The organism is Streptomyces sp. NPDC057939 (assembly GCF_042887545.1).
Lineage (GTDB): Bacteria > Actinomycetota > Actinomycetes > Streptomycetales > Streptomycetaceae > Streptomyces.
In genome coordinates, this window is the sequence record NZ_JBHVPG010000025.1 from 1 (window position 1) to 56,510 (window position 56,510).

At 71.4% G+C, this 56,510-nt stretch carries 55 protein-coding genes (1 of these 55 running past the window's edge); 11 read left to right on the forward strand and 44 right to left on the reverse strand.

Features of this window, described 5'->3' with window-relative positions:
* The 5 genes from ACFVS6_RS24890 to pyrR all read right to left on the reverse strand — a co-directional run.
* On the reverse strand, positions 1-137 hold a 137-nt coding region (locus ACFVS6_RS24890), incomplete at its 3' end, for a carbamoyl-phosphate synthase domain-containing protein (protein WP_381633750.1).
* Positions 134-715: a hypothetical protein gene (locus ACFVS6_RS24895; RefSeq protein ID WP_389707012.1), complete on the reverse strand. Its 582-nt coding sequence runs from the start codon at positions 713-715 to the stop codon at positions 134-136. The genes ACFVS6_RS24895 and ACFVS6_RS24890, both read right to left, overlap by 4 nt.
* Positions 712-1,998 (reverse strand): dihydroorotase, encoded by a 1,287-nt coding sequence (locus tag ACFVS6_RS24900; protein ID WP_281205775.1) that lies wholly within the window; start codon positions 1,996-1,998, stop codon positions 712-714. Before ACFVS6_RS24900 ends, ACFVS6_RS24895 begins: the two co-directional genes overlap by 4 nt.
* Before the next feature lie 2 nt (positions 1,999-2,000).
* Positions 2,001-2,987 (reverse strand): aspartate carbamoyltransferase catalytic subunit, encoded by a 987-nt coding sequence (locus ACFVS6_RS24905; RefSeq protein ID WP_281205776.1) that lies wholly within the window; start codon positions 2,985-2,987, stop codon positions 2,001-2,003.
* Between the two features lie 111 nt (positions 2,988-3,098).
* Positions 3,099-3,686 (reverse strand): bifunctional pyr operon transcriptional regulator/uracil phosphoribosyltransferase PyrR, encoded by a 588-nt coding sequence (gene pyrR, locus ACFVS6_RS24910; protein WP_389707015.1) that lies wholly within the window; start codon positions 3,684-3,686, stop codon positions 3,099-3,101.
* A 250-nt stretch (positions 3,687-3,936) separates the two neighbouring features.
* Here pyrR and bldD point away from each other — a divergent pair, with 250 nt between their 5' ends.
* Entirely contained in the window at positions 3,937-4,437 is a 501-nt protein-coding gene (bldD, locus tag ACFVS6_RS24915) for a transcriptional regulator BldD (RefSeq protein WP_007263032.1), read from the forward strand.
* A 186-nt stretch (positions 4,438-4,623) separates the two neighbouring features.
* Here the strand turns inward: bldD and nusB are convergent, their stop codons facing one another.
* From nusB to ACFVS6_RS24985, 14 genes are all read right to left on the reverse strand, one after another.
* Positions 4,624-5,058 (reverse strand): transcription antitermination factor NusB, encoded by a 435-nt coding sequence (gene nusB, locus ACFVS6_RS24920; RefSeq protein ID WP_389707017.1) that lies wholly within the window; start codon positions 5,056-5,058, stop codon positions 4,624-4,626.
* Positions 5,059-5,060: 2 nt separating this feature from the next.
* A complete protein-coding gene (gene efp / locus ACFVS6_RS24925) occupies positions 5,061-5,627 on the reverse strand; it encodes an elongation factor P (protein ID WP_281205779.1) in 567 nt (188 codons plus the stop codon).
* Between the two features lie 61 nt (positions 5,628-5,688).
* A complete protein-coding gene (locus tag ACFVS6_RS24930) occupies positions 5,689-6,795 on the reverse strand; it encodes an aminopeptidase P family protein (protein ID WP_389707018.1) in 1,107 nt (368 codons plus the stop codon).
* 119 nt (positions 6,796-6,914) lie between these two features.
* Positions 6,915-7,649: an AAA family ATPase gene (locus ACFVS6_RS24935; protein ID WP_389707020.1), complete on the reverse strand. Its 735-nt coding sequence runs from the start codon at positions 7,647-7,649 to the stop codon at positions 6,915-6,917.
* 46 nt (positions 7,650-7,695) lie between these two features.
* A complete protein-coding gene (gene aroQ / locus ACFVS6_RS24940) occupies positions 7,696-8,136 on the reverse strand; it encodes a type II 3-dehydroquinate dehydratase (RefSeq protein ID WP_344159399.1) in 441 nt (146 codons plus the stop codon).
* On the reverse strand, positions 8,133-9,224 hold the full coding sequence (aroB, locus tag ACFVS6_RS24945; RefSeq protein WP_389707022.1) for a 3-dehydroquinate synthase: 1,092 nt from the start codon (positions 9,222-9,224) through the stop codon (positions 8,133-8,135). The genes aroQ and aroB overlap by 4 nt, the downstream gene beginning before the upstream one ends.
* The gene (locus ACFVS6_RS24950; RefSeq protein WP_389707024.1) at positions 9,221-9,739 is read right to left on the reverse strand and encodes a shikimate kinase; all 519 of its coding nucleotides are present in this window, start codon (positions 9,737-9,739) and stop codon (positions 9,221-9,223) included. Before ACFVS6_RS24950 ends, aroB begins: the two co-directional genes overlap by 4 nt.
* Positions 9,736-10,920 (reverse strand): chorismate synthase, encoded by a 1,185-nt coding sequence (gene aroC / locus ACFVS6_RS24955; protein WP_389707025.1) that lies wholly within the window; start codon positions 10,918-10,920, stop codon positions 9,736-9,738. The genes ACFVS6_RS24950 and aroC overlap by 4 nt, the downstream gene beginning before the upstream one ends.
* A 195-nt stretch (positions 10,921-11,115) precedes the next feature.
* Entirely contained in the window at positions 11,116-11,937 is an 822-nt protein-coding gene (locus ACFVS6_RS24960; protein ID WP_389707027.1) for a shikimate dehydrogenase, read from the reverse strand.
* 7 nt (positions 11,938-11,944) lie between these two features.
* On the reverse strand, positions 11,945-13,690 hold the full coding sequence (mltG, locus tag ACFVS6_RS24965; RefSeq protein WP_389707028.1) for an endolytic transglycosylase MltG: 1,746 nt from the start codon (positions 13,688-13,690) through the stop codon (positions 11,945-11,947).
* 128 nt (positions 13,691-13,818) lie between these two features.
* Positions 13,819-14,289 carry a Holliday junction resolvase RuvX gene (ruvX, locus tag ACFVS6_RS24970; RefSeq protein ID WP_389707029.1) on the reverse strand — a complete coding sequence of 157 codons (471 nt, stop codon included), beginning with the start codon at positions 14,287-14,289 and terminating at the stop codon, positions 13,819-13,821.
* A 2-nt stretch (positions 14,290-14,291) separates the two neighbouring features.
* Positions 14,292-16,961 (reverse strand): alanine--tRNA ligase, encoded by a 2,670-nt coding sequence (alaS, locus tag ACFVS6_RS24975; RefSeq protein WP_389707030.1) that lies wholly within the window; start codon positions 16,959-16,961, stop codon positions 14,292-14,294.
* Positions 16,961-17,314 (reverse strand): DUF6167 family protein, encoded by a 354-nt coding sequence (locus tag ACFVS6_RS24980; protein ID WP_389707032.1) that lies wholly within the window; start codon positions 17,312-17,314, stop codon positions 16,961-16,963. Before ACFVS6_RS24980 ends, alaS begins: the two co-directional genes overlap by 1 nt.
* 8 nt (positions 17,315-17,322) lie before the next feature.
* Positions 17,323-17,766 carry a DUF948 domain-containing protein gene (locus ACFVS6_RS24985; protein ID WP_389707034.1) on the reverse strand — a complete coding sequence of 148 codons (444 nt, stop codon included), beginning with the start codon at positions 17,764-17,766 and terminating at the stop codon, positions 17,323-17,325.
* Positions 17,767-17,911: 145 nt separating this feature from the next.
* On the opposite strand from ACFVS6_RS24985, the gene ACFVS6_RS24990 reads away from it, so the two are divergent.
* Positions 17,912-20,107: an ATP-binding protein gene (locus ACFVS6_RS24990; protein WP_389707035.1), complete on the forward strand. Its 2,196-nt coding sequence runs from the start codon at positions 17,912-17,914 to the stop codon at positions 20,105-20,107.
* A 20-nt stretch (positions 20,108-20,127) separates the two neighbouring features.
* Here the strand turns inward: ACFVS6_RS24990 and rpsD are convergent, their stop codons facing one another.
* Positions 20,128-20,739, reverse strand: coding sequence for a 30S ribosomal protein S4 (gene rpsD, locus ACFVS6_RS24995; protein WP_030294564.1), 612 nt, complete (start codon positions 20,737-20,739; stop codon positions 20,128-20,130).
* A 286-nt stretch (positions 20,740-21,025) separates the two neighbouring features.
* Between rpsD and ACFVS6_RS25000 the strand changes: the two genes are divergently transcribed.
* Entirely contained in the window at positions 21,026-21,706 is a 681-nt protein-coding gene (locus tag ACFVS6_RS25000; RefSeq protein ID WP_389707169.1) for a DUF2470 domain-containing protein, read from the forward strand.
* Here ACFVS6_RS25000 and ACFVS6_RS25005 read toward each other — a convergent pair.
* From ACFVS6_RS25005 to ACFVS6_RS25025, 5 genes are all read right to left on the reverse strand, one after another.
* Positions 21,703-22,419 carry an HNH endonuclease family protein gene (locus tag ACFVS6_RS25005; protein ID WP_389707037.1) on the reverse strand — a complete coding sequence of 239 codons (717 nt, stop codon included), beginning with the start codon at positions 22,417-22,419 and terminating at the stop codon, positions 21,703-21,705. The genes ACFVS6_RS25000 and ACFVS6_RS25005 overlap by 4 nt on opposite strands.
* Before the next feature lie 57 nt (positions 22,420-22,476).
* A complete protein-coding gene (locus tag ACFVS6_RS25010; protein ID WP_389707038.1) occupies positions 22,477-23,829 on the reverse strand; it encodes a replication-associated recombination protein A in 1,353 nt (450 codons plus the stop codon).
* 44 nt (positions 23,830-23,873) lie between these two features.
* On the reverse strand, positions 23,874-24,488 hold the full coding sequence (locus ACFVS6_RS25015; RefSeq protein ID WP_389707040.1) for a vitamin K epoxide reductase family protein: 615 nt from the start codon (positions 24,486-24,488) through the stop codon (positions 23,874-23,876).
* Positions 24,489-24,636: 148 nt separating this feature from the next.
* Entirely contained in the window at positions 24,637-25,896 is a 1,260-nt protein-coding gene (gene hisS, locus ACFVS6_RS25020) for a histidine--tRNA ligase (protein WP_389707042.1), read from the reverse strand.
* 10 nt (positions 25,897-25,906) lie between these two features.
* Positions 25,907-26,620, reverse strand: coding sequence for an MBL fold metallo-hydrolase (locus ACFVS6_RS25025; protein ID WP_389707044.1), 714 nt, complete (start codon positions 26,618-26,620; stop codon positions 25,907-25,909).
* A gap of 152 nt (positions 26,621-26,772) precedes the next feature.
* Between ACFVS6_RS25025 and ACFVS6_RS25030 the strand changes: the two genes are divergently transcribed.
* The 3 genes from ACFVS6_RS25030 (at position 26,773) to ACFVS6_RS25040 (ending at position 30,448) form a co-directional block, all read left to right on the forward strand.
* Positions 26,773-27,558, forward strand: coding sequence for a peptidylprolyl isomerase (locus tag ACFVS6_RS25030; RefSeq protein ID WP_389707045.1), 786 nt, complete (start codon positions 26,773-26,775; stop codon positions 27,556-27,558).
* A gap of 202 nt (positions 27,559-27,760) precedes the next feature.
* A complete protein-coding gene (locus ACFVS6_RS25035) occupies positions 27,761-28,990 on the forward strand; it encodes a DUF349 domain-containing protein (protein WP_389707046.1) in 1,230 nt (409 codons plus the stop codon).
* Positions 28,991-29,197: 207 nt separating this feature from the next.
* A complete protein-coding gene (locus ACFVS6_RS25040) occupies positions 29,198-30,448 on the forward strand; it encodes a hypothetical protein (RefSeq protein ID WP_389707048.1) in 1,251 nt (416 codons plus the stop codon).
* A gap of 111 nt (positions 30,449-30,559) precedes the next feature.
* Here ACFVS6_RS25040 and ACFVS6_RS25045 read toward each other — a convergent pair whose 3' ends face one another.
* The 15 genes from ACFVS6_RS25045 to pgsA form a co-directional block, all read right to left on the reverse strand.
* Positions 30,560-32,992, reverse strand: a complete 2,433-nt coding sequence (locus ACFVS6_RS25045; RefSeq protein WP_389707050.1) for a RelA/SpoT family protein — start codon at positions 32,990-32,992, stop codon at positions 30,560-30,562.
* Between the two features lie 215 nt (positions 32,993-33,207).
* A complete protein-coding gene (locus tag ACFVS6_RS25050; protein ID WP_389707051.1) occupies positions 33,208-33,759 on the reverse strand; it encodes an adenine phosphoribosyltransferase in 552 nt (183 codons plus the stop codon).
* Entirely contained in the window at positions 33,756-34,817 is a 1,062-nt protein-coding gene (secF, locus tag ACFVS6_RS25055; protein ID WP_389707053.1) for a protein translocase subunit SecF, read from the reverse strand. Before secF ends, ACFVS6_RS25050 begins: the two co-directional genes overlap by 4 nt.
* A 3-nt stretch (positions 34,818-34,820) precedes the next feature.
* On the reverse strand, positions 34,821-36,656 hold the full coding sequence (secD, locus tag ACFVS6_RS25060; RefSeq protein ID WP_389707054.1) for a protein translocase subunit SecD: 1,836 nt from the start codon (positions 36,654-36,656) through the stop codon (positions 34,821-34,823).
* A 151-nt stretch (positions 36,657-36,807) separates the two neighbouring features.
* Positions 36,808-37,296, reverse strand: coding sequence for a preprotein translocase subunit YajC (yajC, locus tag ACFVS6_RS25065; protein WP_389707056.1), 489 nt, complete (start codon positions 37,294-37,296; stop codon positions 36,808-36,810).
* Between the two features lie 164 nt (positions 37,297-37,460).
* Complete coding sequence (gene ruvB, locus ACFVS6_RS25070) at positions 37,461-38,534, reverse strand: Holliday junction branch migration DNA helicase RuvB (protein WP_389707058.1); 1,074 nt, start codon at positions 38,532-38,534, stop codon at positions 37,461-37,463.
* A 53-nt stretch (positions 38,535-38,587) separates the two neighbouring features.
* Entirely contained in the window at positions 38,588-39,220 is a 633-nt protein-coding gene (ruvA, locus tag ACFVS6_RS25075) for a Holliday junction branch migration protein RuvA (RefSeq protein WP_389707060.1), read from the reverse strand.
* Positions 39,217-39,747 (reverse strand): crossover junction endodeoxyribonuclease RuvC, encoded by a 531-nt coding sequence (gene ruvC, locus ACFVS6_RS25080; RefSeq protein WP_389707062.1) that lies wholly within the window; start codon positions 39,745-39,747, stop codon positions 39,217-39,219. The genes ruvA and ruvC overlap by 4 nt, the downstream gene beginning before the upstream one ends.
* A 111-nt stretch (positions 39,748-39,858) precedes the next feature.
* Positions 39,859-40,611: a YebC/PmpR family DNA-binding transcriptional regulator gene (locus ACFVS6_RS25085; RefSeq protein ID WP_281205810.1), complete on the reverse strand. Its 753-nt coding sequence runs from the start codon at positions 40,609-40,611 to the stop codon at positions 39,859-39,861.
* Positions 40,612-40,668: 57 nt separating this feature from the next.
* Positions 40,669-41,259, reverse strand: coding sequence for a pyridoxal 5'-phosphate synthase glutaminase subunit PdxT (pdxT, locus tag ACFVS6_RS25090; RefSeq protein ID WP_389707064.1), 591 nt, complete (start codon positions 41,257-41,259; stop codon positions 40,669-40,671).
* An 8-nt stretch (positions 41,260-41,267) separates the two neighbouring features.
* Positions 41,268-42,185, reverse strand: a complete 918-nt coding sequence (pdxS, locus tag ACFVS6_RS25095) for a pyridoxal 5'-phosphate synthase lyase subunit PdxS (RefSeq protein WP_030706266.1) — start codon at positions 42,183-42,185, stop codon at positions 41,268-41,270.
* Positions 42,186-42,377: 192 nt separating this feature from the next.
* On the reverse strand, positions 42,378-42,932 hold the full coding sequence (locus ACFVS6_RS25100) for a hypothetical protein (protein ID WP_389707066.1): 555 nt from the start codon (positions 42,930-42,932) through the stop codon (positions 42,378-42,380).
* A 143-nt stretch (positions 42,933-43,075) separates the two neighbouring features.
* Complete coding sequence (locus ACFVS6_RS25105) at positions 43,076-44,248, reverse strand: glycosyltransferase family 4 protein (RefSeq protein WP_389707068.1); 1,173 nt, start codon at positions 44,246-44,248, stop codon at positions 43,076-43,078.
* Positions 44,248-45,150 carry a phosphatidylinositol mannoside acyltransferase gene (locus ACFVS6_RS25110; protein ID WP_389707069.1) on the reverse strand — a complete coding sequence of 301 codons (903 nt, stop codon included), beginning with the start codon at positions 45,148-45,150 and terminating at the stop codon, positions 44,248-44,250. The genes ACFVS6_RS25105 and ACFVS6_RS25110 overlap by 1 nt, the downstream gene beginning before the upstream one ends.
* Complete coding sequence (gene pgsA / locus ACFVS6_RS25115; protein ID WP_389707071.1) at positions 45,150-45,833, reverse strand: phosphatidylinositol phosphate synthase; 684 nt, start codon at positions 45,831-45,833, stop codon at positions 45,150-45,152. Before pgsA ends, ACFVS6_RS25110 begins: the two co-directional genes overlap by 1 nt.
* A 243-nt stretch (positions 45,834-46,076) precedes the next feature.
* On the opposite strand from pgsA, the gene ACFVS6_RS25120 reads away from it, so the two are divergent.
* The 3 genes from ACFVS6_RS25120 to ACFVS6_RS25130 all read left to right on the forward strand — a co-directional run bounded on the left by ACFVS6_RS25120 (position 46,077) and on the right by ACFVS6_RS25130 (position 50,616).
* Complete coding sequence (locus tag ACFVS6_RS25120) at positions 46,077-48,281, forward strand: elongation factor G-like protein EF-G2 (RefSeq protein ID WP_389707073.1); 2,205 nt, start codon at positions 46,077-46,079, stop codon at positions 48,279-48,281.
* A 196-nt stretch (positions 48,282-48,477) separates the two neighbouring features.
* Positions 48,478-50,166 carry a hypothetical protein gene (locus tag ACFVS6_RS25125; RefSeq protein WP_389707074.1) on the forward strand — a complete coding sequence of 563 codons (1,689 nt, stop codon included), beginning with the start codon at positions 48,478-48,480 and terminating at the stop codon, positions 50,164-50,166.
* 48 nt (positions 50,167-50,214) lie between these two features.
* Positions 50,215-50,616, forward strand: coding sequence for a DUF1992 domain-containing protein (locus ACFVS6_RS25130; protein WP_389707076.1), 402 nt, complete (start codon positions 50,215-50,217; stop codon positions 50,614-50,616).
* A 111-nt stretch (positions 50,617-50,727) separates the two neighbouring features.
* Here ACFVS6_RS25130 and ACFVS6_RS25135 read toward each other — a convergent pair whose 3' ends face one another.
* Both ACFVS6_RS25135 and thrS read right to left on the reverse strand, forming a co-directional pair.
* Positions 50,728-51,288 (reverse strand): HIT domain-containing protein, encoded by a 561-nt coding sequence (locus tag ACFVS6_RS25135; RefSeq protein ID WP_281205820.1) that lies wholly within the window; start codon positions 51,286-51,288, stop codon positions 50,728-50,730.
* Between the two features lie 80 nt (positions 51,289-51,368).
* Entirely contained in the window at positions 51,369-53,345 is a 1,977-nt protein-coding gene (gene thrS, locus ACFVS6_RS25140; RefSeq protein WP_389707078.1) for a threonine--tRNA ligase, read from the reverse strand.
* Between the two features lie 209 nt (positions 53,346-53,554).
* Here thrS and ACFVS6_RS25145 point away from each other — a divergent pair, with 209 nt between their 5' ends.
* Positions 53,555-54,028, forward strand: a complete 474-nt coding sequence (locus ACFVS6_RS25145; RefSeq protein ID WP_389707080.1) for a GNAT family N-acetyltransferase — start codon at positions 53,555-53,557, stop codon at positions 54,026-54,028.
* Between the two features lie 24 nt (positions 54,029-54,052).
* Here the strand turns inward: ACFVS6_RS25145 and ACFVS6_RS25150 are convergent, their stop codons facing one another.
* Together ACFVS6_RS25150 and ACFVS6_RS25155 are read right to left on the reverse strand one after the other, a co-directional pair.
* On the reverse strand, positions 54,053-55,273 hold the full coding sequence (locus tag ACFVS6_RS25150; RefSeq protein WP_389707081.1) for a hypothetical protein: 1,221 nt from the start codon (positions 55,271-55,273) through the stop codon (positions 54,053-54,055).
* Positions 55,273-55,851 carry a DUF4365 domain-containing protein gene (locus ACFVS6_RS25155; protein WP_389707083.1) on the reverse strand — a complete coding sequence of 193 codons (579 nt, stop codon included), beginning with the start codon at positions 55,849-55,851 and terminating at the stop codon, positions 55,273-55,275. The genes ACFVS6_RS25150 and ACFVS6_RS25155 overlap by 1 nt, the downstream gene beginning before the upstream one ends.
* A 221-nt stretch (positions 55,852-56,072) precedes the next feature.
* Between ACFVS6_RS25155 and ACFVS6_RS25160 the strand changes: the two genes are divergently transcribed.
* On the forward strand, positions 56,073-56,510 hold the 5' portion of the coding sequence (locus ACFVS6_RS25160; protein ID WP_281205825.1) for a 3'-5' exonuclease. It continues 288 nt past the right edge of the window; only the first 438 of its 726 coding nucleotides appear in the window; the start codon lies at positions 56,073-56,075; the stop codon falls past the right edge of the window.

The window sequence follows — 56,510 nt, forward strand, 5'->3', positions numbered from 1 at the left end:
CCGGTCATCCCGGTGGAGAACACGGCCTCGCCGAAGGTCTCCCCCACAGCGCCGTAGGCACGGCCGCGGAAGATCCGACCGTCCTCCAGGACGAGTACGGCGGGAGCTTTGGCTGCTCCCCTGGTGGAGGTCGTCATCGTTCGGCGCCTTCCGTCGTGATGGATGAGTTCATGAGATTGATCGCTTCGACCCAGGCGGCGTGTTCGGCCGCGCGGTCCGAGCGGAATCCGGAGTCGATCAGCTTGTCGCCGTGCGCCCATGTGACGACGAGCAGACCGCCCTCGGTCAGTACCTTGCCCGCGATTCCCTTGTCGAGGCGGGCGCCGCGCAGCTGCGCGGCCGGTACGAAGAAGTCGGTGGCACCCGGTCGGACCACGTCCAGGCCCGCGTCGGTGAGCGTGAGCTCGACCCGACTGCGGACGCCCAGACCGTGGGCGACGATCCGGTCCAGCCACTGTCCGGCGGTGGTCGAGCCGTGGTACCGGCCGGTCAGGGCCAGCCGGTGCTCGGGAAGACCGTCCGGTGCGACGGGCAGCTCCGGCAGATCGCTCTGCAGTGCGCCGCGCCATTTCCAGCCCTGCCGCATCAGCCAGTACACGAACGCGATGAAGACGACCAGACCGATCACCCACGCGATGCGGGCGCCCCAGTCCGTCACCTCCGCCGACTGTCGCTCGGCAGCCTCTGCGGCCAGTTGGATTACTGCAGGTGTCACGCCAGTTTCCCGTCCACGACCGTTGCCCGGCCCCGCAGGAAGGTATGAGTGACGCGCCCCGGCAGCTCACGGCCCTCGTAAGGCGTGTTGCGGCTGCGGGAGGCGAAGTGTGCGGGGTCCACGACACCACGGTACGAGGTATCCACCAAGGTCAGGTTCGCGGGTTCACCTGCCGAGACGGGCCGGCCGTGGTTGTCGAGGCTTCCGATGCGCGCCGGAGCGAAGGACATGCGCTCCGCGACGCCGGCCCAGTCGAGCAGTCCGGTCTCGACCATCGTCTGCTGGACGACGGACAGCGCGGTCTCCAGGCCGACCATGCCCATGGCGGCGGCGGCCCACTCGCAGTCCTTGTCCTCGTGCGGGTGCGGGGCGTGGTCGGTGGCGACGATGTCGATCGTGCCGTCGGCGAGCGCCTCGCGCAGGGCCAGCACGTCGCGCTCGGTGCGCAGCGGCGGGTTGACCTTGTAGACCGCGTTGTACGAGCGGACGAGCTCGTCGGTGAGGAGCAGGTGGTGCGGGGTGACCTCGGCGGTGACGTCGATGCCGCGGGACTTGGCCCAGCGGACGATCTCGACGGAGCCGGCGGTGGAGAGGTGGCAGATGTGCACGCGGGAACCGACGTGCTCGGCGAGGAGGACGTCGCGGGCGATGATCGACTCCTCGGCCACGGCCGGCCAGCCGCCGAGGCCGAGCTCGGCCGAGACGATGCCCTCGTTCATCTGGGCACCCTCGGTGAGGCGGGGCTCCTGGGCGTGCTGGGCGACGACTCCGCCGAAGGCCTTCACGTACTCCAGGGCGCGACGCATGATCACGGCGTCGTCGACGCACTTGCCGTCGTCGGAGAAGACGGTCACGCGGGCGGCCGAGTCGTGCATGGCGCCCAGCTCGGAGAGCTGCTTGCCCTCCAGGCCGACGGTGACGGCGCCGATGGGCTGCACGTCGCAGTAGCCGGACTCCTTGCCCAGGCGCCACACCTGCTCGACGACGCCGGCGGTGTCGGCGACGGGGAAGGTGTTCGCCATGGCGAACACGGCGGTGAAGCCTCCGGAGGCGGCGGCGCGGGTGCCGGTGAGGACGGTCTCGGAGTCCTCGCGGCCGGGCTCGCGCAGGTGGGTGTGCAGGTCGACGAGGCCGGGGAGGAGGACCTGGCCCGCGGCCTCGATGACGGTCGCGCCTTCGGCGGACAGGCCCGTGCCGACCTCGGCGATGGTCTCGCCGTCGATCAGGACGTCCTGCGCCTCGCCACCGAGTACCTTCGCGCCACGGATAAGGATCTTGCTCATGGTTACTTGCTCTCCTCGGTACGGGCGGCGGTGGTGGTGACGGCGGGCTCGGAGCCCCCGAGCAGCAGGTACAGGACGGCCATCCGGGTGGAGACGCCGTTGGCGACCTGCTCGACGGCCGTGCAGCGGTCGGAGTCGGCGACCTGGGCGGTGATCTCCATGCCGCGGTTCATCGGGCCGGGGTGCATGACGATGGCGTGCTCGGGCATCCGGGCCATCCGCTCGCCGTCGAGCCCGTACCGGCGGGAGTACTCGCGCTCGGTCGGGAAGAAGGCGGCGTTCATGCGTTCGCGCTGCACACGCAGCATCATGACCGCGTCGGACTTCGGCAGCACCTCGTCGAGGTTGTACGAGACCTCGCAGGGCCAGCTCTCGACGCCGATCGGCACCAGTGTGGGCGGGGCCACCACGGTCACCTCGGCGCCCAGCGTGTGCAGCAGCAGGACGTTGGAGCGGGCGACCCGGCTGTGCAGGACGTCGCCCACGATGGTGATCCGGCGACCGGAGAGGTCCTTGCCGAGACCGGCGTCCCGACCGACGAGGCGTCGGCGCATGGTGAAGGCGTCCAGCAGGGCCTGGGTGGGGTGCTCGTGGGTGCCGTCACCGGCGTTGACCACGGCGGAGTCGATCCAGCCGGAGGTCGCGAGCCGGTAGGGGGCGCCGGAGGCGTGGTGGCGGATGACGACCGCGTCCGCGCCCATGGCCTCCAGGGTCAGCGCCGTGTCCTTCAGGGATTCGCCCTTGGAAACGGAGGAGCCCTTGGCGGAGAAGTTGATGACGTCGGCGGACAGCCGCTTGGCGGCGGCCTCGAACGAGATCCGGGTGCGGGTCGAGTCCTCGAAGAAGAGGTTGACGACCGTGAGGCCGCGCAGGGTGGGCAGCTTCTTGATCGGCCGGTCCGCGACGCGGGCCATCTCCTCGGCGGTGTCGAGGATCAGGACGGCGTCGTCGCGGGTGAGGTCGGCGGCCGAGATGAGGTGGCGCTTCATCTGGATGGCTCCGTAGGTCGGGAGGACGGGCGGGCTTGCGGGCACGCCGGGGTGCGGGCAGGACGGATCGCGGCACGGACCCGCTGTCGCGGGACCCGTGACCGGTGCGCGCTACTGCTGTACGGCTGCCTGGGCGGTCCGCTGGCCGAGCAGTACGGCGTCTCGGCCGTCCTCCTCCTGGAGCTGGACCTTGACGGTCTCCCGCAGCGACGTGGGGAGGTTCTTGCCGACGTAGTCGGCGCGGATGGGCAGCTCGCGGTGGCCGCGGTCGACGAGGACCGCGAGCTGCACGGCACGCGGGCGGCCGATCGCGCCGAGGGCGTCGAGGGCGGCGCGGATGGTGCGGCCGGAGAAGAGCACGTCGTCGACGAGGATCACGAGGCGACCGTCGATGTCGTCGCCGGGGATCTCCGTGCGGCCGATCGCCCGGGCGGGCTTCAGGCGCAGGTCGTCGCGGTACATGGTGATGTCGAGGGAGCCGACCGGGATCTTGGAGCCGGTGATCTCTTCGAGCTTCTCGGCCAGCCGGCGGGCGAGGAAGACACCGCGGGTCGGAATGCCGAGGAGGACCACGTCGTCGGCGCCCTTGGCGCGTTCGACGATCTCGTGGGCGATGCGCGTCAGGACCCGGGCGATGTCCTGGGCGTCCAGGACGGGGCGCATCGGGTTCTGGTCGGGCGGGGAAAGCTGGGTGTCCATGAAAAGGACCTCCTTCTCCGCCTCACGGGACGGACCTTAAAGGACGTCTGATGTACGTCGTCCACCGTAGCAGGGCCCGGTGCGGGGCCCCGCACCGGGCCCCGCGCGAACCCCTCGTCCGTGGGCGCCGCCGAGCATTCGGCTTGACGCATCCACGTAACGCTGCGTAACCTCACAGTGAGTTACCAGCCGCGCGGCGGAGCCGCACGTTGTCCAATGTCGTCACAGCGTCACAGCGTCCGGGAGCGTTATGTCCAGCGAATACGCCAAACAGCTCGGGGCCAAGCTCCGGGCCATCCGCACCCAGCAGGGCCTTTCCCTCCACGGTGTCGAGGAGAAGTCCCAGGGCCGGTGGAAGGCCGTGGTGGTCGGTTCCTACGAGCGCGGGGACCGCGCCGTGACCGTCCAGCGTCTTGCCGAACTGGCGGACTTCTACGGGGTGCCGGTGCAGGAGCTGCTTCCGGGTACGACTCCCGGCGGAGCCGCAGAGCCGCCGCCGAAGCTGCGTCTCGACCTGGAGCGCCTGGCGGGCGTACCCGCCGAGAAGGCCGGCCCGCTCCAGCGTTACGCCGCCACCATCCAGAGCCAGCGCGGCGACTACAACGGAAAGGTGCTGTCGATCCGCCAGGACGACCTGCGCACCCTGGCCGTCATCTACGACCAGTCGCCGTCGGTCCTGACCGAGCAGCTGATCAGCTGGGGCGTGCTGGACGCCGACGCGCGGCGCGCGGTGGCACACGAGGACATCTAGTCCCTCGGGGCCGTCCCGGCCCAGCAGAAACGTTTACCGGTGGGTGCCGGGTCCCGTTCGGGGCCCGGCACCCACCGGTTTTTTCACGTCCGTTTCCGGGCCGGGCGGCGGCCCCGACCCCGACGACAAACGGAAGGGCCCGCAGCGCGTTCGCTGCGGGCCCTTCCGTGAGCGCGGTGCCGCGCCTCAGCTCTCGCTGCGGCGCAGGTTCGGCTTGAGGTCCTTGAAGCGGCCGAGGAGCCCGTTCACGAAGGACGGCGAGTCGTCCGTGGAGAACTCCTTGGCCAGCTGGACGGCCTCGTCGATGGCCACGGCGTCCGGGGTCTCGTCGACCCAGATCAGCTCGTAGGCACCCAGCCGCAGGATGTTCCGGTCGACGACCGGCATGCGGTCGAGCTCCCAGTCCACGGCGTAGGTGATGATCAGATCGTCGATCCGGTTCACCTTTTCGGCGTAACCCTCGACGAGATCCATCGTGAAGGCGGCAACCGACGGCTGCCGGTCGTCCGACCGCGAGTGGCGGATCCAGTCCGCGAGGACCTCGCGCACGGGAACACCGCGCTGGTCGGCCTCGAAGAGGATCTGGAAAGCGCGCTTGCGCGCGTTGCTCCGGGCAGCCACGGTTAGCTGTTCACCCGGCCGAGGTAGGAGCTCGTGCGGGTGTCGACCTTGATCTTCTCGCCGGTGGTGACGAAGAGCGGGACCTGGATCTCGTGACCGGTCTCCAGCTTGGCGGGCTTGGTGCCGCCGGTGGAGCGGTCGCCCTGGACGCCCGGGTCGGTGTGCTCGATGACGAGCTCGACGGCGGCCGGCAGCTCGACGTAGAGCACCTCGCCCTCGTGCTGGGCCACCGAGGCGGTGAAGCCCTCGATCAGGAAGTTGGCGGCGTCGCCGACGGCCTTCTTGTCGACCATCAGCTGGTCGAAGGTGCTCATGTCCATGAAGACGAAGTACTCGCCGTCCATGTACGAGAACTGCATGTCACGGCGGTCGATGGTGGCCGTCTCGACCTTCGTGCCGGCGTTGAAGGTCTTGTCGACGACCTTGCCGGAGAGCACGTGCTTGAGCTTGGTGCGCACGAAGGCCGGGCCCTTGCCGGGCTTGACGTGCTGGAACTCGACGACGGACCAGAGCTGGTCACCGTCGAGCTTGAGCACCATGCCGTTCTTGAGGTCGTTCGTGGAAGCCACGGTTGCGGAATCTCCTGCACTGGAAGACCAAGGGTGCGCACCCACGGCCCGGCAACGCGGGCTAGAGCGCGAGCAGCTCCTTGGTCGTAATGGTGAGTAGCTCGGGACCGCCGTCCGCCTCGGGGCGCACGACGAGCGTGTCATCGATCCGGACACCTCCCCGGCCCGGGAGGTGAACCCCCGGTTCGACGGTGACCGGCACGCAAGCGTCCAGTTTACCCATTGCCGTAGGTGCAAGCTGCGGGTCCTCGTCGATTTCGAGACCGACCCCGTGTCCCATCCACCCGGCGAGGGCCTCGCCGTGCCCCGCGGAGTCCAGTACGGAGCGCGCCGCGCGGTCCACGTCGCGGTACGCGGCCCCCGGCAGCAGGGACTCCCGGCCGGCCCGCTGGGCGGCGAAGACGAGGTCGTAGAGCTCGATCTGCCAGTCGGCCGGGGTGGTGCCGATCACGAAGGTACGGCCGATCTCACACCGGTAGCCGCGGTAGTTCGCGCCCAGGCAGACGGAGAGGAAGTCGCCCTCCTCCACCCGCCGGTCGGACGGGCGGTGCCGGGAGCGCCCGGAGTGCGGGCCGGTGCCGACGGACGTCGGGAAGGCGGGCCCGTCGGCGCCGTGGTCGACGAGACGGCGTTCCAGCTCCAGCGCGAGGTGGCGTTCGGTACGACCCACGAGGATGGATTCCAGCAGCTCGCCGAGGGCCTGGTCGGCGATCTCGGCGGCGATCCGCAGGCAGGCGATCTCGTCCTCGTCCTTGACCAGGCGCTGCTGTTCCACGGCCGACCCGAGGTCGGCGAGACGCAGCCGGGGCGCGACGGAGTGCAGGGCGCGGTGCCTGCCGACGGTCAGGTGGTGCTCCTCGACGGCGAGGGACTCGGCCCGCACGGAGGCGGCCAGGTCGGCGGCGGCCACCGCCGGATCCGCGCCGGGGCTCGGCAGGACGGAGAGCCGCAGCTGTTCGTCCAGGCGGCCCTCGTCGGCCTCGCCGGTGGGGGCGCCCGCGCAGAACATCACGTCCTCGGTCGGTCCGACCAGCAGGACCGCGTCGAGCGGGGAGGCCCCGGCGAGGTAGCGGACGTTCGCCGGACGCGTGATCAGGGCGGCGGAGTTGCCCGCCGCTGCGCAGCGGTCGCGGAGCAGGCCCCTGCGGGCCGCGTACACGTCTGACATGTCTTCGAGCGTACGAGCGCACGGGCCATCCGGCCCGGCGAGCGCGTCCGCACGGGGCCGGGGGCGGCCTCCCCCGGCCGCCGTGCCGGTCCGCCCCGGGCGGCCGCGTTCCGGTCGGGCTACCAGCTTCCGGGGGTGGCCAGGGCCCGTGCGAGGGCCTCGTCGAGGGCGCGGGCGGTGCCCTCGACGTCGAGGTGGGAGTTGTCGATGATGGGCAGACCGGACCCGTACCAGCCGGCCATCCGGCCGTGGATGCGGGCGACCTCCTCGTCGGAGAGCCTGCGGTTGCCCGAGCGGGCGGCATTGCGGTCCAGGACGATCTCCAGGCCCGGCAGCAGCACCACGGGCAGCAACCCGGGGCCCACGTGCCGCTTCCAGCCGCCCAGGCCGACCACGGGTCGGTCGGGGAAGACGGCGTCGTCGAGGATGCAGGAGATGCCGTTGGCCAGGAAGTTGCGGGCGGCGAACCCGCAGGTGCGACGGGCGAGGCGGTACTGGGCCTCGGAGTGCTCGTTCCAGCCGGTCTGCGGGTCCGCGAAGCCCGAGCAGACCCATTCGCGGACGTCGTCGAGGCTGATGTGCGCGGTCGGCACCGGCCGGGTGCCCGCCCAGTGCCGGGCCACGGTCGTCTTGCCCGCGCCGGCCGGGCCGATGAGCAGCACCGCGAGGGTGGCCCCGCCCGTGCCGGGCGGGGGCGGGGCGGCCGGCGCCGGCACGGCCGGGGGCAGCGGGACGTGTCCCGTGGCGTCGGGGACCGGGGTGACCGGCCAGCCCTGCGCAGGGGGTATCGGCGGCTGCGGGGGTGCCGCCGGGTGTTGTCCCGGCGGACCCCAGCCCCCCACTCCGTGCTGCATCCGCGCCACTCCGTCTCGTTCAGGCGACTGATGCGAGAACGTTATCTCAGGCCGTGACCTCTTCGGCCAGCGCACGGAGCGCCAGCCGGTAGGAGCCCAGCCCGAAGCCCGCCACCGTACCCGTCGCCACGGCCGCGATGACCGAGGTGTGACGGAACTCCTCCCGGGCGTACGGGTTGGAGATGTGCACCTCGATGAGCGGTGCGGTCCGCTGGGCCGCGGCGTCGCGCATGGCGTACGAGTAGTGCGTGAAGGCGCCCGGGTTGATCACCACCGGGATCTTCCCGTCCGCCGCCTCGTGCAGCCAACGGACGAGCTCGCCCTCGTCGTTGGTCTCGCGGACCTCCACGTCGAAGCCGAGCTCCGCACCCAGGGTGCGGCAGCTCTCGACGAGTCCGGCGTACGAGGTGGCCCCGTAGACGTCGGGTTCGCGGGACCCGAGACGGCCCAGGTTCGGGCCGTTCAGGACGAGCACCGGCCGGCTCACGCCGCGACCTCGCCGAAGGCGGCGAAGAGCACGGCCGGGTCGGGGCCCTCCAGGACGGTCGGCTTGCCGAGTCCGTCGAGGACGATGAAGCGCAGCAGGTCGCCGCGGGACTTCTTGTCGAGCTTCATCGTCTCCAGCAGCTTGGGCCACTGGTCGCCGCGGTAGGTGAGCGGCAGGCCGACCGAGGCGAGGACCGCCTTGTGCCGGTCGGCCGTCGCGTCGTCGAGGCGTCCGGCGAGCCGGCCGAGTTCGGCGGCGAAGACCATGCCGACGGAGACCGCGGCGCCGTGGCGCCACTTGTAGCGCTCGTTCTTCTCGATGGCGTGCGCGAGGGTGTGGCCGTAGTTGAGGATCTCCCGCAGCCCGGCTTCCTTGAGGTCGCTGGAGACCACGTCGGCCTTGACCCGGATGGAGCGGACGATCAGCTCGGCGGTGTGCGCGCCGGCGGGCGTACGGGCCGCCTGCGGGTCCTCCTCGATCAGGTCGAGGATCACCGGGTCGGTGATGAAACCGGCCTTGATGATCTCGGCGAGGCCGCTGACGTAGTCGTTGACCGGCAGCGAGTCCAGCGCCGCCAGGTCGCAGAGCACGCCGGCCGGCGGGTGGAAGGCGCCGACGAGGTTCTTGCCCTCGGCCGTGTTGATGCCGGTCTTGCCGCCGACGGCCGCGTCGACCATCGCCAGGACCGTGGTCGGTACGGCGATCCAGCGCACCCCGCGCAGCCAGGAGGCCGCGACGAAGCCCGCGAGGTCGGTGGTGGCGCCGCCGCCCACGCCGACGATGACGTCGGTGCGGGTGAACCCGGACTGGCCGAGCGCCTTCCAGCAGTACGCGGCGACCTCGACGGTCTTGGCCTCCTCGGCGTTGGGCACCTGGATGGCGACGGCCTCGTAGCCCTGCGCCGCCAGGTCGTCCCGCAGCGCCTCACCGGTCGAGGCCAGCGCCTCGGGGTGGATCACCGCGACCCGCTGTGCCTTCGTGCCGATCAGGCTGCCCAGCTCGCCGAGCAGCTGCCGGCCGACCAGCACGTCGTACGCGTCGTGCCCGGCGCTCGCGCCGACGTTGATCCGCGTCACCTGGTCTGTCATACGTCCTTCAACTCCAGAGCGTCGAGGACCGCCTGGGCGACCTCTTCGGGGGTGCGGTCGTCGGTGGCCACCACGACGCGCGCGACTTCGGTGTACAGGGGGCGCCGGGCGTCCATCAGCTCGCGCCACTGGCGGCGCGGGTTGACGGCGAGCAGCGGTCGTGCGGCGCCGAGGCCGACGCGGCGCACGGCCTCCTCGACGTCCATCGACAGGTAGACGACGGGCAGTCCGGCGAGCAGGCCTCGCGTGCCCTCGTCGAGGACGGCGCCGCCGCCGAGGGCGAGGACTCCGGTGTGCTCGGCGACGGCGGCCGCGACGGCCCGCCGTTCCAGCTCGCGGAAGTACGGCTCGCCCTCGTCGACGAACAGGTCGGAGATCTCCCGGCCCTGGGCCGCGACGATGTCGGCGTCCGTGTCCCGGTAGGGGACGCCGAGCCGCTCGGCGAGCAGGCCCCCCACCGTGGACTTGCCGGACCCCATGGGGCCGACGAGGACGACCAGTGGTCCGCCCGTCACCGGATCTGCAGGTTGTCGAGGTAGGACCGGACGTTGCGGCGGGTCTCGGGCACCGAGTCGCCGCCGAACTTCTCGACGACGGCGTCGGCGAGGACCAGGGCGACCATGGCCTCGGCGACGATGCCGGCGGCCGGGACGGCACAGACGTCGGAGCGCTGGTGGTGTGCCACCGTCGCCTCACCGGTCGCGACGTCCACGGTGGCCAGCGCGCGCGGCACGGTCGCGATGGGCTTCATCGCGGCCCGGACGCGCAGCAGCTCGCCGGTGGTCAGACCGCCCTCGGTGCCGCCGGCGCGGCCGGAGGTCCGCTTGAGGCCCTCGGGGGTGGAGACGATCTCGTCGTGGGCCTTCGAACCGGGCACGCGGGCCAGGTCGAAGCCGTCGCCGACCTCGACGCCCTTGATGGCCTGGATGCCCATGAGGGCGGCCGCGAGGCGCGCGTCGAGGCGGCGGTCCCAGTGGACGTGCGAGCCGAGGCCGACGGGAACGCCGTAGGCGAGGACCTCGACGACGCCGCCGAGGGTGTCGCCGTCCTTGTGGGCCTGGTCGATCTCGGCGACCATCGCCTTGCTCGCGTCGGCGTCGAGGCAGCGCACCGGGTCCGCGTCGAGCCTGTCGACGTCGGCGGGGGTCGGGTAGACCCCGTACGGGGCCTTGGCGGCGGCGAGTTCCACCACGTGGGAGACGATCTCGATGCCGGCGACCTCCTTGATGAAGGAGCGGGCGACGGCGCCGAGGGCGACGCGGGCGGCGGTCTCACGGGCGCTCGCGCGCTCCAGGATCGGCCGGGCCTCGTCGAAGCCGTACTTCTGCATGCCCGCGAGGTCGGCGTGGCCGGGGCGCGGACGGGTGAGCGGCGCGTTGCGGCCGGTCTCCTTGAGCAGCGACGGGTCGACCGGGTCGGCCGACATCACGGTCTCCCACTTGGGCCACTCGGTGTTGCCGATCATGACCGCGATCGGGGAGCCCTGGGACAGGCCGTGACGGACGCCGCCGAGGAAGGTGATCTCGTCCTGCTCGAACTTCATCCGGGCACCGCGGCCATAGCCGAGCCGGCGCCGGGCCAGGTGATCGGCCACCAGCTCGGTGGTGACCGGGACGCCGGCGGGAAGACCCTCCAGCGTCGCGACCAGTGCCGGTCCGTGCGACTCTCCTGCGGTCAGCCAACGCAACCTGCTCAACGATGCTCCTCATGCTCGCGCCTGGCACAGCGATGGCGCGATCGGGTGCGCGGCCCTGACCCGCCGTACCCGATCCTCCCATGTCCGGAGGGATGTACCGGGCCCCGGTCCAGCTATCGGACGGCCCGTCCGCCTGGTGGGCCGTCGGTCGGGCACGCCGAAACGCCCGGTCCGGCCGGATCCGTCGGGCGGGAGCTACCGCTCGGCGAGGGCCCGCTCCCCCGCGGCGCGCATGGCGGCGAGCGGTCCGGGGCGCCCCGTCATCGCGCCGACCTGGAGCACCGCCTGGTGGACCAGCAGGTCCAGGCCGCCGACGACCTTGCCGTCGCGCGCCGACCAGGCCGCCGCCAGGGCGGTCGGCCAAGGGTCGTACAGCACGTCGAAGAGCGTCCCGGCGCCCTCGGGAACGGCCGCGGCCAGCGAGTCCGTCGTACCGGCCGGGGTGGTCGCGATGACCAGCGGCGCCGAGAGCGCCTCGGCCGCGTCCGACCAGTCGGCGGTGCGGACGGCCACGCCGAGCCGGTCGCCCCACCGGTGCATCTCCTCGGCCCGGGAGCGCGAGCGGACGTACGCGGTGACCTCGCCGGTGCAGATCCGGGAGAGGGCGGCCAGCGCCGAGGAGGCGGTGGCGCCCGCCCCGAGGACGGCCGCGGCGGGCACCTTCTCGACGCCCCGCTCGTGCAGGGCCGCGACGATGCCGGGGATGTCGGTGTTGTCGCCGAGGCGGCGGCCGTCCTCGGTCATCACGACGGTGTTGACCGCCTCCACCGAGGCCGCGGTGTCGCTGACACCGTCGAGGAGCGGGATGATCGCCCGCTTGAGCGGCATCGTCAGCGACAGCCCGGCCCACTCGGGGCCGAGGCCGCCCACGAACGCCGGGAGGGCGGCCTCGTCGATCTCGAATCGGTCGTACGACCAGCCGTCGAGGCCGAGCTCCCGGTAGGCGGCGCGGTGCAGCACCGGTGAGAGGGAGTGCTCGATGGGCGAACCCAGCACCGCGGCCCGTATCCGTGACATGTCGTGCCTATCCGCCGTTCTTCTGGTTCTGCCGCGCGAGGAACTCGTCCACCAGCTTCTGGTGCTCCTCGTAGGTCTTGGTGAAGGTCGTCGTCTTGCTGTCGACCGACACGAAGAACATCCAACCGCCGTGGTCGGGGTTGAGCGTGGCGTTCAGCGCTTCCTCGCCGGGGTTCCCGATCGGACCGGGGGGCAGGCCCTTGACGAAGTGCGTGTTGTAGGGGTTGTCGAGCGCCCTGGCTTCCTTGATGTTGAAGTTCAGGTGGCTGGTGCGCTTGATGTAGTTGTAGGTCGAGTCGAACTCGATCTTCTGGTTGGTGACGTCGTTCGTCTTCTTCAGACGGTTGTAGACGACCTCGGACATCTTCCGGAAGTCCTCGTGGTGCTTGCCCTCGGCGTTGACGAGGCTGGCGACCGTGATCACCTGGAGCGGGTTCTCCAGGCCGAGTTCCTTTGCCTTGCCCTCGACGCCCAGCTCGGTGTACTTGTCGGACGCGTTCTTGACCATCTGCCGGAGGATCGTCTCCGGCGTGCTGTCCTTGCCGATGTCGTAGCGCGCCGGGAAGAGGAAGCCCTCCAGCGGGTCGATGAGCTTCGGGTTGTTGCCGGCCCAGGCGGGCAGACCGAGGTTCTTGGCGTCGCGCTTGGCGATCTCCTCGGTGGTGCCGGCCTGCTTGCCGAGGCGTTTGTCGATCAGCTCGTAGACCTCGTAGGTCCGCTTGCCCTCCGGAACGGTGAGCACGTTCAGCTTGCTCGGGTCGAGCATGACGGTGACGGCGGCCGAGGCCGACATCTTCTTCTTCAGCGGGTAGACGCCCGGCTGGATCGCCTTGCCCTTGGCACCGGCGGCGGCCGTGAACGCGTCGACGCTCGCGACGATGCCGTTCTTCTTCAGGATGTTGCCGATCTGGGCGACGGTGGACCCCTGGGGGATCTCGACGTCGATCGTCTCGCCGCTGCCCTCGCCCGCGAAGTCGGCGGCCGTCGCGAACCGCTCCTTGATGTAGGAGTAGCCGTAGTAGCCGCCACCGCCGACCACGCCGACGATGACGACGGCCGCGATCAGGCAGGCCGTGCCGCTGCGCTTCTTCTCCTTGGTCTTCTTGCCGCCGCCCTTGCGGTCGCCCCGCCGGCCGCGCGGCTCGTCGTCGTCGCCACCGCCGCCCGCGGCGAGCGGCTCGGACTCGGGCTCCTCCTCCGGCTCGTCGACCGGATCGGGCTCCAGGTGCCGTCGACCCGGCGGCTGCGGCGGCGGGTAGGCGTCCTCGGTGGTGTACAGGTCGGGGGCCTCACCGGGGTAGCCGGCGACGGCCTGCTGCGCGTACGGGTCGGCCCCCGCGTAGGGGTCGGCCTGCACGGCGGCGACGTACTGGCCCTGACCGGTGTCCCAGCCCTGGGAGTCGTACACCGGCTGCTGGGGTTGTGCCTGCGGCTGGGCATCGGGGTGCTGCGGGGCGTAGCCCTGCTGCTGGTCGACGTACTGCGGGTACGGGGCGGCGTACTGCTGCTGGTACTGCGGGTCCTGGTACTGCGGGTCCGGGTACTGCTGCGGACCCCCCTGGAACTGCGGCACCTGCTCCTGGTACTGGTACTGGGGCACCTGCTCCTGGTACTGCGGCGCCTGCTGCTGCGGTGCGCCGCCGTACGGCACCTGGCCCTGCTGGGTCTGGTGCGCGGTCCACCCCTGGTCCCCGTAGAGGGGATCCTCGGGATGCCACGGTTCGGAGCCGCCGCCCCGGCCATACTCAGTCATCGGTCCCCTAGAGCCGCGAGACGAAGGCCACGGCTTTTCGTCGGCCGCGACACCCGGTTCCGCCTCTTTAGTGGTGGCGACGGCTGTTCGAATGCCGTCTCATTTCGCGGAACGTTACCGTATCGCGATCAGACAACCACTTCGACGCACTCACCGGGCGGATTACCTGATACCCGTTCGGTCTCAAGGGCGTTCTGCAGGATCACCACTGCGGCCGCCTGGTCGATGACCGAACGGCCTTTCTTGGCGTTCCTGCCGGAGGCCCGGAGCCCCTGGGCGGCGGTGACCGTGGTCATCCGCTCGTCCACCAGTCGGACCGTCACCGGTTTGATGCCCTTGGCCAGTTCGTTCGCGAAGGCGCGCACCTTGACCGCGGCCGGGCCCTCCCGCCCGCTGAGCGAGCGGGGAAGACCGACGACGACCTCCAGCGGTTCGTATTCCGCGACGAGCTGCCGCAGCCGCCTGTGGGCGGCCGGAACGTCCCGGCCCGGGACGGTTTCCACCGGTGTGGCCAGCACCCCGTCGGGGTCGCAGGACGCGACCCCGATACGGGCGTCACCGACGTCTACGGCCAGCCGGCGGCCGCGGCGCAGCGTCATCGTCAGGCCGTCTCGGCGACGAGGCGCTCGACGGCGCCGATGGCCTCCGGGACGGCGGCCGCGTTCTGGCCACCGCCCTGGGCGACGTCCGGCTTGCCGCCACCGCCGCCACCGAGGGTCTTGGCGGCAGCGCGCACCAGGTCACCGGCCTTGAGGCCGCGCTCGCGGGCCGCCTCGTTGGTGGCGATGACGGTCAGCGGGCGGTCGTTCGCCACGGTGAACAGGGCCACCACCGCCGGCCGGTCGCCCTGGATGCGGCCGCGCACGTCGAGGACGAGCTTGCGCAGGTCGTCGGCGCCGGTGCCGTCCGGCACCTGGCCGACGACGAGGGCGACGCCGTGGATGTCCTGGGCGTTCTGCGCCAGACCGGCGGCGGCCTGGAGGACCTTCTCCGCGCGGAACTTCTCGATCTCCTTCTCGGCGTCCTTCAGCTTGCCGAGCATGGAGGCGATCTTCTCCGGGAGCTCCTCGGGGCGGCCCTTGACCAGCTCCTGGAGCTGGGCGACGACCGTGTGCTCCTTGGCGAGGAAGTTGTACGCGTCCACGCCCACCAGGGCCTCGACGCGGCGCACGCCCGAACCGATGGAGGATTCGCCGAGCAGCTTCACCAGGCCCAGCTGGGCGGTGTTGCCGACGTGCGTACCGCCGCACAGCTCCTTGGAGAAGTCACCGATCGTGACGACGCGCACGCGCTCGCCGTACTTCTCGCCGAACTCGGCGATGGCGCCCTGCTTCTTCGCCTCGTCGATGCTCATGATCTCGGCGGTGACGTCGAGCTCGCGCGACAGCACGTCGTTGATCTTCTGCTCGACGTCGGTGAGGACCGAGCCGGGGACGGCGTTCGGCGAGCCGAAGTCGAAGCGGAAGCGGCCGGGCGAGTTCTCGGAGCCGGCCTGGGCGGCCGTCGGGCCGAGCGCGTCGCGCAGCGCCTGGTGCGTCAGGTGGGTGGCCGAGTGGGCGCGGGCGATGGCCCGGCGGCGGTGGATGTCGATGGCGGCGTACGCGGAGGCGCCGACCGTCACCTCGCCGACCTGGACGGAGCCCTTGTGCACGGAGACACCGGGGACCGGCTGCTGGACGTCGCGGATCTCGATCACGGCGCCGGAGTCGAGCCGGATCCGGCCCTGGTCGGCGAGCTGGCCGCCGCCCTCGGCGTAGAAGGGGGTGCGGTCGAGGACGACCTCGACCTCGTCGCCCTCGGTGGCGGCCGGCGAGGAGACGCCGTTGACCAGCAGGCCGACGATGGTGGACTCGCCCTGGGTGGTGGCGTAGCCGGTGAACTCGGTGGCGCCGGAGCCGTCGGCGATCTCACGGTAGGCGGACATGTCCGCGTGGCCGGTCTTCTTGGCCTTGGCGTCGGCCTTGGCGCGGTCGCGCTGCTCCTGCATGAGGCGGCGGAACCCGGGCTCGTCCACGGCGAGGCCCTGCTCGGCGGCCATCTCCAGGGTGAGGTCGATCGGGAAGCCCCAGGTGTCGTGGAGCAGGAACGCCTTGTCGCCGGAGAGGACGGTGCCGCCGGCGGCCTTGGTCTCCGACACGGCGGTGTCGAGGATGTTGGTGCCGCCCTTGACGGCCTTGAGGAAGGCGGCCTCCTCCGCGAGCGCGACGGTCTCGATGCGCTTGCGGTCGGTGATCAGCTCCGGGTACTGGGCGCCCATCGTGTCGATCACGACGCCGATGAGGTCCTGGACGACCGGGCCGGTGGCGCCCATGAGGCGCATGTTGCGGATGGCGCGGCGCATGATGCGGCGCAGGACGTAGCCGCGGCCCTCGTTGCCGGGGGTGACGCCGTCGCCGATGAGCATGGCGGAGGTCCGGATGTGGTCGGCGACCACGCGGAGCGAGACGTCGGTCCCCTGGGCGCCGCCGTAGCGCACGCCGGTCAGCTCGGTGGCCTTGTCCATGACCACGCGCAGGGTGTCGGTCTCGTACATGTTCTGCACGCCCTGCAGGATCATGGCGAGACGTTCCAGGCCGAGGCCGGTGTCGATGTTCTTCGACGGCAGGTCGCCGAGGATCGGGAAGTCCTCCTTCCCGTCGCCCGCGCCGCGCTCGTACTGCATGAAGACCAGGTTCCAGATCTCCACGTAGCGCTCGTCGTTGACGGCGGGGCCGCCCTCGACGCCGAACTCCGGACCGCGGTCGTAGTTGATCTCCGAGCACGGGCCGCAGGGGCCGGGGACGCCCATGGACCAGAAGTTGTCCTTCTTGCCCAGGCGCTGGATGCGCTCGGCGGGGACGCCGATGACGTCGCGCCAGATCTGCTCGGCCTCGTCGTCGTCGAGGTAGACGGTGATCCAGAGCTTCTCGGGGTCCAGGCCGTAGCCGCCGTCCGCCACGGAGCTGGTGAGCAGCTCCCAGGCGTACTTGATGGCGCCTTCCTTGAAGTAGTCCCCGAAGGAGAAGTTGCCGCACATCTGGAAGAACGTGCCGTGGCGGGTGGTCTTGCCGACCTCTTCGATGTCCGGGGTGCGGACGCACTTCTGCACGCTGGTGAGCGTGGGGGCGGGCGGCTTGACCTCACCCAGGAAGTACGGCTTGAACGGCACCATGCCCGCGGGCACCAGCAGCAGAGTCGGGTCGTCCGCGATGAGCGACGCCGAAGGGACAACGGCGTGACCGCGCTCCTCGAAGAAGCTCAGCCAGCGGCGGCGGATTTCAGCCGACTCCATCAGTGGTCCTCATTCCGGTTGTACGCAACCGCCGAGCGGTTGGTTCGGTGGGTGTTCTTGTCGTGCTCGATGGCCCGCAGCCGTCGCGGCCCGGGGAGGGCGGTGACGTTGCCGGGCCGATCGGGGTCCTGGGTCAACCCCAGTGCGTCGTTCAGCTCGTCCTCGCGCTGCGTCATTCCCGCCTTGACGTCGAGGGCGAAGTCCTTGAGGCGGTGACCCGCCTCCACCGCCTTGTCGGCGGCCTGCGCGGCGAGGCTCTCCGGCGTCAGCTTCTTGAGCTGACGATTGACCTTGGTGGTGGCCCACACGCCGGCGGCGGCGCCTGCGGTGAACCAGAAGGCTCGGCGGAACATCGGCGGTCTCAGCCCTTCTGCTTCCGGCGGCGGGGCGTCGGCACGGTGCGGCCGACGATCACGGTGCGCCGGGACGTCTTCTGCGGGTCGCGGCCGGTCGCCGCCCCGTCCGTGCGGCCGAGGGCCCGGCGGACGCCGTACCCGAAGGCCGCGACCTTGACCAGCGGCCCGCCGAAGGTGGAGGCCACGGTGGAGGACAGGGCGGAGGCGTTGGAGGTGACCTCCTGCACGTCGCTGGCGATGGCGTCGACCCGGTCGATCTGGGTGCGCGCGGAGCGGACGGTGGTGGAGGCGTCCGCGAGCAGCGGCACGGCCTGCTCCGTGACGTCGGCCACCAGCTTCGTCGTCACCTTCAGGACCTGGGCGAGCCTCACCAGTACGACGGCGAGGAAGGAGACCAGGATGGCCCAGAAGACGGCCACGAGGATCCCGGCCACCTCTCCACCGGACACGATGCACCGCTCCCTGAATCTGAAAACCTACGGAGAAAGTCTCCTCCGACCCTATCGCGCCGGAGATCCGCCGCAGTACCGGAATTCGGGGGCGGGCGTGATCGCCTTGTACGCAGCGCGCCCGGACCAGTACCCTCCGTGTCCCATGCGACAGAGACCCTTCCGAATCAGGACCCGGGGCAATCTTCCCTCGGAGCTCAGCGGGTTCGTCGGGCGGGGTGGCGAACTGGCCCGACTGGGGCGGCTCCTGGATTCCGCGCGGCTGGTGACGGTCACCGGGGTGGGCGGGGTCGGCAAGTCCAGGCTGGCCCTGGCGGCGGCCCGCGCGGCAGCCGGCGGGACACCGGACGGGTCCGGTGAGGGGTCGGGGTGGGGGTCGCAGGAACGCTACTTCGACGGGGTCTGGCTGGCCGAGCTGTCCTCGGTCCGCGATCCGGCGCTGCTGGAGTTCACCCTCGCCGAGGCGCTCGGGCTGACGGACCACACCACCCGGCCGCCCCGGACCGTCCTGGCGGAGCACCTGGCGGGACGACGGCTGCTGCTGGTCGTGGACGGATTCGAGCAGTTGGTCGAGGAGACGGCCGAGCTGCTGGCGGAGCTGCTGCGCCGCTCCCCCGGCCTGCGGGTGCTGGCGGCGGGCCGGCGCACGCTCGGCGTGGAGGGCGAGCAGGTGTTCCCGCTGGCCCCGCTGGAGCCCGCCGGGGCCCTGGAGCTGCTGGTCGGGCGGGCGGCCGCCGCCGACCCGGCCTTCGCCGTGACGGAGGCGAACCGACCCCTGTTGATCGAGCTGTGCGCCCGGCTCGACGGCATCCCGCTGGCCCTGGAGCTGGCGGCGGGCCGGCTGCGGGCCCTGTCTCCCGCCCAGGTGCTCGCCCGGCTGGAGGACCGCTTCGCGCTGTTGACCGGCGGCGCGCGCGGGGCGGCGCCCCGGCACCGGGCGCTGCGGACGGCGATCGGGTGGAGCCACGAGCTGTGCGCCCCCGCCGAGCGGCTGCTGTGGGCCCGGCTGTCGGTCTTCGCCGGGCAGTTCGACCTGGACGCCGCCGAGTACGTGTGCGCGGGCCCCGACCTGCCGGTGGACTCCGTGCTCGACGTGGTCGGGGAGCTCCTCGCGCAGTCCCTGCTGGTCCGGGAGGAGACCCCGGCAGGGGTGCGCTACCGGATGCTGGAGACCGTACGGCTGTACGGGGCGGGCTGGCTGGAGTCCCAGGGTGACGCCACCCGCCTGCGGCGGCGCCACCGGGACTGGTACATGGGACTGGCCACCTGGTGCGAGCTGGATTGGTTCAGTCCGCGCCAACAGGAGGTGGCGGCCCTCGTGGAGGCGGAGCTGCCCAACCTGCGCCTCGCCCTGGAGTGCTGCCTGGACGAGCCGGAGGAACTGCACCTGGGCCAGTACCTGGCCGGCACCCTCTGGTTCTACTGGGCGGGGTGCGGCCGGCTGACGGAGGGCCGCCACTGGCTGGACCGGACCCTGGAGCCCGTCCCGGGCGACGGGCAGGACGAGTACGAGGGCTCCCGGCTCAAGGCGCTGTGGGTGCTCGGCTACGTGGCGGCGTTGCAGGGCGACGCGGTGGCGTCGATGAGCGCTCTCCACGAGTGCCGCGACGGCGCGCAGCGGACGGGGAACCGGGTGGCGGCGGCGTACGCGGTGCACCGGATGGGCTGCCTCGCCCTGGTCTCGGACGACATGGCGCGGGCCGGGGAGCTGCTGGGCTCGGCGCTGGACCTGTACCGGGAGGCCGGGGAGCTGAACAGCAACGTGCTGATGTGCCAGGTGGAGCTGGCGATGGCGATGGCGTTCCGGGGCGAGCTCGCGGGCGCGGCCACGCTGTGCGAGGAGGTCCGGGAGATCTGCGAGGACCGCGGGGAACTCTGGACGAAGGCGTACGCCCTGTACGTGTTGGCGTACGCGGCGCTGGACGCCGGGGACACGGCGAGCGCCCGGCGGCTGCTGACCGAGTGCGTGACCGTCAACCACGCGTTCCGGGACCTGGTGGGGCTGGTGCTGGCGGTGGAGCTGCTGGCCCTGGTCACGGTCAGCGAGGGCAGGCCCTCGGAGGCGGCGGTGCTCCAGGGCGCGGCGGAGCCGATGTGGGGCGGGGTCGGGCTGCGGTTGTTCGGCTCGGGGTACTTCAACGCGCCCCGGCTGATGTGTCAGGAGCGGGCCGGTGAGGCACTGGGTCCCGAGCGGTACGCGGCGCACGCCGCCGAGGGGCGGCAGCTGAGCGTGGACGCCCTGGTCCTGCGGGCGCGCTGGGTGCCCGGCCGGGAGGGGGGCCCGAGAACGGGAAAACCCGCCGCCCCCCGGAGGGGACGACGGGTTGACACCAGCCTGTGAGGGCTACGCCTGCCGACGGATCAGCGGGCGTAGTACTCGACGACGAGCTGCTCGTCGCAGATGACCGGGATTTCCTTGCGGTTCGGGTCACGGTCCAGGCGGAAGGCCAGGGCCTTCAGGTTGACCTGCAGGTAGCGCGGGGTCTCGCCCTCGCCTGCGTAGCCACCCTCACGGGCAACCTGGAACGGAACCTTCTCGCGGCTGCGCTCGCGCACGGTGATGACGTCGTCCGGGCGGACACGGAACGACGGCTTGTCGACCTTGCCACCGTTGACCTCGATGTGGCCGTGAACGACCATCTGGCGGGCCTGGTAGATGGTGCGGGCGATGCCCGAACGCAGAACCAGGGCGTCGAGACGACGCTCGAGCTCGACGACAAGCGCCTCGCCCGTCTTGCCTTCGGCCTTCTTGGCGCGGTCGTACGCGCGGGCCATCTGACGCTCGGAGATGTCGTACTGCGCGCGCAGACGCTGCTTCTCCAGCAGACGAACCTTGTAGTCCGAGTTCTGCTTGCGGCCACGGCCGTGCTCGCCCGGCGGGTAGGGGCGGGCCTCGAAGTACTTGACGGCCTTCGGGGTCAGCGCAATGCCGAGGGCACGCGACTTCTTGACCTTGGGTCGCTTCTGGTTCACGTGGAACCTACCTCCATGTAAGTTAGGTGAGGCTTACCTTAGCGAGGAGGACGTAATGTCTCGACCACATGGGATCCCCCTGCCCAGTGCGCAGCGAAGTTCGGATTCCAACGAAACGGAATCCGCTTTCGACGACGATAGGCAAGGTCAGCCGCGTCCCAGGGAAGGCGTTCGGCAGCTCACCGGAGCCGAACGCGTACGAACCCTCGTAGAGTCCAACGCCTCAGTATCCCTCACCCTGCCGGGTGCTCGTGACAGTCACGAGTCCGAGGAGTTCGGGATGGGGATGCCGGCCGCACGGACCGTCACCCCGGACGGGGACGTGATTCTCCTTGTTTCCGGGGAATCCACGGCTGCCAGGGCAGCCGCTCACGCCCAGGACGACGACCTCACCGCCGTGATCGAGATCACGGACGTGGCGCCGGTGTCCGTGGCCCATCGTATCCGAGGCCGCGCATGGCTGGCCGGGTGGCTGACGCCGGTGCGCGGGGACGACCGTGCGACCTGCGCCGCGCTCCTCGCGGAGCGGCGCCCGGTGGGCGAACTGCTGGGCATGTCCGAGTCCCTCGACGCGCCCCACACCGGGCGCCCCGCCTGGATGATGCTGCGCCTGGAGGTCGGCGAGATCTCGGTGGACGACCTGTGGGGCGCCGAGCACGTCGACCCCGAGGACCTCGCCGGGGCCGAGCCCGACCCGATGGTCGCGCACGAGACGGAGCTCCTCCAGCACCTGCACACCGCACACGGCGACCGGATCGCGGACCTGTGCGGGCTCCTCGGGCCCCGCGAGGCGCGGGGCATGCGGGCCGTCCCGCTCGCCCTGGACCGCCTCGGCCTGCGCGTGCGCTTCAGCGGCGACGCGCAGGAGTCCTCCTTCGACGCCCGTTTCGACTTCCCCGAGCCGGTCACGGACATCTGCGGCCTGCGCCGCGCCATGCACACCCTCTTCTCGGCCGCGTCCCACTAACCGGGGCAGGTCGCCAGCAGCTCCTCCAGCGCCGTCTTCTCGGGCGGCGTCACGGAGAGCCCGTACTTGGCCTTGATGCCGGTGTACCGGCGTCCGTACTCGCACCAGAACGCGCGCCGCGGCGGTTTCCACTTGTCCGCGGTCCTGCTGCCCTTGTCCTGGTTCGTCTGCTTGTCCACGGCGAGCAGCACGTCGAGGTCGTTGGCGTACTCCAGCCTGCGCCGCGGCGTCCAGGCGTACGCGCCGCCCCGCCAGGCGGCGCCGAGGGCGACCACGTGATCGGTCTGGATCTGCGAGGCGCGCCGGTAGGAGTAGGGGATCCGGGTGCCGGTGTACGGGTCGTCGAGCACCCCGGAGACGACCACGCAGGGGTTGCGGTCGCCCTCGCGCAGTTCCTTCAGGTCCCGCCGCAGGACGTCGTCGCGGGTGTCGCAGCCGTTGCGGCCGCCGACGGCATCCGTCCCGTCCGACCAGTACCGGCCGAACTCCTCGCGCCGGTACGTCTGCCAGTTCCTGCCCCATTCGACCTTCAGCCCCGCCAGTTGCCCCTTCGCGGCGGCCGCGGCGGGCGGGAACCCGGGGCTCGCCGTCGGGACCCGGGCGAGGAGCGCCGGCGCGCTGCCCCGCGCCCGGTCCGGCTCGTCGTGGTGGCAGCCGCCGAGCAGCAGCAGCGTCGCCGTCGTCGCGGTGATGAGCGGAGCACGGCGTCCCATGGCCCGGAGGGTATGCCCGGTCCCGGCGCGGGATCGGGCGACGCGCGACGCCCGGCGTCAGGACCCGCCGCGCAGCCGCTCCCGCACCTTGTCCACCACGTCCGCGTACCTGGCCTCGGCTCCGTAGCGGGTCGGCTCGTAGTACCGCTTGCCGTGGATCTCGTCCGGGGCGTACTGCTGCGCCGCGATGGCGCCCGGCACGTCGTGCGGGTAGACGTACCCCTGGGCGTGGCCCAGCTTCGCCGCCCCCTTGTAGTGCCCGTCTCGCAGGTGCGGCGGCACCGTGCCGGCGAGCCCCGCCCGTACGTCGGCCAGCGCGGCGCCGATGGCGGTGGTGGCGGTGTTCGACTTGGGGGCGAGTGCCAGGGCGATGGTGGCGTGCGACAGGGTCAGCGCCGCCTCCGGGAAGCCGATCATGGCGACGGCCTGGGCCGCCGCGACGGCGAGCGGCAGGGCCGTCGGGTCGGCCAGTCCGATGTCCTCGCTCGCGGAGATCATCAGGCGCCGGGCGATGAACCTGGGGTCCTCCCCCGCGTCGATCATCCGGGCCAGGTAGTGCAGCGCCGCGTCCACGTCGGAGCCGCGGATCGACTTGATCAGCGCGCTCGCCACGTCGTAGTGCTGGTCGCCGTCCTTGTCGTAGCGGACGGCCGCGCGGTCGACCGCCTCCTCGACGGTCTGGAGGGTGATCTCGCCCTCGCCCTTGGCGATGGCCGATCCGGCCGCCGCTTCCAGGGCGGTGAGCGCCCGGCGGGCGTCGCCGCCGGCGATGCGCAGCAGGTGCGCCTCCGCGTCCGCCGGTAGCGTCACGGCCCCGTCGAGGCCCCGGTCCTCGGTCAGCGCGCGGCGCATCAGCGCGCTCAGGTCCCCGTCCGTCAGGGGTTCGAGGGTGAGCAGCAGGGAGCGGGACAGCAGGGGCGAGATGATCGAGAAGTACGGGTTCTCCGTGGTCGCCGCGATCAGGGTGACCCAGCGGTTCTCCACGGCGGGGAGCAGGGAGTCCTGCTGGGCCTTGCTGAAGCGGTGGATCTCGTCGAGGAAGAGGACGGTGTCCTTGCCGTAGCCGCCGGCGGCCCGCTTGGCCCCCTCGATGACCGCGCGGACCTCCTTGACGCCCGCGGTGATCGCCGAGAGCTCCACGAAGCGCTTCTGCGTCGCCTGGCTGACCACGTAGGCGAGGGTGGTCTTGCCGATGCCGGGCGGTCCCCAGAGGATCACCGACGAGGCGCCGGCCGGTCCGCCGGCGCCCTCCCCCACCAGTCGGCGCAGCGGCGAGCCGGGCTTCAACAGGTGCTGCTGCCCGACCACCTCGTCCAGGGTGCGGGGGCGCATCCGGACCGCCAGCGGCGAGGCCGAGGGGTCGTTCGCGATGCGTTCCTCGGCTGCGGCGGTGAAGAGGTCTGGTTCCACACCGAAAGCCTATGCGAGGCCACCGACAGTCCCGGCCGGGCGGCTCAGGAGGTCCAGAAGTCCCACCAGCGGGTCAGGATCAGCATGCCGATGATCCCGACGTGCAGGACGGGCAGCACCCAGGTGAACTCGTCGAGGAAGCCGCGCAGCCAGGCGGGGGCGGGGAGCAGGCCCTGGCGCACGTTGTGCGAGGTGACGTACCAGAACATGACGATCGTGGCGACCCAGGCCAGGCAGCACCACAGGCAGAGCGAGTTGATGTTGTACAGCGACTGGTAGGTGAGCCAGGCGCAGAACACGACGCCGAACAGGGTGCCCGCGTTGAGGGTCAGCCAGTACCAGGGGCGGAAGCGCGCCCCGGCGAGCAGGCTCATGCCGACGCAGACGACGATGCCGTAGGCGACCAGTCCGAGCATGGGGTTCGGGAAGCCGAACACGGCCGCCTGGTCGCTCTTCATGATGTTGCCGCAGGAGACGATCGGGTTCAGGCTGCAGCCCGGGGTGAAGTTCGGGTCCTCCAGCAGCTTGAACTTGTCGATCGTGATCACCCAGGCCGCGAGCAGGCCCGCGGCTCCCGTGATCACCAGCAGCAGCGCCAGGGCGCGGCTGCCGCCGAACGTCCGGGGGCCGGTTTCCGTGCCCGCACCTGTTGTCGTCATACCCGCCCGCTCCGCATCCGCAAGGTCATCAAGCACCGGCCATTGTGCCGTACGGGGGTACCTGTCGGCCGTTCGACGGGGATAAGGACGCGGGGCGGTACGGGGACGACCGGTCCCCGTACCGCCCCGTGGGCGAGGTTGCCGCCGGTCAGGCCAGGCGGGCCCGGACCTCGGCGACCAGGTCGGCCAGGGCCACCGGACCCTGTTCGCCGGATTCCATGTCCTTGAGCTGGACGACGCCCTCGGCGATGTCGCGGTCACCCGCGACGACCGCGAAGCGGGCGCCGCTGCGGTTCGCGTCCTTCATGGCGCCCTTGAGCCCCTTGCCGCCGTACGACATGTCGGCCGCGACGCCCTCCTTGCGCAGCTGCGTCACCAGCCCGAACACCGTCGCCTTGGCCTCGCCCAGGGCGACCGCGAACACCGTCGTCGCCGCCGGGATGTCCAGGACCACGCCCTCGGCCTCCAGGGCGAGCACCGTGCGGTCCACGCCGAGCGCCCAGCCCACGGACGGCAGCGCCGGTCCGCCGATCATCTCGGACAGGCCGTCGTAGCGGCCGCCGCCGCCGACCGCGGACTGGGAGCCCAGGCCGTCGTGGACGAACTCGAAGGTGGTGCGGGTGTAGTAGTCGAGGCCGCGCACGAGCTTCGCGTCGTCCTCGAAGGCCACTCCGGCGGCCGTGATCAGCTCTCGGACCTCCTCGTGGTACGCCTTGCAGGCGTCGCACAGGAAGTCGCGCAGCGCGGGGGCGCCGACCAGCTGCTTCTGGACCTCGGGGCGCTTGTCGTCGAGGACGCGCAGCGGGTTGATCTCCGCCCGGCGGACGGTCTCCTCGTCCAGGTCCAGTCCGCCCAGGAACGCCTGGAGGGCCTCCCGGTAGACGGGGCGGCACTCCTTGTCGCCGAGCGAGTTCAGCAGGATCCGGAAGTTGCTCAGGCCCAGGCCGCGGTAGGCCTGGTCGGCCAGGATGATCAGCTCGGCGTCGAGTGCCGGGTCCTCGGCGCCGATCGCCTCGGCACCGACCTGCGAGAAGTGGCGGTAGCGGCCCTTCTGGGGGCGTTCGTAGCGGTAGTACGAGCCCGAGTACCAGAGCTTGGCCGGGAGGTTGCCCTGCTTGTGCAGGCTGGCCTCCAGGGCCGCGCGCAGCACGGAGGCGGTGCCCTCCGGGCGGAGGGCGAGGTTCGAGCCGCCCTTGGTGGTGAGGGTGAACATCTCCTTGGTCACGATGTCGGTGGACTCTCCGACACCGCGCGCGAACAGGTTCACGTCCTCGAAACCGGGGGTCTCGATGTAGCCGTATCCGGCCGTGCGCAGCGGGGCGGAGATGGCCTCGCGGACCGCCAGGTACTTCGCCGAGTAGGGCGGGATCAGGTCGTACGTGCCCTTGGGGGCCTTGAAGGTGCTCACGGAGCTCTCGTCACATTCCTCGTCGTGGAGCGGCTTTCGGGTCCGCTGCCGGGCCGGCGGCGACCTCCCGCAGGTACGGGTTGGTCGTCCGCTCGCGGCCGATGGTGGTCTGGGGGCCGTGGCCGGACAGCACCACGGTGGAGTCGTCGAGCGGCAGGCACACGCGGGCCAGCGATTCGAGGATCTCGGCGTGGGAGCCGCCGGGCAGGTCGGTGCGTCCGATGGAGCCGGCGAAGAGCAGGTCGCCCGAGAAGAAGACCGGCGGGACGTCGGCCAGCTCGGGCATCCTGAAGGTCACCGACCCCTTGGTATGCCCGGGCGCGTGCGCCACGGAGAACTCCATCCCGGCGAGCTTCAGGCTGCTGCCGTCGGTGAGCTCGCGGACGTCGTCCGGCTCCCCCACGGTCAGCTCCCCCATGAGCGGCATCCCGATCGAACGGCCGAGGGCCTTCTCCGGGTCGCTCATCATGTAGCGGTCCTCGGGGTGGATCCAGGCCGGTACGTCGTGCGCCCCGCACACCGGGACCACCGAGGCGACGTGGTCGATGTGGCCGTGGGTGAGGACGACCGCGACGGGCTTGAGCCGATGCTTCTTCAGCGTCTCCTCGACGCCCTGGGCCGCTTGGTGGCCCGGGTCGATGATGACGCACTCCTCACCCGCGGCGGGGGCGACCAGGTAGCAATTGGTCCCCCAGGCCCCGGCGGGGAACCCGGCAATCAGCACGTTCGTCCTCAATCGTCGTCCGGCGGGAGGCAGCGGATCGGAATCTGCTGCTCAGAGCCTACCGGCGCCGCTCATTACACAGCGAACCCATATACGGTACGGCCTAACCCAGCCCGGACAGCGGTACCAGAGACGCACAAGGAGACGACCCGGTGGTCACGAGCGATCAGCGTCGGCGACAGCTCGCCAGGGAGAAGTACGAGCGCCAGCAGCAGCGCAGGGCCGCGGCCCGGCGCAAGTCGAGGCAGCGGTTGGCCGTGATCGGCGCGGCCGCCGCCGTGGTGGTGGCCACTCTGGTGGGCCTCATCGCGGGCGGTGTCTTCGACAGCGAGGACAAGACGGTCGAGCCGGCCGCGGACGCGTCCCCCTCGGCCTCGCCCACTCCCACGCCCAAGCAGTCGCCGCCGGCCATGGCGATCGACGACAAGGCGAAGTACACGTTCGACCTGAAGACGAGCGCCGGCCCGATCAAGTTCGAGATGGACGCGGCGAAGACCCCGCAGACCGTGAACTCGTTCAAGGCGCTCGCCGACAAGGGCTTCTTCGACAACACGAAGTGCCACCGCCTGGTGACCGGCGGGATCTTCGTCCTGCAGTGCGGTGACCCCGAGGGCACCGGTTCCGGCGGCCCGGGCTACAACATCCCGGACGAGAACCTGGACGCGCTGGGCAAGCCCAACGAGCAGGGCCAGGTCGTCTACCCGGCCGGCACCGTCGCGATGGCCAACACCGGTCAGCCCGGGAGCGGCGGCAGCCAGTTCTTCCTGGTCTACAAGGACAGCCCGCTGACTCCCACGTACACGCCCTTCGGCAAGATCGACCCGGCCGGCGTGAAGGTCCTGGAGGAGGTCGCGAAGGCGGGTACGGCCACCGGGACCCCGGACGGCGCCCCGAAGACCCCCGTGACCATCGAGAAGGGCACGGTCACCAAGAACTGACCGGTCCGGCGACCGTCGGGCCGGGCCGGCCCGCCTCCCGCGGGTCCCCCGTGCGTCGATATTCCGTCGTGCGGGATGCGGACAGCCGGCCCGGCGGTCGCCTATGTTGGCGTTGTGCAGGGCGGGCGCTGCCCGCCCCAGGAAACTGTGGACGATGCCCGGGGGGCGAACCCCCTCGACGGCATCAGGTGGAGGAGGCGCTGTGAGCAGCGACCCGTGGGGCCGAGTCGACGAGACCGGCACCGTGTACGTGCGTACTTCCGAGGGCGAGCAGGTCGTCGGCTCGTGGCAGGCGGGCACCCCTGAGGAGGCCCTGGCCTACTTCGAGCGCAAGTACGAGGGCCTGGTGGTCGAGATCGGCCTCCTCGAACGGCGGGTGCGGACCACCGATCTGTCCGCCAAGGACGCCCAGACGGCCATCGAACACCTGCGGACGCAGGTGGACGAGCACCACGCCGTGGGTGACCTGGCGGCGCTGCGCGTGCGGCTCGACAAGCTGGTGTCGACCGTCGACTCGCGGCGCGAGGAGCGCAAGGTCCAGAAGGCCAAGCAGGCCGACGAGGCCCGCACGGCCAAGGACGCGCTGGTGACCGAGGCCGAGCAGCTGGCGCAGAGCGACCAGTGGCGCTCGGCGGGCGAGCGGCTGCGGGCGCTCGTCGACATCTGGAAGGGTCTGCCGCGGCTGGACCGCAAGTCGGACGACGAGCTGTGGCACCGCTTCTCGCACGCCCGGTCCGCCTTCTCCAAGCGCCGCAAGGCGCACTTCGCCGCGCTGGACGCCCAGCGCGAGGACGCGCGCAAGGCCAAGGAGAAGCTGGTCGCGGAGGCCGAGTCGCTGTCGAAGTCGACGGACTGGGGTCCGACGGCGGCCCGCTACCGCGAGCTGATGGACAGTTGGAAGGCGGCCGGTCGGGCGCAGCGCGAGTCCGAGGACGACCTGTGGAACCGCTTCCGCGGCGCGCAGGACGTGTTCTTCGCGGCGCGCGGCGAGGTCTTCGCCGAGCGGGACGCCGAGCAGGTCGAGAACCTGAAGCTGAAGGAGGAGCTGGCCGTCGAGGCGGAGAAGCTCGTCCCGGTGACGGACCTGAAGGCGGCCCGTGCCGCGTTCCGCTCCCTCAACGAGCGTTGGGAGGGCATCGGCCACGTGCCGCGGGACGCCCGTCCCAAGGTCGAGGGTCGGATGCACGCGGTGGAGCGCGCCATCCAGGAGGCCGAGGAAGGCGAGTGGCGGCGGACGAACCCGGAGGCGCGGGCGCGTGCCGCCGGCCTGACGGGTCAGCTCCAGGCGGCCGTCGACAAGTTGCGCGGACAGGTCGACGCCGCGCGCGCGGCGGGCAACAACGCGAAGGCCGACAAGCTGGCCCGCGAGCTGGAGGGTCGGCAGGCCCTGCTGGACCAGGCGCTGAAGGGCCTGGAGGAGTTCGGCGGCTGAGTCCGCGGACTCCGTCACGTACGGAAGTGATGGGCATCACCGGAATCGTCCGGTGATGCCCATCGGCTTGATGGTCCTCGCGTCGCAGGTCACCGATTTGTCACGTGGTTTCCATACAGGGTGCGCACTGGGAGCACCTGACCCCTGTGTACCGTTGTGCGGTGCCGCAGGTGGCGGCCTTCCATCGGGCGACGACCAGGATCGAATGTGACGCATACCCAGATACGCGCCGAAGTCCCGGACTCGGTACCCGTTTCCCCACCGCTCGGCGGCACTGGGGATTCCGGGCTCCGAGGTGTCGGACGGCGCGTACTCGCCGGCTTCGTGCGGGCCCGCAAGGCGCTGCTGATCCACATCGCGCTCCGGGCCGTCGGACTGGCCGTCATGGCCGTCTGGGCCGAGCGCAAGGGCGTGCAGCCCCTGGAGATCCTGGGCGGCCGTTGGGACGCCGTCTACTACCTGCACATCGCGCAGAGCGGTCTGACGACCCCGATGCCGGACCCCTCACCGTGCGGGTTCGCGGGGCCGGGCTGCCAGCTCGCGTTCTTCCCCGTCTACCCGATGATGATCCGGTACACCTCGTACGTCACGGGCCTGCCCATGAACTGGGTGGCCATGGGCCTCGCGCTCCTCGCCTCGGTCGTCGCCGCCTGGGGCATCTTCGCCGTCACCGACAGGATCTACGGCCGCCGCGTCGCGCTGTTCACCTGCGCCCTGTTCGCGATCGTGCCCGCCGCCCTGGTCCAGTCGATGGCGTACACCGAGCCGCTGTTCCTCGCCCTGGCGGTGTGGGCGATGTACGCGGTGCTGACGCGGTCCTGGCTGACGGCGGGCGTGCTGGCCTTCGTCGCGGGCGCGACCCGCCCCTCGGGTTCGGCCATCGTCGCCGCGGTGGTGCTGGCCGGCGTGTGGGAGTACGTGCAGTGGCTGCGCAAGCGCCGCGCCAGGCGGCCCGCGGTCGGCCGGATCGTGGCGGCCTCGCTGATCGCGCCGCTGGGCTGGTTCGGCTACGTCGGTTACGTGGGTTGGCACTTCGGGCGCTGGGACGGCTACTTCGAGCTCCAGGGGCGGTGGGGTTCCGTCTACGACGGCGGCTTCGACACCTTGGTGGAGCTGAAGAAGACGTTCACCGAGATGCAGACGACCCTCAACCACGTCGTCGTCTCGGTGACCGTGGTCACGGCCGTGGTGCTGTTCGTCCTGATGACGCGCAGGCACCGGCCCCCGATGGTCGTGTGGATCTACACCGTCATGATCATGCTGATCTCGCTGGGCGGCGCGGGCTACTACTTCTCGAAGATGCGCTTCATCATGCTGGCGTTCCCGCTGCTGTTCCCCTTCGCGCTGGCGCTCGCCCGGGCCCGCCGCGGCACGGTGGTGTGGATCGTCGGCTCGGCCGCGGTCGTCTCCGCGCTCTTCGGGGGCAACCTCTCCTTCGTCTGGTGGGGTTCCCCCTGACCGGGCCGTCCGGACGGGGCCGGCCTTTCCGGGGTTGTGTGTGGGCGCCTCCCCCGTGGGGTTGCGGGCCTCTTCGTCGTCCGGCCGCCACTGCCGCGCCCGGTCCGCGCGCTACGGCCTGCGGGCCGAGGTCACCCGGTAGACGTCGTACACGCCCTCGACCCCGCGGACCGCCTTCAGGACGTGGCCCAGGTGCTTCGGGTCGCCCATCTCGAAGGTGAACCGGGAGGTCGCCACCCGGTCGCGCGAGGTCTGCACGGCCGCGGAGAGGATGTTCACGTGCTGGTCCGACAGGACGCGGGTGACGTCCGACAGCAGCCGGGACCGGTCCAGCGCCTCCACCTGGATGGCGACCAGGAAGACGGAGGACTGGGTGGGCGCCCATTCCACTTCCAGCATCCGCTCGGGCTGCTGGGAGAGGGAGTCGACGTTGACGCAGTCGGCGCGGTGAACCGATACGCCACTGCCCCGGGTGACGAAGCCGATGATCGGGTCGCCCGGTACCGGGGTGCAGCAGCGGGCCAGCTTGACCCACACGTCGTCGACGCCCTTGACCACCACGCCGGGGTCGGCGTTGCCCCGCCGCTTGCTGCGGCCGCGGGCCGGCGGGATGCTCTCCTCGATGTCCTCGTTGGCCGCGTCCTCGCCGCCGAGGGCCTGGACGAGCTTCTGCACGACGCCCTGCGCGGCCACGTGGCCCTCGCCGATCGCCGCGTACAGGGAGGAGATGTCGGGGTAGCGCATCTCGTGGGCGAGCGTGACGAGGGAGTCGCCGGTGAGGATGCGTTGGATCGGCAGGTTCTGCTTGCGCATGGCCCGCGCGATGGCGTCCTTGCCGTGCTCGATGGCCTCGTCGCGGCGCTCCTTGGAGAACCAGCCGCGGATCTTGTTCCGGGCCCGCGGCGACTTGACGAAACCGAGCCAGTCCCGGGACGGGCCGGCGCCCTCGGCCTTGGAGGTGAAGACCTCGACCAGGTCGCCGTTGTCGAGGGTCGATTCGAGCGGTACCAGCCGCCCGTTGACCCGCGCCCCTATCGTCCGGTGACCGACCTCGGTGTGGACGGCGTACGCGAAGTCCACGGAGGTCGCGCCGGCGGGCAGCGCGATCACGTCGCCCTTGGGCGTGAAGACGAAGACCTCGTTGCGGGAGAGGTCGAAGCGCAGCGAGTCGAGGAACTCGCCCGGGTCCTCGGTCTCCTTCTGCCAGTCGAGCAACTGCCGCAGCCAGGCCATGTCGTTGACGGTGTCCTGGCCGGCGCTGCCCTTGGCGGCCTGCGGCACGTCGGTGCGGACCTTGGAGGTGCCGGCGACGGTCTGCTGCTTGTACTTCCAGTGCGCGGCGATGCCGTACTCGGCGCGGCGGTGCATGTCGAAGGTGCGGATCTGCAGTTCGACCGGCTTGCCGCTGGGCCCGATGACCGTCGTGTGGAGCGACTGGTACATGTTGAACTTGGGCATCGCGATGTAGTCCTTGAACCGGCCGGGGACCGGGTTCCAGCGCGCGTGCACCGTGCCGAGGGCCGCGTAGCAGTCCCGGACGGTGTCCACGAGGACGCGGATGCCCACCAGGTCGTAGATCTCCGCGAAGTCACGGCCGCGGACGATCATCTTCTGGTAGACGCTGTAGTAGTGCTTGGGGCGTCCGGTGACCGTGGCCTTGATGCGGGCGGCCCGCAGGTCCGTCATCACCTCGTCGGTGACGACGGCCAGGTACTCGTCGCGCTTGGGGGCGCGCTCGGCGACCAGCCGCACGATCTCGTCGTACATCTTGGGGTAGAGGATCGCGAAGGCGAGGTCCTCCAGTTCCCACTTGATGGTGTTCATGCCGAGGCGGTGGGCCAGCGGCGCGTAGATCTCAAGGGTCTCGCGGGCCTTCTTCTCCTGCTTCTCCCGCTTGAGGTACCGCATGGTGCGCATGTTGTGCAGGCGGTCGGCGAGCTTGATGACCAGGACCCGGGGGTCCTTGGCCATGGCGACGACCATCTTGCGGACGGTCTCGGCCTGGGCAGCCTCGCCGAACTTGACCCGGTCCAGCTTGGTGACGCCGTCGACCAGCAGGGCGACGGCGTCGCCGAAGTCGCGGCGCAGCTGCTCCAGGCCGTACTCGGTGTCCTCGACGGTGTCGTGCAGCAGGCCCGCCATGAGGGTGGCGGGGTCCATGCCGAGCTCGGCGAGGATGGTGGTCACCGCGAGCGGGTGGGTGATGTACGGGTCGCCGCTCTTGCGCTTCTGGCCCCGGTGCCAGCGTTCGGCGACCTGGTAGGCCTGCTCGATCTGGCGCAGGGTCTCCGTCGAGATCTTGGGGTCGTTGCTGCGGACTATGCGGAGCAGGGGTTCCAGTACCGGGTTGTACGGGTTGGAACGCTGCACCCCGAGGCGGGCGAGCCGGGCGCGCACCCGGTTGGAGGACCCGGCCTGCTTCGCCGGAGCGGGCTTGACCGGCGGGGCCGGCGGCGCCGGCGGGGGCGTGGCGGCAGCCGCCGCGGCCGGCTCGGCCTGCGGGTCGGGCTGCGCGGCGGAGAGTGGCTGGACCTCGTCTGGCAAGAGCGCTCCTCATGCGGATCCGGGGCCCCGGTCAGGTCCGGATAACCCATGGTAGCGAGGGTTGCGCCCGCCCGTTCCCCCGCGCCCGTCCCTCGGGACGCCGCCCTCGCGGCCCCCTCCCGGGCGGCGAACGCGAGCGGCGGGCCTCCGGGAGGTTCCGGGGGCCCGCCGCTCCGGCAGGTACTGCGGGGCGCTGCCGCGGGGCAGCTCGTGGCTCAGACCACGATCAGGGCGTCCAGCGGGGCGCCCGCGAGGGCGTCCGTCAGCCGGGCCCGGCCCGGGAGGAACGACAGCTCCATCAGGACCGCGACGCCCGCGACCTCCGCGCCGGCCCGCCGGATCAGCTCCAGCGAGGCTCCGGCGGTGCCGCCGGTGGCGAGGACGTCGTCGATGACCATGACCTTGTCACCCGCGGTGAGGTCCTCCGCGTGGACCTCGATCTCCGCGGTGCCGTACTCCAGCTCGTAGGACTGGGCGAGCGTCGCGCCCGGCAGCTTTCCGGCCTTGCGGACCGGCACGAAGCCGATGCCCGACCGGACGGCGACCGGGGCGGCGAGGATGAACCCGCGCGCCTCCAGGCCGACGATCTTCGTCGCGCCGTACCGGACCGCCAGCTCCGCGAGCGCGTCCGTCAGGGCCGCGAAGGCCTTCGGGTCGGCCAGCAGCGGGGTGATGTCCTTGAACATCACGCCCGGCTTCGGGTAGTCCGGTACGTCCTTGATCCGGCTGAGCAGCAGCTCGCGGACCTCGGGGGAACAGGAGGTCACCGGCGCCGCCTCCCGTTGCCGCCGGAGACGGCCTCGGAGGAGTCGCCGGACTCGGCGCCCTCGTCCCCGTCGACCGGCTCGCCCTTGGCCGCGGCGGCCGCGCGCTTGGCGAGGACCCGCTTCTTGAGGGCCTTCATCGCCGGCTCGCGCTCCTTCAGGTCCACGACCAGCGGGGTCGCGATGAAGATCGACGAGTACGCGCCGGCCGCGAGGCCGACGAACAGCGACAGCGAGATGTCGTTGAGCATGCCCGCGCCCAGGAAGCCGCCGCCGATGAACAGCAGGGCGGCGACGGGGAGCAGGGCCACGACCGTGGTGTTGATCGAGCGGACCAGCGTGCCGTTGATGCTGCGGTTGGCGATCTCGCTGAAGGTGAAGCGGGTCTGCTTCGTGATGTCCTTCGAGCCCTCCTTCAGACCGTCGAAGACGACGACGGTGTCGTAGAGGGAGTAACCGAGGATGGTCAGCAGACCGATGACCGTGCCCGGGGTGACCTCGAACCCGACCAGCGCGTACACGCCGACCGTGATGGTGAGGTCGTGGATCAGGGCGATCAGCGCGGCGACGGCCATGCGCCACTCGAAGGCGATCGCGAGGTAGATCACCACGAGCACCATGAAGATGCCGAGGCCGGTCCAGGCCTTGTTGGCGATCTGCTCGCCCCAGCTCGGTCCCACGAGGTCGGCGTTGATGTCGGCCGCGTTGACCTTGAGGTCGGTGGCGAGCTTGCCCTTGACGTCGGCGGCGGCCGCGGTGTCCAGACCGGAGATCTGGATGCGCATGCCGCCGGAGCCGAGCTCCTGGACGATCGCGTCGTGGCCGGAGATCTTCTCCGCGGCCTCGGTCGCGTGGGCGACGGAGGCGGTCGTCTTCGGGGTGGTGAAGACCGCGCCGCCCTTGAACTCGATGCCCATGTTGAGGCCCTGGACGGCCAGGGCGACGATCGCCGTGATGGTGATCAGGATGGAAACGCCGTACCAGAGAAAGCGCTTGCCGACGAAGTCGTAGCCGACCTCACCGCGGTACAGCCTGGCGCCGAGATCTCCCAGCTTCGACATCTCTCACGCCTCCTTTGCGTCGACGGGGGCGGGTACGGGACCGGTGCGGCGGGATCCGCGCAGCGGCGGCTTGGCACCGAGCCGCTTGGGGTCGAGCCCGGACCACGGGTGACCGCTCGAGAAGAACTTCGTGCGGGCCAGCAGCGTCATGATCGGCTTGGTGAAGAGGAACACCACGACCACGTCGAGCAGGGTCGTCAGACCCAGTGTGAAGGCGAAGCCCTGGACCTTGCCCACGGTGACGATGAACAGCACCGCGGCGGCGAGGAAGGACACGAAGTCCGACACCAGGATGGTGCGCCGGGCACGCGGCCACGCGCGCTCGACGGCCGGACGCAGGGTGCGGCCCTCGCGGATCTCGTCCCGGATGCGTTCGAAGTACACGATGAACGAGTCCGCCGTGATGCCGATCGCCACGATGGCGCCGCAGACCGCCGGCAGGTTGAGGGCGAAGCCGATGCCCTTGCCGAGGAGCGACATGATCGTGTAGGTCAGCAGCGCGGACACCAGGAGACTGACGATCGCGATGAAGGCCAGACCGCGGTAGTAGACCAGCAGGTAGATCACGACGAGGGCGAGGCCGATGGCGCCGGCGATGAGACCGGCCCTCAGCTGCTCGCCGCCGAGCGCGGGGGTGACGGTCGTGACGCTGTCCTCCTGGAAGGACAGGGGCAGGGCGCCGTAGGACAGCATGTTGCCCAGGTCCTGGGCGCTCTCCTGGGTGAAGCCGCCGGAGATCTCGGCGTTGCCGCCGGTCAGGGCCTGGCTGACGGAGGGGTCGGAGATGACCTTGCCGTCGAGGACGATCGCGAACTGGTTCTGCGGGGACTGCTTGGTGGCCAGCTCGCCGGTGATCTTGGCGAACTTGTCGGCGCCCTTGTCGGTGAACTGCATCTGGACGATCCAGCCGCCACCGCGCTGCGTGTCGACGACGCCCTTGGCGTCCTTGACGTCCTGACCGTCGACCTGGGCCGGACCGAGGACCCACTTGAACCACTGGGTGTCACGCTGACCGCAGGCGATCATCGAGTCCTCGGGCTTGGCACCCTGGGCGGCGGCGGTGCGCTGGGCCGGGTCGGTGCAGTCCAGCGCCGCGAACTTCTTCTGCAGGTCGGCGACCGCGGGGTCCACCGGCGGCGCGCTCGCGTCGGGGGACGCGGAGGGCGACGCGGACGGGGCACCGGAGGTCGAGGCCGAGGGGGTCGCCTTGTTGTCGTCTGCCTTCTTCGACCCGCTCGCCGAGGGCGAGGGGGTGGGCGCGGCGGGGGCCTTGAGGGCCTCGCTGATCGCACGGCCCTGGGAAGTGGCGCTGGACGACGGGGTGGCCGGTGCGGACGGCTTGCCGCTGCCTTCGGCCTTCGGCGGCGCGGAACCGCTCGCGGAGGGGCTCGGGGAGCCGCTCGGGGTGGCCTCGGGGGCGATCGGGGCGCCGTCGGCGACGGCGAGCACCGGGCGGAAGTAGAGCTGCGCGGTGGTACCGACCTGCTCGCGCGCCTGCTGCTCGTTCACACCCTTGGGGATGTTCACGATGATGTGGTCGGTGCCCTGCGTCTGGACCTCGGCCTCCGAGACGCCGAGACCGTTGACACGGCGGTCGATGATGCCGACCGCGGTGTTCATGTTGGTCTCGTTGATGGCGTTCGGCTTGCCGGGCTCGCTCTTCGCCTTGAGCGTGATGCTCGTACCGCCCGCGAGGTCGATGCCCAGGCGGGGAGTCGTCTGCTTCGAGAGGAACATCCCCGCGGTGAGCGCCACCATCGCGATCAGGATGATGGCCAGGGCGCGCCCCGGCCTCCCCTGAGCCCCCGTGGGCCGCCGGCCCTTCTTCGGTGCTGCCACCTTGTCGTTTCTCCCTGTCCAACCGTCCCGCGCCGGGTCAGCGCGCGGACGGCCACGAAATGTGTGGTGGGGACCCCTGCCCCCCGCAGAAGTTCACTGCGGGTACCGCGGCGGTCGCCGGTCGGGCGCCACCGCGGTTCCCGGCCCGGTGCTACTTGGCGCCGGGCCCGCCGTCCTTCGGCTCGTCGCCCTTGGGCTCGTCGCCCTTGCCCAGGTCGAGCTTCGGGGCGTCGGTGGCGTCGGTGGACGCGTCCTTCGACAGATCGGCCTTGGGCTGGTCCGCCTTCGGGGCGTCGGCCTCGGTCAGCGAGGAGGCGTCGTCCGGGACGACCGGCGTGTCGTTCGTCGGATCATCGTTGATGCCGTGGACGATGCGGTTGTACTCCTCGTCCTCCAGGACGGCGCCGATGGAGTTCTTCGCGTAGATCGCGTGGACACCGGGAGCCACCTCGAGGGTGACCGTGTCCTCACCGATCTCCTTCACCGTGGCGTACATGCCGCCGATGGTGCGGACTCCGGTGCCGGGCGTCATTTCGTTGCGCATCTGCGCGGCCGCCTGCTGCTTCTTCTTGGCGGAGCGGGTCATCAGGAACATGGCCCCGATGAGCACGATGAACGGGAGGAGTGTCACGAGATTCACGGGACGAAGATCCTTCGCACGACCGTACGGACGACGGCCTTTTTCTACGGGGGTGGGCACGCCGACCCGAAGGGTCGGCATCGGCGGAGTCTAGGCGAGTCCGCACCGATGGAACAACGCCCAGCATGGCACCGCAGTTCCTGACCGGGCGAACCTCCGCGCCGTCAGGCCCTGAACAAGCCCTGTTGTCCGCTTGATCCACTCACCCCGTGCTGCGGCGGTACGAGCCCCAGGTGGGCCCATGCGGCGGGGGTCGCGACCCGCCCGCGCGGGGTACGGGCCAACAGGCCCTCCCGCACCAGGAAGGGTTCGGCCACCTCCTCGACCGTCTCGCGCTCCTCCCCCACGGCCACCGCCAGGGTGGACAGGCCGACGGGACCGCCGCCGAACAACTTGAGCAGGGCCTCCAGCACGGCCCGGTCCAGCCGGTCGAGGCCGCGCGCGTCGACCTCGTAGACCTGGAGGGCGGTTTCGGCCACGTCCCGGGTGATCACCCCGTCGGCCCTGACCTGTGCGTAGTCCCGGACCCGGCGCAGGAGCCGGTTGGCGATGCGGGGCGTGCCGCGGGAGCGCCCGGCGATCTCGGCGGCGCCCGCGGTGTCGATCTCGACGTCGAGGAGGCGGGCGGAGCGGTGGATGACCCGTTCCAGCTCCTCGGGGACGTAGAACTCCATGTGCCCGGTGAAGCCGAAGCGGTCGCGCAGCGGCGGGGGCAGCAGGCCGGCGCGGGTGGTGGCGCCCACGAGGGTGAAGGGCGGCAGTTCGAGGGGGATGGCCGTGGCGCCGGGGCCCTTGCCGACGATCACGTCGACGCGGAAGTCCTCCATGGCCATGTACAGCATCTCCTCGGCGGGCCGGGACATGCGGTGGATCTCGTCGAGGAAGAGGACCTCGCCCTCCTGGAGGGAGGACAGGATCGCGGCGAGGTCGCCGGCGTGCTGGATGGCGGGCCCGGAGGTGATCCGGATCGGGGCGCCCATCTCGGCGGCGATGATCATGGAGAGGGTGGTCTTGCCGAGACCGGGCGCGCCGGAGAGCAGGACGTGGTCGGCGGTGGCGCCGCGCTGCTTGGCCGCCTTGAGGACGAGGTCCAGTTGTTGGCGGACCTTCTCCTGGCCGACGAACTCGCCGAGGTCCTTGGGGCGCAGGGCGGCCTCGACCGCCGTGTCCTCCCCGTCGGCGGCGGAGGCGACGATGCGGGCCTCGTCCTCGGCGGTGGTCTCGTCGTCCCAGTTCACGGTGTCGGTCTGCCTTCTCGGTATGCGCTGTGGGCGGTCGTACGCGGCGTCGGTCAGCGGGCGCGGTTGAGGGACTGGAGGGCCGCGCGCAGCAGCTGCGGGACGGGGGCGGAGCCGCCGGCGGCGATGGCGGCCTCCGCCTGCGGGGTGACGGCGCCGACCGCCTCGTCCGCGTCGCGGGGGGCGTAGCCGAGGCCGATCAGGGCGGCCTGGAGCTGTTCGCTCCAGGGGGCGGGGCCGGTGGCCGCGGCCCGCTGTGCTCCGACGAGGCCGCCGGTGCCCAGGGGGGAGCCCAGTTTGTCCTTGAGTTCGAGGAGGAGTTTCTGGGCGCCCTTCTTGCCGATGCCGGGCACGGCCGTCAGGGACTTCTCGTCGCCCGTCGAGACGGCGAGGCGCAGCGCGTCGGGGCTGTGCACGCCGAGCATCGCCTGCGCGAGCCTCGGGCCGACGCCGCTGGCGGTCTGGAGGAGCTCGAAGACCTGGCGTTCGTCGTCGTCGGCGAATCCGTACAGGGTGAGCGAGTCCTCGCGGACGACCAGGGAGGTGGCCAGCCGGGCCGGCTCGCCGACGCGCAGGGCGGCGATGGTGTTCGGCGTGCAGTGGACGGCCATGCCCACTCCCCCGACCTCGATGACGGCCAGGGTGGGGGCGAGGGCGGCGACGGGGCCGCTGACGAAGGCGATCATCGGGTACGGCCTTTCGAGGCGTGCAGGGCGACCGCCTGCTGGAGGCGGTTCTGGGCGGGGGCCCGCCAGATGTGGCAGATGGCGAGGGCGAGGGCGTCGGCGGCGTCGGCGGGCTTCGGCGGTTCGGCGAGCCGCAGCAGGCGGGTCACCATGGCGCCGACCTGCGCCTTGTCGGCCCGGCCGGTGCCGGTGACGGCGGCCTTGACCTCGCTGGGGGTGTGCAGGGCGACGGGGATGCCGCGCCGGGCCGCGCACAGCATGGCGACGGCGCTGGCCTGGGCGGTACCCATCACGGTGCTGACGTTGTGCTGGCTGAAGACCCGCTCCACGGCGACGACCTCGGGCCGGTGGGCGTCGAGCCATTCCTCGATGCCCTGCTCGATGGCGACGAGCCGGTTTCCCAGTTCGGCGTCCGCCGGCGTCCGTACGACACCGACGCCGATCATGGTCAGGGGGCGGCCGGCGACGCCCTCGACCACGCCGACGCCGCACCGCGTCAGTCCCGGATCCACACCGAGCACTCGCACCGCGTCCCCCTCCCTCGCTCACCCGTCCGCGTCCGTGCAGGTTAGCGGGCGCCACTGACAAAGCGACGGGCCGACGGGGTGTGTCCCCGTCGGCCCGTCGCTGGTGCCCGGTCAGGCGTCGACCTGCTCCATGACCTCGTCCGAGACGTCGAAGTTGGCGAAGACGTTCTGCACGTCGTCGCTGTCCTCCAGCGCGTCGATCAGCTTGAAGATCTTGCGCGCGCCCTCTTCGTCCAGCTCGACCTGCATGGTCGGCAGGAAGTTGGAGTCGGCCGAGTCGTAGTCGATGCCCGCCTCCTGGAGCGCGGTGCGGACCGCGACCATGTCGGTGGCCTCGCTGATGATCTCGAAGCTCTCGCCGAGGTCGTTGACCTCTTCGGCGCCCGCCTCCAGCACCGTCTCCAGGACGTCGTCCTCGGAGAGCTCGCCCTTGGGCAGGAGCACGACGCCCTTGCGGTTGAACAGGTACGAGACCGAGCCCGGGTCGGCCATCGAGCCGCCGTTGCGGGTCATGGCGACGCGGACGTCGGAGGCGGCACGGTTGCGGTTGTCGGTGAGGCACTCGATGAGCACCGCGACGCCGTTGGGGCCGTAGCCCTCGTACATGATCGTCTCGTAGTCGGCGCCGCCGGCCTCCAGGCCGCCGCCGCGCTTGACCGCGGAGTCGATGTTCTTGTTCGGGACCGAGCTCTTCTTGGCCTTCTGGATGGCGTCGAAGAGGGTCGGGTTGCCATCGATGTCGGCGCCGCCCATACGGGCCGCGACCTCGATGTTCTTGATCAGCTTCGCGAAGAGCTTGCCGCGCTTGGCGTCAACCACGGCCTTCTTGTGCTTCGTCGTAGCCCATTTAGAGTGGCCGGACATCTGCCTGTCTCCTTCGCGTCACCAACAGTGTTCGCCTCAGATCCTACCGGGACGCCGTTACGGCGCCGCGCGCACCATGTCGACGAAGTACGCGTGGACGCGGTCGTCGCCGGTCAGCTCGGGGTGGAACGAGGTGGCCAGCACGTTGCCCTGCCGGACGGCCACGGTGTGGCCCTCGTACGACGCCAGTACCTCGACGGCGCCGCCGACGGACTCGACCCACGGGGCGCGGATGAAGACGCCCTCGACGGGGCCGCCCGCTATGCCCGCGAACTCGATCCTCGCCTCGAAGGACTCGTTCTGCCGGCCGAAGGCGTTGCGGCGCACGATCATGTCGATGCCGCCGAGCGTCTCCTGGTCGTCACGGCCGTCCAGCAGCTTGTCCGCGAGCATGATCATGCCGGCGCAGGTGCCGTACACGGGCATCCCGGCCCGCACGCGCTCGCGCAGCGGCTCCAGCATGCCGAACAGCACGGCGAGCTTCGACATGGTCGTGGACTCGCCGCCGGGGATCACCAGGGCGTCGACCTCGGCGAGCTCCTCGGGACGCCGGACCGGCCTGGCCACGGCGTCCGCCGCGGCCAGGGCGATCAGGTGCTCCCGTACGTCGCCCTGGAGTGCCAGGACACCAATCACGGGGTTGGTCATGGCAGTGACTACCAGCCGCGGTTGGCGTAGCGCTCGGCCTCGGGGAGGGTGTCGCAGTTGATGCCGACCATGGCCTCGCCCAGGTTGCGGGAGGCGTCCGCGATGATCTTCGGGTCGTCGTAGAAGGTGGTGGCCTTCACGATGGCGGCGGCGCGCTTGGCCGGGTCGCCCGACTTGAAGATGCCGGAGCCGACGAAGACGCCCTCGGCACCGAGCTGGCGCATCAGCGCGGCGTCGGCGGGGGTGGCGACGCCACCGGCGGAGAACAGCACGACCGGGAGCTTGCCGAGCTCGGCGACCTCCTTGACGAGCTCGTACGGGGCGCGCAGCTCCTTGGCGGCGGCGAACAGCTCGTTGTTGTCGTAGCCGCGCAGGCGGGCGATCTCGTTCTTGATCTGGCGCAGGTGACGGACGGCCTCGACGACGTTGCCGGTACCGGCCTCGCCCTTGGAGCGGATCATGGCCGCGCCCTCGGCGATGCGGCGCAGGGCCTCGCCCAGGTTGGTGGCGCCACACACGAAGGGGGTCGTGAACGCCCACTTGTCGGAGTGGTTGACCTCGTCGGCCGGGGTCAGGACCTCGGACTCGTCGATGTAGTCGACGCCGAGGGACTGCAGGACCTGCGCCTCGACGAAGTGGCCGATGCGGGACTTGGCCATGACGGGGATCGAGACGGCCTCGATGATCTCTTCGATCATGTTCGGGTCGGACATGCGGGCCACGCCGCCGTCCTTGCGGATGTCCGCGGGGACCCGCTCCAGGGCCATGACGGCGACGGCGCCGGCGTCCTCGGCGATCTTCGCCTGCTCGGCGTTGACCACGTCCATGATCACACCGCCCTTGAGCTGCTCGGCCATGCCGCGCTTGACGCGGGAGGTGCCGATGGCCGACTCAGCGGACTGGGGGGAGGTGGGAAGCGTGCTCACGGGTTGACCTCACTCGAAAGGAAGACGGGTGCTACTCCACTGAGAAAACCCCACCGACCAGGCCACGGCAAGGGCCAATGTGGAGCCGGTGGCCTCTCCATTTGTCCCTCGCGGCTCTAGGACGGACGGCCAGGACCCGGAAGGTCCTGACCCGGAAGGTCCCGGCCCGAAGGTCCCGGCCCCCGGAAGGGCCTAGCCCGGCCGGTCCGCGAGGTCCGCCGGGGGTTCGTCGTCCATTTCGAAGGCCAGCGGGAACGGGGCGTGCCCCGCCAGGCGGAACCAGCGCACCTTGCGGTGCCGTCGCAGCGCGCGGGCCGCGCGGACCGCGTCGTTCAGGAACCGCCGCGCCATCGGCACCCGGCGCACCGCCGCGGCCAGCTCCTCGGCGGCGGCCTCGCCGCCCGGGGCGGCCTTCAGCACCTCGACCTGATCGACGTCGGCGAACACCGCGCGCAGGGCCTGGCTGAGTTCGCTCTCGGCGACCTCCCGGTGCTCCTCCTCGGCCTGCCGGGCGGCGTGCGCGGCCTCGTACAGGACCAGGGAGGACGCGGGGTCGAGCGCCCCGGAGGTCGCCACCTCCACGACCACCGAGGCCCGCCGCACGAGCTGCGCGTCGAGTGCGGCCCGAGCGGCGTCCATCCGCGTGTGCAGCCGGTCGAGACGGCCGGCGGTCCAGCTGAGGTAGACACCGACGACGCCCAGCGCCACGGCGATCCAGACAAGGTTTTCGATCACGGGCCGCGACATTACCCTTCCGGGCGCGGCCCCCGCTCACCCCTGCCCGTGGGGCCCGGGGGGCCCATGGGGCCCGCAGGGACGCCCCGGGCCCGGGCGGTGGGCGGGAGGCGGCGCGGGCGGGTCCCCGGGGCGCCGCCGCCCGCGCCCGGGTCTCAGGAGCCCGTGGAGTCCCGCGAGAAGCCGAGTCGGGTGCGCAGGGGCACCCGCTCGTCGGCGGCGACCGCGGCCGCGCCGTCGGTGACGGTCTCGTAGACGGCGAGGATGTCCGCGCCGACCGTCGACCAGTCGAAGCGCCGTACGTGGGCGGAGCCGCGGGCGCTCAGTTCGGCCCGTCGGGCCGGGTCGCGGAGCAGGGCGACGGCCGCGGCGGCGAGGGAGGCCGAGTCCTCGTTCGCGAAGAGTTCGCCGGCCGCGCCCTGGTCCAGGACCTGGGCGAAGGCGTCGAGGTCGGAGGCCAGGACGGCGGCTCCGGCGGACAGCGCCTCGACCAGGATGATCCCGAAGCTCTCGCCGCCGGTGTTGGGGGCGACGTAGACGTCCACGCTGCGCAGCAGGCGGGCCTTGTCCTCGTCGGAGACCATGCCGAGGAACTCGACGCGTGAGCGCAGTTCCGCGGGCAGGGAGGCCACCGCCTCCTCCTCGTCGCCGCGGCCGGCGACCAGCAGGCGCACGTCCGGGCAGGCCTCGACGATCTGCGGGAAGGCGGCCATGAGGACGGGCAGGCCCTTGCGGGGTTCGTCGATGCGGCCGATGAATCCGAGGGTCCGGCCGCCCCACTCCGCCTTGGGATCGGCGTCGGCGAAGAAGTCGACGTCCACCCCGTTCGGGATGACGACGGCGTCCCCGCCCAGGTGTTCCACGAGGGTGCGCCGGGCGTACTCGCTGACCGCGATCCGCGCGCTGATCTTCTCCAGGGCCGGCTGGAGGATCGGGTACGCGGCGATCATGGCGCGGGAGCGCGGGTTGGAGGTGTGGAAGGTGGCCACGATCGGCCCCTGGGCGGCCCAGCAGGACAGCAGCCCCAGCGAGGGGGAGGCCGGCTCGTGGATGTGGATGACGTCGAAGACCCCGTCGTGCAGCCAGCGTCGTACGCGGGCCGCCGACAGGAAGCCGAAGTTCAGCCGGGCGACGGACCCGTTGTAGGGCACCGGCACCGCCCGTCCCGCCGAGACCACGTAGGGCGGCAGGGGGGTCTCGTCGTCGGCCGGGGCCAGCACCGACACCTCGTGGCCGAGGCGGATCAGGTGTTCCGCCAGGTCACGGATGTGGAACTGGACGCCGCCCGGGACGTCCCACGAGTACGGGCACACGATGCCGATCTTCACTACGGGCGCTCCTCCAGGTCGTCCAGCCACAGCCGTTGCAGCATGTGCCAGTCCTGCGGGTGTTCGGCGATGCCCTCGGCGAAGGCGTCCGCGACGGCCTGCGTCATCGTGGCGGTCTTCTCGATCCGCGTCCCGGTCCCCGGCACCGGGACCTCGGGGTGGATCCGGCCGTACATCGTCGGCGAGTCCCCGTAGTGCAGGGTCGCCGGGAGCAGCACCGCCCCCGTCTGCTGGGCCAGCAGGGCGGGCCCGGCGGGCATGCGGGCGGTGGCGCCGAAGAAGTCCACCTCGACGCCGGAGGACGACAGGTCCCGGTCCGCGACGAGGCAGACCAGGCCGCCGGAGCGCAGCCGGCGGGCCAGGGTGCCGAAGGCGGCGCCGCCGCTGTGCGGCAGGACCTCCATGCCGAGGCTCTCCCGGTAGGCCACGAAGCGGTCGTAGAGGGACTCGGGCTTGAGGCGTTCGGCGACGGTGGTGAACGGGACGCCGATGTGGCCGATGGCCCAGGCCCCGGCGAGGTCCCAGTTGGCCAGGTGGGGCAGGGCGACGACGACCCCGCGCCCACTGGCGAGGGCTTCGCGCAGCAGGTGCTCGTCCTTGAACAGGACTTCCTTGCCGAAGCGTTCCGGGTTCATCGTCGGCAGCCGGAACGATTCCATCCAGTAGCGCATGTACGAGCGCATGCCCGCCTTGGAGAGTTCCCGCAGTCGCTCGGGCGAGGCGTCGGGGACCACCCTGGCCAGGTTGGACTCCAGGCGGAGCACGCTCTTGCCGCGGCGCTTCCAGACCACGTCCGCGATCCTGCGGCCGAGGGCGACCGCGGCCGGCTCGGGGAGCTTCTTCACCCCCGCCCAGCCGAGCCCGTACAGACCGTCGACCAGCTTGTCCTGCGCCGTGCCCATCAGGTGGTACCGCTCTCGGTGGAGGACTGGGGTCCGGTGGCCGCCTCGGCGGCGTCCGCCTCGGCCGCCTCACGGCGTACGGTGACCACCCGCTGGATCAGGGTGACGAGCGAGCCGACGGCGACGACCCACAGGGCGATCGGCAGCAGGACGCCGATCCACGAGGGCACCCCGAAGGTCTGGAGGCCGGACAGGCCGGCCGCGACCAGGGAGATCACCAGCCGCTCGGCCCGCTCGATGAGCCCGTTGACGGCGACCGGAAGCCCGATCGACTCGCCGCGGGCCTTGGTGTAGGAGACCACCTGGCCGCTGGCCAGGCAGAAGATCGCCACCGCGCAGAGGACGTTGTCGTTCCCGGAGCCCGCGTACCAGAGCGCGAGCCCGCCGAAGATCGCCGCGTCCGCCACCCGGTCGAGGGTGGAGTCGAGGAACGCGCCCCACCGGCTGGAGACGCCGGCCTGGCGGGCCATGTTCCCGTCCACCAGGTCGGAGAACACGAAGAGGGTGATGGTGATCGTGCCCCAGAAGAACTCGCCCCTGGGGAAGAAGACCAGCGCTCCGGCCACCACGCCGGCGGTGCCGATGAGGGTGACCGCGTCGGGGCTCACCCCCCGACGGAGGAGAAACGCGGCGAACGGCGTGAGAACACGCGTGAAGAATGCACGCGCGTACTTGTTCAGCATGGCCTTCCCGGAGGGTCGCTGGGCCGCACGGCCACCACGGCCACCGGCTGGCCCATCGTAGCCGGCGCCCGGGGCCCGCACGGCCGCGCACCCACCGGTTCGCTCCCGGCAATCCGCCCGGGGGGTCCGGTTCGCGCCCCGGGCCGGCCGGGGTACGACGTATGGACGCAGTGTGACGGCGGTGCAAAGCTCGTAGGACCCCGTTCACCCCTCCTCACCGCGACACCGGGAGGCACGAGCACCATGGGAGCCACATCACACCAAGCCGGGGCCGCCGGCAGGGCACTGACGGCCGACCGCCCCGCTTCCGTACGGAACGTCGTGCTGGTCGGCCACAGCGGCGCCGGGAAGACCACTCTGGTCGAGGCGCTGGCCCTCACCTCCGGGGCCGTGAACAGGGCCGGCCGGGTCGAGGACGGCACGTCCGTCTCCGACTACGACGAGATCGAGCAGCGCCGGCACCGGTCCGTGCAGCTCTCGCTGGTCCCCGTCGAATGGGCCGGAATCAAGATCAACATCCTGGACACTCCCGGATACGCCGACTTCGTCGGGGAACTCAGGGCCGGTCTGCGCGCCGCGGACGCGGCCCTCTTCGTCGTCTCGGCCTCGGACGGCATCGACGGGGCCACCCGGATGGTCTGGGACGAGTGCGAGGCCGTCGGCATGCCGCGCGCCATCGTCGTCACCCATTTGGAGGCAGCCCGCGCCGACTACGCGCAGATGACCGACATCTGCGGGGAGATCTTCGGCGGGGACGACCCGGACGCCGTCGTCCCCCTGTACCTGCCGCTGCACGGACCGGCCGGCGCCGACGGCCACGCCCCGGTCACGGGCCTGCTGGGCCTCCTCTCCCGGCGCGTGCACGACTACACCTCGGGCGAGCGCGTGGAGCGCGATCCGGACCCCGCCGAACTCGCCCTCATCGACTCCGCCCGCTCCCGCCTCATCGAGGGGATCATCGCGGAGAGCGAGGACGAGGGCCTGATGGACCGCTACCTCGGCGGCGAGGACATCGACCTGAAGACGCTGGTCGACGACCTGGAGCGGGCCGTCGCGCGCGGCACCTTCCACCCCGTGCTGATGGCCGCCCCCGCCGCCGACGGCGCCCGCCAGGGCCTCGGCACCGTCGAACTCCTCGAACTGATCACGGGCGGCTTCCCCACCCCGCTGGAACGCGCCCCGCTCACCGTCACCTCGCCCGACGGCGCCCCGCGCCCCGAGGCCACCTGCGATCCGGCCGGACCGCTGCTCGCCGAGGTCGTCAAGACCTCCTCCGACCCGTACGTCGGCCGCGTCTCCCTCGTCCGCGTCTTCTCCGGCACCCTGCGCCCCGAGCAGGCCGTCCACGTCAGCGGCCACGGCCTCGCGGACCGCGGCCACGAGGACCACGACATCGACGAGCGGACCGGCGCCCTCACCTCCCCCTTCGGCAAGCAGCAGCGGATCCTCGGCCAGTGCATCGCGGGCGACCTCGCCTGCGTGGCGAAACTCACCCGCGCCGAGACCGGGGACACCCTGTCCGCCAAGGAGTCCCCGCTCCTGATGGAGCCCTGGCGGATGCCCGAGCCGCTGCTCCCCCTCGCCATCGAGGCCCACAGCAAGGCCGACGAGGACAAGCTGTCCCAGGGGCTGGCCCGCCTCGTCGCCGAGGACCCCACCATGCGGTTGGAGCAGAACCCGCACACGCACCAGCTCGTCCTGTGGTGCCTCGGCGAGGCCCACCAGGACGTCGCGCTGGAGCGGCTGCGGAGCCGCTACGGAGTCCAGGTCGACCCCGTCGCCCACAAGGTGAGCCTGCGCGAGACCTTCGGCACCAAGGCCACCGGCCGCGGCCGGCACGTCAAGCAGTCCGGCGGCCACGGCCAGTTCGCCATCTGCGAGATCGAGGTCGAGCCGCTGCCGCCCGGCAGCGGCATCGAGTTCGTCGACAAGGTCGTCGGCGGCTCGGTCCCCCGCCAGTTCATCCCGTCCGTGGAGAAGGGCGTCCGCGCCCAGGCCGCCCGCGGGCTGGCGACGGGCCATCCGCTGGTCGACGTACGGATCATCCTGCGCGACGGCAAGGCGCACTCCGTGGACTCCTCCGACGCCGCGTTCCAGACCGCGGGCGCCCTGGCCCTGCGCGAGGCCGCCGCCGACGCCGCGATCCACCTCCTGGAGCCCGTCGCCGAACTCGACGTCCTCGTGCCCGACGAGTACGTCGGCCCGGTCATGAGCGACCTCGCCGGTCGGCGCGGCCGCGTCGTCGGCACCGAGCAGGCGGGCGCCGGCCGGACCCGGGTGCGCGCCGAGGTCCCGGAGATCGAGATCGACCGGTACGCCGTGGACCTGCGCTCCGTCTCCCACGGCACGGGCCGGTTCACGCGGGCGTACGCCCGGCACGAACCGATGCCCGCGCCGATCGCGGACAAGGTGCGCGAACAGGCCGAGAAGGGAAGCCATCTGACATAGCGCCAGGGTGACCGCCCATCCAACCGGCTTGCGGTGGGCGGTATTTCCCTGTCCCATGACCATGCGGCGACGTCCGCCGATAAGCTCTTCGGCGCGGCGGGGAGCACATCGGGCGACACGACGAAACGACAGCGGGCCGCACGCCGCGGAGCGAGCGGCCCGGGAACAGCACGGCAAAGAGCACAGTGGCACGGCGATGGGGGCAGCGGTGGCGGACGACGGATTCGACTTCAGGCCCGGGGCACAGATTCCTCTCCAGGGGAGCGGCGGCCAGACCGCGGCGACCAACGCGCTCGCCTCCGCCGCGTACCGCGACGGCGGCAAGGACACCAAGCTGTCCTCCATACTCGGGGCCAACAGCGAGCTGCACCCGGCCACGGTCAAGGAGCCCAAGCTCTCCCTCTTCGAACCGAACCTCGGGGAGGCCTTCTGCCGCGCGGTGGAGGCCCGCACCCTGGGAGCCGGCCGCAAGCCCCTCATCCAGTCCTTCGGCGCCGACCCGCAGACCGTCGTGGAGCACTGCCTGGCCGCCTCCCGCATCCGCAAGGACCGCGACCGCCGCCTCCGCATGATCACGCTGGTCTGCGGGGTGTTGTTCCTCCCCGGGACGCTGCTGTGGCTGGGCCTCTTCCAACTGCGCAAGTCCCTGTCGAAGGGCGAGGGCCGCAAGACGGGCTGGATCGGGACGGCGCTGCTCGTCGCCATCGCCCTCTTCGCCGCGATCCTGCTGTACCGGGTGATCAAGCGCGAGCCCGGCAGCGGCTTCCTGGAGCTCTATCTGCTCGCCTCGCTCGCCGCCCCGGTCGTCGGCTGGTACCTGGCCCGCCGGATCTGCGAGAACACCGCCGCCGACCTGCGGTCCCGCTGGGACGGTCTGCTCGGCGGCGGCGGGGTCGCCGCCAAGATCCCCGACGCGGTGCCCGGCAACCCCGACGAGAAGGCCCGCGAGGACCTGCGCCACCAGCTGGCGAAGCTCACCGCCGAGGACCGCAGCAACTCCGTGTTCTACGCCGGCCCCAAGGGCATCCTCGGCATGGGCACCCGCTGGGGCAGCTGGCAGATGGCCGAGGAACTGACCCCCGCGACCGAGGGCCACGAGATCCACCCGTTCCGCAGCTGGGACGTCATACGCGCGATCGACACCCAGTTGCGCAAGCTGGAGCGCGGACCCCTGCACACCGGCGGTTTCCCGGCGGCCTCCATCCAGCACTGGATCGTCACGCCCGTCGGCGAGGGCGCGGGCGAGGTGGCCCGGCCCGGCGGCGAGAACGTCGACACCTTCCTGGTGAAGCCGCACGAGATCACCAGGATCTGCAACGAGCAGCAGTTCAGCGCGGGCAACCGGCACTACCTGGGCATCCAGTACCCGCTCTGGGACGGCCAGCTCGTCATCACCATGCTGGTCACCGTCACCGTGCTCTACAAGACCCTTCGCGTGGACGTCACCGCCCACGCCCTCGGCCCCGTGCACGGCCTGTTCACCACCAAGTCGAAGGCCCCGGTGGTCGAGGTCCCGAAGTCGGTGCGCTTCTGGGAGACCGTGGAGCGCCCGCTGCGGCTCGTCGACGCCTCCGAGGTCGTCCGGCTGGCCGTCCGCGCGCCGCTGACCTGGTACCCGCCGCTGCTGGAGCACTTCGGCGGCAAGCTGGTCCTGCCCGAGCCCTTCGGGCTGCGGCACGTCTGGGCCGGCTCGATGTGGCGCCACCGCTTCATGGCGGACGACGCGCTGCGCACGGTCGCTCCGGTGCTGCGGTCCGTGCACGCGGCGACGTTCAAGGTGCTGGAGGAGAACGGCGTCGACACCGACCGCTTCACCAACCGTTCCTCGATCATGAGCGGCATGATCCAGGAGCCTTCCCCCCGCAAGGCGGACGTGTACGAGTAAGTACGCTGGAGGAGTCCCGCCGCGGGCGGGGGAACCCGAGGAGGTGCCGTGACCGAGCGCAAACCGCCCGGCGTCAGCTTCGAGTCCTTCGTGGACCGGCAGATCCGTGAAGCCGAGGCCCGGGGCGAGTTCGAGAAGCTGCCGGGCTGGGGCAAGCCCATGGCCTCGCTGGACGCGCCGTATGACGAGCTGTGGTGGATCAGGGGGAAGATGCACCGCGAGGGCTTCTCCTCGCTGCCGCCGGCGCTCGCGCTGCGCAAGGAGGCGGAGGACGCCCTGGAGACGGCCCGTGCGGCCCGTTCCGAGCGTCAGGTACGGGCGGTCCTCACCGAGGTCAACGAGAAGATCGCGGCGGCCCTGCGCATGCCCCCGCCGGGTCCGCCCCTGAACCTGACCGAGTTCGACATCGAGGCCGTCCTGGCCGAATGGCGCGCCGCCCGCCCGTCCTGAGGCCGGACGCCGCGAGGCGGACGGACGGGAACCTGACGACGGGCCCCGGGCGACGACGGGCCCCGGGCACGGAGGCGGGGCGGGCCGGTGGGCCCGCCCCGTTCGTGGCGGTCAGTCGACCGGCCAGGCGTCCGAAAGCATCTGGCGGGTCTCCGCGAGGAGTTGCGGCAGCACCCGGGTGTGCCCGACGACCGGCATGAAGTTCGCGTCCCCGCCCCAGCGCGGCACGATGTGCTGGTGCAGGTGGGCCGCGATGCCGGCGCCGGCGGCCGCACCCTGGTTCAGCCCGATGTTGAAGCCGTGCGCCCCGGAGGCCTTGCGCAGCGCCGTCATGGCCCGCTTCGTCAGGTCCGCCAGCTCGGCCGTCTCGGGGCCGTCGAGCTCCGTGTAGTCGGCGACGTGCCGGTACGGGACGACCAGCAGGTGGCCACCGTTGTAGGGGTAGAGGTTGAGCACCGCGTACACGTGCTCGCCCCGCGCCACGATCAGCCCGTCCTCGTCGGACATCTCCCGAAGCCCGCAGAAGGGACAGCCGTCCCCGGCCTCCGGGCCGGTCGGCTTGTTCTCCCCCTGGATGTAGGCCATCCGGTGGGGCGTCCACAGACGCTGGAACGCGTCCTGCGTGCCCACTCCGCCCTGCTGCTCCGGCTCAATCGTCATGGGATGCAGCATATGACCTCGCCCGCACGTACGAGGAAGGCCCCCGGAAAGTGATCACTTTCCGGGGGCCCGCCGTGCCGTCGTGCCCCGGATCAGACCTGGACGCGGTCGGCGACGACCTTGGCCAGCTTGGCCAGTGCCTCGTCCTTGGCGATGCCGTTCTCCTGCGAACCGTCGCGGTAGCGGAAGGAGACGGTGCCCGCGGCCATGTCCTCGTCACCGACGATGATCATGAACGGGACCTTGAGCTTCTGGTGGTTGCGGATCTTCTTCTGCATGCGGTCGGAGGAGGCGTCCACCTCGACCCGCAGGCCCTGCTTCTTCGCCTCGGCCGCGAACTCCCGCAGGTAGTCCACGTGCCCGTCGCCGATCGGGATGCCGACGGCCTGGACCGGGGCGAGCCACGGCGGCATGGCGCCCGCGTAGTGCTCCAGCAGGACCGCGAAGAACCGCTCGATGGAGCCGAACAGGGCGCGGTGGATCATGACCGGGCGCTGGCGCGAGCCGTCCGGGCCGGTGTACTCCAGGTCGAAGCGCTCCGGCAGGTTGAAGTCGAGCTGGACGGTCGACATCTGCCAGGTGCGGCCGATGGCGTCGCGCGCCTGCACGGAGATCTTCGGGCCGTAGAAGGCCGCGCCGCCCGGGTCGGGGGTCAGCGGGAGGCCCTGCTTCTCGGCGACCTGCTGGAGGACGGCGGTGGCCTCCTCCCAGACCTCGTCCGAGCCGACGAACTTCTCCGGGTCCTTGGTGGAGAGCTCCAGGTAGAAGTCGGTCAGGCCGTAGTCGCGCAGCAGGTTCAGCACGAAGGTGAGCGTGCGGTCGAGCTCCTCCGCCATCTGCTCACGGGTGCAGTAGATGTGCGCGTCGTCCTGCGTGAAGCCCCGGGCACGGGTCAGGCCGTGCACGACGCCCGACTTCTCGTACCGGTACACGGTGCCGAACTCGAAGAGGCGCAGCGGCAGTTCACGGTAGGAGCGGCCGCGCGCGTCGAAGATCAGGTTGTGCATCGGGCAGTTCATGGGCTTGAGGTAGTAGTCGGTACCACCGTCGAGCTGCATGGGGGGGTACATGCCCTCCGCGTACCAGTCCAGGTGGCCGCTCTTCTCGAAGAGGGCGCCCTTGGTGGCGTGCGGGGAGTAGACGAACTCGTAGCCCTCCTCCTCGTGCCGGCGGCGCGAGTAGTCCTCCATGACCCGGCGGATGATGCCGCCGCGCGGGTGGAAGACGGCGAGGCCGGAACCGATCTCGTCCGGGATGGAGAAGAGGTCGAGCTCGTTGCCGAGCTTGCGGTGGTCGCGCTTCTCTGCCTCGGCGAGGAAGTCGAGGTGGGCCTTCAGCTCGTCCTTCGACGGCCACGCGGTGCCGTAGATGCGCTGGAGCATCGGGTTCTTCTCGCTGCCGCGCCAGTAGGCGGCCGCGTTGCGCATCAGCTTGAACGCCGGGATGTTGCGGGTGGTGGGCAGGTGGGGACCGCGACAGAGGTCCTTCCAGCACAGCTCGCCGGTCTTGGCGTCGAGGTTGTCGTAGATGGTCAGCTCGCCGCCGCCCACCTCGACGTTCGCGCCGTCGTCGGTGGAGGCCGAGCCCTTGATGCCGATGAGCTCCAGCTTGTACGGCTCGTCGGCGAGCTCCTCGCGGGCCGCCTCGTCGGAGACCACGCGACGGGCGAACCTCTGCCCGCGCTTCTGGATCTCCTGCATCTTCTTCTCGATGACCTTGAGGTCCTCGGGGGTGAAGGGCTTCGCGACGTCGAAGTCGTAGTAGAAGCCGTCCCGGACCGGCGGGCCGATGCCCAGCTTGGCCTCGGGGAAGAGCTCCTGCACGGCCTGCGCCATGACGTGGGCGGTCGAGTGCCGCAGGATGTTGAGGCCGTCCTCGGAGGAGATCTCCACCGGTTCGACGGTCTCGCCGTCCTTCACCTCGTACGCGAGGTCCTTCAGCTCACCCGCGACGCGGGCGGCGACGATGGTGCGCTCGCCGGCGAAGAGCTCGGCCGCCGTAGTGCCCGTGGCCACCACGCGCTCGTCCCGCTCGGAATCGCGTTGGATGATCACACGGACGTCTGACACCGGTCTCTCCTGACTCAGGGGGTGCGCGAGCGAACACTGCGCGCCTGAATCGTACCGAGCCGAGTGCCCGCGCAGCGAAACGGTTGACGGTCGTACGCGTCCAGCGGCCCCACGGGGGCCCGCGGGGCCCGTGCGGGCCGCGGCCGTGGGTAGCGTGGGGGCCGCCCGCGCCCCGTCCCGCCCGCCCCCGAAGGGAAACCCGACCCCGCATGCCGAACCTGCTGCTGCGTCCGCTCGACCTGACCGACGAGGCCACCGCCGTCGCGGTGCACCGGATCGGCCGCGCCTCCTACGCGGTGGAGGCGGCCCTGATCGGCTTCGACGGCATACCCGCGCTGCGCGAGAGCCTCCAGGAGATGCGGGAGCGGCCGCTGCACTGGTCGGGGGCCGTCTCCGACGACGGCTCGATCGCGGGCTTCCTCGCCTGGGCGCGGGAGCCCGACGGGGCCATCGGGATCGACCGGCTGTGCGTGGACCCGGCGTGGTTCCGTCGGGGCGTCGCCTCCCGGCTGATGCGCCACCTCCTCGACGAGACCTTCCCGGACCGCACGGTCGAGGTCACCACGGGCGCGTCGAACGCCCCCGCCGTGGCCCTGTACGAGGGCCTCGGCATGGTCCGGGGCGCGGACTTCTCACCGGTCCCGGACCTGCTCATGGCGCACTTCACCCGCCCCGCCCCCTGACCGTTCCGGCAGCGCGCCGCGGGACTATTCGTCCGAGGGGAGCACGTCCTGCGGGTCGAAGGCCGCGTCCAGGGTCTTCATCAGGCGGTCCCGCTCGACCTCGTCCAGCGGCACCGGCGTCACGTCGGTGGCCCCGGTGAGCCGGCGGAAGCCGCCGCGGCGCTGCAGGCGGCCGCTGACCCGGACGGGCAGGCCGACCAGGTGGGCGTGGCCCGCGATGCGGTACGCCTCCTCGTCGAGCGCGGCCCGTACGTACGGCACCTCGGCGCCCGCCAGCACCCGCAGTCGTACGGTGCCCCCTCCCCCGGCGGCCGAGCGGCGCATCCGCACCACCGCTCCGGCGACGCGGACGGCGACGGCCGGCTCGTCCCGGGTGTACCGGTCGGCGGCCTCGCGCAGCACGGGCAGGTCGCCCGGTGAGAACTCCACCGGTTCGGGCCGGGCGGCGCACCCCGCGGGGACCCCGGCCGCGGGCGCCCAGGCCAGCGCGATGCGGACCCCCTCCGAGCCGCGCACCAGGGCGATGAGCGCGTCGGCGAGTTCACGGCTGACGCCGGCGGCGACGGCCGCGTCGAAGGCCTCCATGCCTCCGGTGGCCCGTCGGTAGTCCACGGCCTCGCGGGCCGCGTGCAGCGCGTGGTGCAGCCGGGTCACGGGACCGCGGCCGCCGCCGACGGGGACGTAGGCGGTGAGCCTGCGGCCACCCGGGGAGGGGCCCACCAGGACTCCGTCCAGGGTGCGTTCGGCCTGGGCCCGGTGGCGGGCGCCGTAGTAGCCGGCCCGTGCCCGGTCGGCGAGCGCCCCGGCCAGCAGCATCCGGCGGGCCGCCGAGCGGAGCTGTTCCTGCACCGTCCAGACGGCGTCGCCCTGGCGGCCGTACGGGCCCTCGGGGATGATCTCGCGCTCCCAGCGGACCTCGTCGCTGGGAACGCTCAGCCCGAAGAGGACCTCCCGGGCCGACGGGAGACCGCTGCGGGAGAGCGCCGTCAGCGCTTCCTCCAGCAGGTCGGAGCAGTCGGGGAAGGCGCGGCTCTCGGGGACGAGCAGGCTGGCGGCGCCGCCCGTCGGCCGGCCGGGCGGCGGGGTCCACCGGCCGTAGCGGCCCGCCGCGCCGCCGCGCCGGAGCCAGCCGTGACGGCGCAGCAGGGCGCCGAGCACCTGGGGGTCGACCCGGGCGGGATCGGGCACGCCCGGTTCCGGTTCCGGGGACGACAGCGGTTCGAGGTGGGGTGGCTGCCGGTTCATCAAGGTGTCCCTCCCGACCCGACCCGGGTCATGATCTCGCACAGCGCCCGGTCGTCGAAGATCCGCGTGGTCGGGATCCGTACGGTGGTCCGGCGCCGGCCGGTCACGGGGTGTCCGGCGAGGTTGGTCCAGTAGCAGCAGTGCCGCAGGTCGAGCCGGTCGTGTCCGGCGCTCAGCCACTGGTCGCGCTCCCGCGGTACGAGCATGACGACGAGGATCTTGTGGACGGCGACCGGCGTGCGGGCCAGTTTCACCAGGTGTTCGTTGTCGAGGGTGAAGCCGAAGGTGTCGCCCGGCGGACTCGGCGGCACCTGGTAGGTGGCCTTCAGCTGCACCTTGACGGTCACCTCGTCGTCGACGACGTGTTCGGGCGCGCCGTGGCTGACGTGCCAGTCGATGCCGTTGTCCGGAAACGGCTGGGACAGCGAGCAGCCGGCCGCGGCGGCGACGGCGTGGAGGTAGCCCACCTGGAGGGTCTCCATGCAGGCGGTGGTGGCGAGCGTGCCGCGCAGCGGTCCGGTCGCGGGACCGGACCGTGTCTGCAGCACCCCGCCCGGTTCGGGCTGTGCGAGCGCCATGGCCGGCTCCCCATGCCTTCCGGGCCCTGCCGTGAGTGGTGTCGGGGTGACGACCGGTCATGTGTGCGGCCCCCCTGTTGAGTTGTCTCCGCACCCGGGGGGCCGCAAACGGCGTACGGGGCAAACAGCCCGGGTATCACCGAAGCGGGCGGGGGTGGCACGCTCCGAGACGACGGCGTCCGGGTGCTCCCCATCTGCCGACCGGGGACGAGGAGTTCGCCATGACGCGCTGGTACGAAGGCCCGTTGGCCTCATTCGACACGGAGACGACCGGAGTGGACGTCGAGCAGGACCGGATCGTGTCCGCCGCGCTCGTCGTGCAGGAGTGTGCGGGCGGCCGGGTCCGCACCACCCGCTGGCTGGTCAATCCCGGCATCCCGGTACCCCCGGGAGCCACGGAAGTGCACGGCCTGACCGATGAGCACCTCCAGCGCCACGGCCGTTGGCCGGCGCCGGTGGTGGAGGAGATAGCCCGCGCGCTGGGAGAGCAGCAGGTGGCGGGGCGGCCGGTGGTGGTGATGAACGCGCCGTTCGACCTGACGCTGCTGGACCGGGAGTTGCGCCGGCACCGGGCCTCCTCGCTGTCGCGGTACCTGGACAACAGGCCGCTGACGGTGCTGGATCCGCGGGTGTTGGACAAGCACCTGGACCGCTACCGC

Coding starts and splice junctions, on each gene's coding strand:
- ACFVS6_RS25005 (WP_389707037.1), bottom strand. CDS start 22,419: ATGGGACGCCGTGCTCCGCTCATCACCGCGACGACGGCGACGCTGCTG.
- pdxT (WP_389707064.1), bottom strand. CDS start 41,259: ATGACCAACCCCGTGATTGGTGTCCTGGCACTCCAGGGCGACGTACGG.
- ACFVS6_RS25125 (WP_389707074.1), top strand. CDS start 48,478: ATGGGGGCAGCGGTGGCGGACGACGGATTCGACTTCAGGCCCGGGGCA.
- alaS (WP_389707030.1), bottom strand. CDS start 16,961: ATGGAGTCGGCTGAAATCCGCCGCCGCTGGCTGAGCTTCTTCGAGGAG.
- ACFVS6_RS25015 (WP_389707040.1), bottom strand. CDS start 24,488: ATGACGACAACAGGTGCGGGCACGGAAACCGGCCCCCGGACGTTCGGC.
- ACFVS6_RS24935 (WP_389707020.1), bottom strand. CDS start 7,649: ATGCAGCACGGAGTGGGGGGCTGGGGTCCGCCGGGACAACACCCGGCG.
- ACFVS6_RS24900 (WP_281205775.1), bottom strand. CDS start 1,998: ATGAGCAAGATCCTTATCCGTGGCGCGAAGGTACTCGGTGGCGAGGCG.
- secF (WP_389707053.1), bottom strand. CDS start 34,817: ATGTCGAAGCTGGGAGATCTCGGCGCCAGGCTGTACCGCGGTGAGGTC.
- ACFVS6_RS24930 (WP_389707018.1), bottom strand. CDS start 6,795: ATGTCAGACGTGTACGCGGCCCGCAGGGGCCTGCTCCGCGACCGCTGC.
- ACFVS6_RS24905 (WP_281205776.1), bottom strand. CDS start 2,987: ATGAAGCGCCACCTCATCTCGGCCGCCGACCTCACCCGCGACGACGCC.
- ACFVS6_RS24990 (WP_389707035.1), top strand. CDS start 17,912: ATGCGACAGAGACCCTTCCGAATCAGGACCCGGGGCAATCTTCCCTCG.
- aroB (WP_389707022.1), bottom strand. CDS start 9,224: ATGACAGACCAGGTGACGCGGATCAACGTCGGCGCGAGCGCCGGGCAC.
- ACFVS6_RS25145 (WP_389707080.1), top strand. CDS start 53,555: ATGCCGAACCTGCTGCTGCGTCCGCTCGACCTGACCGACGAGGCCACC.
- ACFVS6_RS25085 (WP_281205810.1), bottom strand. CDS start 40,611: ATGTCCGGCCACTCTAAATGGGCTACGACGAAGCACAAGAAGGCCGTG.
- ACFVS6_RS25155 (WP_389707083.1), bottom strand. CDS start 55,851: ATGGCGCTCGCACAGCCCGAACCGGGCGGGGTGCTGCAGACACGGTCC.
- ACFVS6_RS25120 (WP_389707073.1), top strand. CDS start 46,077: ATGGGAGCCACATCACACCAAGCCGGGGCCGCCGGCAGGGCACTGACG.
- pyrR (WP_389707015.1), bottom strand. CDS start 3,686: ATGGACACCCAGCTTTCCCCGCCCGACCAGAACCCGATGCGCCCCGTC.
- ACFVS6_RS25110 (WP_389707069.1), bottom strand. CDS start 45,150: ATGGGCACGGCGCAGGACAAGCTGGTCGACGGTCTGTACGGGCTCGGC.
- bldD (WP_007263032.1), top strand. CDS start 3,937: ATGTCCAGCGAATACGCCAAACAGCTCGGGGCCAAGCTCCGGGCCATC.
- ruvX (WP_389707029.1), bottom strand. CDS start 14,289: ATGACGCTGCGCCGCGGCCGCCGGCTGGCCGTAGACGTCGGTGACGCC.
- ACFVS6_RS24960 (WP_389707027.1), bottom strand. CDS start 11,937: ATGTCACGGATACGGGCCGCGGTGCTGGGTTCGCCCATCGAGCACTCC.
- pgsA (WP_389707071.1), bottom strand. CDS start 45,833: ATGCTGAACAAGTACGCGCGTGCATTCTTCACGCGTGTTCTCACGCCG.
- ACFVS6_RS25000 (WP_389707169.1), top strand. CDS start 21,026: ATGCCGGCCGCACGGACCGTCACCCCGGACGGGGACGTGATTCTCCTT.
- ACFVS6_RS25135 (WP_281205820.1), bottom strand. CDS start 51,288: ATGCTGCATCCCATGACGATTGAGCCGGAGCAGCAGGGCGGAGTGGGC.
- mltG (WP_389707028.1), bottom strand. CDS start 13,690: ATGACTGAGTATGGCCGGGGCGGCGGCTCCGAACCGTGGCATCCCGAG.
- ruvA (WP_389707060.1), bottom strand. CDS start 39,220: ATGATCGCCTTCGTCAGCGGCCCCGTCGCCGCCCTCGCCCCCACCCTG.
- ACFVS6_RS25150 (WP_389707081.1), bottom strand. CDS start 55,273: ATGAACCGGCAGCCACCCCACCTCGAACCGCTGTCGTCCCCGGAACCG.
- ACFVS6_RS25100 (WP_389707066.1), bottom strand. CDS start 42,932: ATGTCGCGGCCCGTGATCGAAAACCTTGTCTGGATCGCCGTGGCGCTG.
- ACFVS6_RS24980 (WP_389707032.1), bottom strand. CDS start 17,314: ATGTTCCGCCGAGCCTTCTGGTTCACCGCAGGCGCCGCCGCCGGCGTG.